The organism is Streptomyces sp. NPDC002884, assembly GCF_040295245.1.
Lineage (GTDB): Bacteria > Actinomycetota > Actinomycetes > Streptomycetales > Streptomycetaceae > Streptomyces.
The window spans coordinates 57,672-115,342 of the sequence record NZ_JBEOVB010000022.1 but is presented as its reverse complement, the minus strand read 5'-3'; the positions used below and the strand labels follow the sequence as shown (position 1 = coordinate 115,342).

Annotated in this window: 29 protein-coding genes and 4 pseudogenes; 10 read left to right on the top strand and 23 right to left on the bottom strand. The window is 71.5% G+C overall.

The window, feature by feature from the left end; translation table 11 throughout:
- Nucleotides 1–358: 358 nt before the first annotated feature.
- Nucleotides 359–517, top strand: a pseudogene (locus ABT070_RS32300) (dihydrodipicolinate reductase); the annotation flags it as partial.
- Here the strand turns inward: ABT070_RS32300 and ABT070_RS46295 are convergent.
- From ABT070_RS46295 to ABT070_RS32285, 3 genes and pseudogenes are all read right to left on the bottom strand, one after another.
- Nucleotides 500–1,039, bottom strand: coding sequence for a DUF6879 family protein (locus ABT070_RS46295; RefSeq protein ID WP_502990189.1), 540 nt, complete (start codon nucleotides 1,037–1,039; stop codon nucleotides 500–502). The pseudogene ABT070_RS32300 and the gene ABT070_RS46295 overlap by 18 nt on opposite strands.
- A gap of 767 nt (nucleotides 1,040–1,806) precedes the next feature.
- A pseudogene (locus ABT070_RS32290) lies at nucleotides 1,807–2,139 on the bottom strand (histidine kinase); the annotation flags it as partial.
- A 39-nt stretch (nucleotides 2,140–2,178) separates the two neighbouring features.
- Nucleotides 2,179–3,987, bottom strand: coding sequence for a flavin-containing monooxygenase (locus ABT070_RS32285; protein ID WP_351765828.1), 1,809 nt, complete (start codon nucleotides 3,985–3,987; stop codon nucleotides 2,179–2,181).
- A gap of 243 nt (nucleotides 3,988–4,230) precedes the next feature.
- Here ABT070_RS32285 and ABT070_RS32280 point away from each other — a divergent pair, with 243 nt between their 5' ends.
- Nucleotides 4,231–5,250, top strand: coding sequence for an SMP-30/gluconolactonase/LRE family protein (locus tag ABT070_RS32280; protein WP_351765826.1), 1,020 nt, complete (start codon nucleotides 4,231–4,233; stop codon nucleotides 5,248–5,250).
- 21 nt (nucleotides 5,251–5,271) lie between these two features.
- On the opposite strand, the gene ABT070_RS32275 is transcribed toward ABT070_RS32280, so the two are convergent.
- Complete coding sequence (locus tag ABT070_RS32275) at nucleotides 5,272–5,865, bottom strand: TetR/AcrR family transcriptional regulator (RefSeq protein ID WP_351765824.1); 594 nt, start codon at nucleotides 5,863–5,865, stop codon at nucleotides 5,272–5,274.
- Between the two features lie 586 nt (nucleotides 5,866–6,451).
- Here ABT070_RS32275 and ABT070_RS32270 point away from each other — a divergent pair.
- A complete protein-coding gene (locus ABT070_RS32270) occupies nucleotides 6,452–7,123 on the top strand; it encodes a DUF4097 family beta strand repeat-containing protein (RefSeq protein WP_351765822.1) in 672 nt (223 codons plus the stop codon).
- A 68-nt stretch (nucleotides 7,124–7,191) separates the two neighbouring features.
- Here the strand turns inward: ABT070_RS32270 and ABT070_RS32265 are convergent, their stop codons facing one another.
- Nucleotides 7,192–7,788 (bottom strand): NADPH-dependent F420 reductase, encoded by a 597-nt coding sequence (locus ABT070_RS32265; protein WP_351765820.1) that lies wholly within the window; start codon nucleotides 7,786–7,788, stop codon nucleotides 7,192–7,194.
- Between the two features lie 41 nt (nucleotides 7,789–7,829).
- Nucleotides 7,830–8,648 (bottom strand): 3'(2'),5'-bisphosphate nucleotidase CysQ, encoded by an 819-nt coding sequence (locus tag ABT070_RS32260; protein ID WP_351765818.1) that lies wholly within the window; start codon nucleotides 8,646–8,648, stop codon nucleotides 7,830–7,832.
- A gap of 149 nt (nucleotides 8,649–8,797) precedes the next feature.
- Here ABT070_RS32260 and ABT070_RS32255 point away from each other — a divergent pair, with 149 nt between their 5' ends.
- A complete protein-coding gene (locus tag ABT070_RS32255; RefSeq protein WP_351765816.1) occupies nucleotides 8,798–9,703 on the top strand; it encodes a LysR family transcriptional regulator in 906 nt (301 codons plus the stop codon).
- A 129-nt stretch (nucleotides 9,704–9,832) separates the two neighbouring features.
- Here the strand turns inward: ABT070_RS32255 and ABT070_RS32250 are convergent.
- From ABT070_RS32250 to ABT070_RS32215, 8 genes and pseudogenes are all read right to left on the bottom strand, one after another.
- Nucleotides 9,833–10,063: pseudogene (locus tag ABT070_RS32250) on the bottom strand (hypothetical protein); the annotation flags it as partial.
- A gap of 238 nt (nucleotides 10,064–10,301) precedes the next feature.
- Nucleotides 10,302–10,688, bottom strand: coding sequence for a DUF5132 domain-containing protein (locus tag ABT070_RS32245; protein WP_351765814.1), 387 nt, complete (start codon nucleotides 10,686–10,688; stop codon nucleotides 10,302–10,304).
- 48 nt (nucleotides 10,689–10,736) lie between these two features.
- A complete protein-coding gene (locus ABT070_RS32240; protein ID WP_351765812.1) occupies nucleotides 10,737–11,879 on the bottom strand; it encodes an alpha/beta hydrolase in 1,143 nt (380 codons plus the stop codon).
- 257 nt (nucleotides 11,880–12,136) lie between these two features.
- Nucleotides 12,137–12,490 (bottom strand): thioesterase II family protein, encoded by a 354-nt coding sequence (locus ABT070_RS32235; protein ID WP_351765810.1) that lies wholly within the window; start codon nucleotides 12,488–12,490, stop codon nucleotides 12,137–12,139.
- A complete protein-coding gene (locus tag ABT070_RS32230; protein WP_351765808.1) occupies nucleotides 12,463–12,888 on the bottom strand; it encodes a thioesterase II family protein in 426 nt (141 codons plus the stop codon). Before ABT070_RS32230 ends, ABT070_RS32235 begins: the two co-directional genes overlap by 28 nt.
- Nucleotides 12,888–13,076 carry a hypothetical protein gene (locus tag ABT070_RS32225; protein ID WP_351765806.1) on the bottom strand — a complete coding sequence of 63 codons (189 nt, stop codon included), beginning with the start codon at nucleotides 13,074–13,076 and terminating at the stop codon, nucleotides 12,888–12,890. The genes ABT070_RS32230 and ABT070_RS32225 overlap by 1 nt, the downstream gene beginning before the upstream one ends.
- Before the next feature lie 279 nt (nucleotides 13,077–13,355).
- Nucleotides 13,356–13,733 (bottom strand): DUF5132 domain-containing protein, encoded by a 378-nt coding sequence (locus ABT070_RS32220; RefSeq protein ID WP_351765804.1) that lies wholly within the window; start codon nucleotides 13,731–13,733, stop codon nucleotides 13,356–13,358.
- A gap of 129 nt (nucleotides 13,734–13,862) precedes the next feature.
- Nucleotides 13,863–15,623: a DUF885 domain-containing protein gene (locus tag ABT070_RS32215; protein ID WP_351765802.1), complete on the bottom strand. Its 1,761-nt coding sequence runs from the start codon at nucleotides 15,621–15,623 to the stop codon at nucleotides 13,863–13,865.
- A 162-nt stretch (nucleotides 15,624–15,785) separates the two neighbouring features.
- Between ABT070_RS32215 and ABT070_RS32210 the strand changes: the two genes are divergently transcribed.
- From ABT070_RS32210 to ABT070_RS32190, 5 genes and pseudogenes are all read left to right on the top strand, one after another.
- On the top strand, nucleotides 15,786–17,384 hold the full coding sequence (locus tag ABT070_RS32210; protein ID WP_351765800.1) for an ABC transporter substrate-binding protein: 1,599 nt from the start codon (nucleotides 15,786–15,788) through the stop codon (nucleotides 17,382–17,384).
- Nucleotides 17,385–17,434: 50 nt separating this feature from the next.
- Nucleotides 17,435–18,421: an ABC transporter permease gene (locus tag ABT070_RS32205; protein ID WP_351765798.1), complete on the top strand. Its 987-nt coding sequence runs from the start codon at nucleotides 17,435–17,437 to the stop codon at nucleotides 18,419–18,421.
- Nucleotides 18,422–18,515: 94 nt separating this feature from the next.
- Complete coding sequence (locus ABT070_RS32200) at nucleotides 18,516–20,369, top strand: dipeptide/oligopeptide/nickel ABC transporter permease/ATP-binding protein (RefSeq protein WP_451102173.1); 1,854 nt, start codon at nucleotides 18,516–18,518, stop codon at nucleotides 20,367–20,369.
- Nucleotides 20,366–21,427, top strand: a complete 1,062-nt coding sequence (locus ABT070_RS32195; protein ID WP_351765794.1) for an oligopeptide/dipeptide ABC transporter ATP-binding protein — start codon at nucleotides 20,366–20,368, stop codon at nucleotides 21,425–21,427. The genes ABT070_RS32200 and ABT070_RS32195 overlap by 4 nt, the downstream gene beginning before the upstream one ends.
- Nucleotides 21,424–21,672 (top strand): annotated as a pseudogene (locus ABT070_RS32190) (FAD-dependent oxidoreductase); the annotation flags it as partial. The gene ABT070_RS32195 and the pseudogene ABT070_RS32190, both read left to right, overlap by 4 nt.
- 199 nt (nucleotides 21,673–21,871) lie before the next feature.
- On the opposite strand, the gene ABT070_RS32185 reads toward ABT070_RS32190, so the two are convergent.
- The 7 genes from ABT070_RS32185 to ABT070_RS32155 all read right to left on the bottom strand — a co-directional run bounded on the left by ABT070_RS32185 (nucleotide 21,872) and on the right by ABT070_RS32155 (nucleotide 51,372).
- On the bottom strand, nucleotides 21,872–22,060 hold the full coding sequence (locus ABT070_RS32185) for a hypothetical protein (RefSeq protein WP_351765792.1): 189 nt from the start codon (nucleotides 22,058–22,060) through the stop codon (nucleotides 21,872–21,874).
- Nucleotides 22,061–22,091: 31 nt separating this feature from the next.
- A complete protein-coding gene (locus ABT070_RS32180; protein ID WP_351765790.1) occupies nucleotides 22,092–22,835 on the bottom strand; it encodes an SRPBCC family protein in 744 nt (247 codons plus the stop codon).
- 30 nt (nucleotides 22,836–22,865) lie between these two features.
- The gene (locus tag ABT070_RS32175; RefSeq protein WP_351765788.1) at nucleotides 22,866–24,113 is read right to left on the bottom strand and encodes a cytochrome P450; all 1,248 of its coding nucleotides are present in this window, start codon (nucleotides 24,111–24,113) and stop codon (nucleotides 22,866–22,868) included.
- Nucleotides 24,114–24,124: 11 nt separating this feature from the next.
- Entirely contained in the window at nucleotides 24,125–24,340 is a 216-nt protein-coding gene (locus ABT070_RS32170) for an MbtH family protein (RefSeq protein ID WP_351765786.1), read from the bottom strand.
- Between the two features lie 3 nt (nucleotides 24,341–24,343).
- A complete protein-coding gene (locus tag ABT070_RS32165; RefSeq protein WP_351765785.1) occupies nucleotides 24,344–48,448 on the bottom strand; it encodes a non-ribosomal peptide synthase/polyketide synthase in 24,105 nt (8,034 codons plus the stop codon).
- Between the two features lie 104 nt (nucleotides 48,449–48,552).
- Nucleotides 48,553–50,850 carry an ABC transporter ATP-binding protein/permease gene (locus ABT070_RS32160; RefSeq protein WP_351765783.1) on the bottom strand — a complete coding sequence of 766 codons (2,298 nt, stop codon included), beginning with the start codon at nucleotides 50,848–50,850 and terminating at the stop codon, nucleotides 48,553–48,555.
- Between the two features lie 210 nt (nucleotides 50,851–51,060).
- Complete coding sequence (locus ABT070_RS32155; RefSeq protein ID WP_351765780.1) at nucleotides 51,061–51,372, bottom strand: DUF5132 domain-containing protein; 312 nt, start codon at nucleotides 51,370–51,372, stop codon at nucleotides 51,061–51,063.
- A 613-nt stretch (nucleotides 51,373–51,985) separates the two neighbouring features.
- Between ABT070_RS32155 and ABT070_RS32150 the strand changes: the two genes are divergently transcribed.
- Nucleotides 51,986–53,326, top strand: a complete 1,341-nt coding sequence (locus ABT070_RS32150) for a type I glutamate--ammonia ligase (RefSeq protein WP_351765778.1) — start codon at nucleotides 51,986–51,988, stop codon at nucleotides 53,324–53,326.
- Between the two features lie 487 nt (nucleotides 53,327–53,813).
- Here the strand turns inward: ABT070_RS32150 and ABT070_RS32145 are convergent, their stop codons facing one another.
- Nucleotides 53,814–54,371 (bottom strand): GNAT family N-acetyltransferase, encoded by a 558-nt coding sequence (locus tag ABT070_RS32145; protein WP_351765776.1) that lies wholly within the window; start codon nucleotides 54,369–54,371, stop codon nucleotides 53,814–53,816.
- A complete protein-coding gene (locus ABT070_RS32140) occupies nucleotides 54,368–55,588 on the bottom strand; it encodes a type III PLP-dependent enzyme (RefSeq protein WP_351765862.1) in 1,221 nt (406 codons plus the stop codon). The genes ABT070_RS32145 and ABT070_RS32140 overlap by 4 nt, the downstream gene beginning before the upstream one ends.
- Nucleotides 55,589–57,671: the final 2,083 nt, after the last annotated feature.

The following is a 57,671-nucleotide window of genomic DNA, read 5'->3' as shown; positions in this document are numbered from 1 at the left end:
CGACCGGACGGCCATGGGAGCCGGCCTGATGGACAAGCCCAGCAGCAGCTCACCACCGGGCGGCTTGACGGCCTGGCTTCGTGAAGTGCCTACCGCCTCGCCACCACTCCGTGCCCTGGCTCAACAACAGCTGACCGCGAGCCGTCCAGGACGCGTACCGCCTCCCTCACCGCCACCCCGGCCTCCCGATGCCACCGTCACAAGTCGTCCTCACGTGAGCACGCTTGAGTCACTCCATGGTCCACAAAGCACGCCGCTGAGGCCGGTGCAAGGGTGAAATATTGACGACTCGTCAGGTTGCGCTCCGCGCATGATTTCCACGGTGGTCTGAGGTACCGGCAACGTCGGCCGTGCGGCGATCCGTGCGGTCGAGGCGCATCCGGCGTTCGATCTCGCGGCCGTGCTCGTTCACAATCCCGACAAGGTCGGGCGCGACGCGGGCGGACTCGGCGGCCTCGACCGCGCCCTGGGCGTCCCGGCGACTATCCAGGCAGGCACATTACGCGCCGACAGCCCCTGGCTCACCTGTCGGGGTTCCCACCGCCTGCGTCGGCACGCCCACATCCCAGAGCTCGGCGAACCGCTGGGTCCTCAGTCTGACGTAGTCCTCATGCGCCCTCACTCGCGTCGAGGTGTTGACATGAAGTTGATCTTGTTCGATCTCATAGCAGGTCGCCTTGTCGAAGACTATGAATTCGTCCACCAAGCCCCGCCTGACGTTCTGAGGCAGCCGCGTCCGGACGAGCACACGTGTCTCTATACCCAACACCTCTTGCTCATGGCCGAGTTGACGCAGTTCGTCGTTGAGGTCTGCCGAGTCGTCCACCAGGAACAGCCGTCGTACCGTTACCCCCCTCGCTATCGCCTCGCGCTGCGCCTGCAGATAGCGGTCGGCAGGCCCGCTGTTCCAGAAGTCCCGGTCCACCAAGGAGAGCGTACTTGTGGTGTCGATGGAACTAGTGGCGCAGTTGGTAAGGGTCAGCAGCCAGTCGTGGTTCTCGCCGGCGCAATCGACACTCCCGCTCTTGAGCGCCTTCATGTCAATGGCGAGGCGCCGCATCAGCTCCTCGGCGAAGCGCCTCATGATGTCGGGCCCCCTGGAGACGACCTCTACCGCACTGGCGGCCAACGCGGCCACTCCGTCGGAAGGCAACCTTTCCATCTCGTTGTAGAACTTGGTTGCCTCGCTGATCTGGGCGAAGCTCCTCACGACCGTTTCCTGTGTCTGCGCGTTGTGCTGAGGCAGCACCGCCTTTAAGTCCCTCACCTGATTGATCAGGTCACCCAGGAGCTGAAGCATCAAGATGCAGCCACCGACGAAGATGCCGACACCGATCTGCCACTTGGCCTCCGAGTTCGCGACCTTGGCGATGATGGAGGTCAGGCCGCCAGCCGCAAGGGAGATGAATACTTTCAACCACATCCGCCATGCGCCGGCTCCTCCTCGCCACGGTGCGCCGTTCGGTTCCCCACTGGGCCCCATCGACATCGTGTGTCTCCCCACCAGTACCCGTGTCGGTTTCATCCTCAGGGCGTTGCGAAGTCCCCCCACGACAACCGGACTGCGTGAAAGGACAGTTGGTCGCGGATCACTGCACCAGGGTCTGCCGCTGCCGCGTTAAGCCCTGCGTCTCCTTCAGTGTGCCCCACAGGGGACGAGTTCCTGGATCACTCGCGCACCCGGCATCCACAGGTGCAGCAAGTGGTCGACGGCGGCCCGCAGCATCGGGAACGTGATGGCACCCTCCGACCTGCCCAGGCGGATACCTTCGAGCACGGTGGGCAACCAGTCGGCCAGTCGTGAAGAACAACCATCACGGACAGCGTGTGCGCCACCACGTCGTGCACCTCGCGTGCGATCCGCGCCCGCTCCTCGGCCACTGCTCGACGCACCTGCCGCCTCGGGGCGAGGATCTGAGCCACGAGCAGAATCACGGCCACGGCCACGGGCAGTCGCCGGCCCTCCCCGACCCCTGCGCCTGCGCCTGCGCCTGCGCCTGCGCCGAGGACCGAGGTGCAGAGTACGGCGAGCACCAAACCGGCCGAGCCCTACCACGGCGCCCGCACCACTCGCGGCGACAACTCGCCCCACCTCTCCCCCGCGCACACGTCATCGAGCTGCCCACGGTTGCGGTCCACGCCATTGACCAGCAGAAACGCGGAAGTCCGACCGGAATTCTAGCCCTGAGTGAAGGGTTTGGCCTGGAGGATCTCGTCCATCGAATGCTCGCGCCAGTGCTTCAGGAGCTCGTGGAAGGCGACCGCGCTGTGCGGGTAGCCCGCCGGGCCGTTCGGGCGGCCGCGGCCTTCGCGGTTGTAGTAGCCGGGGGTGCACTCGGCGTGGAACCACTCGTGGTCGGGGGCGTCCTCGGCCAGGGTGGCGATCCAAGCGTCCTCGGCTGCACGGGACGGTTCGATGAGGGCGTCCTTGGCTTCGGCGGCCGCGACGAGGGCGGCGACGTGAACGGCCTGCTCGTCCAGGATGTGGGTGTAGTTGACGCTGCTGGCGCTGTGCAGGGATCCCATCTGGATCAGGTTGGGGAAGGCGTTGGTGGTGAAGCCGTGCAGCGTGCGCGGGCCCTGTTTCGCCCACGCGTGCAGCAGTTGCGCGCCGCCCCGGCCGTGGACGGGGAGCGTACCGGAGTTGATGCCGGAGGTCCCGACGGAGAATCCCGTGGCGAAGATCAGGCAGTCGAGCTCGTAGGAGGTGTCGCCGACCACGACCCCGCGTGCGGTGACACGCTCGATGCCATGGGTGTCCGCGGTGTCGACCAGAGTGACGTTGGCCCTGTTGAACGCCGGGTAGTACCGGTCGGAGAAGGTGGGGCGCTTGCAGGCGTACCGGTACCAGGGTTGGAGCTTCTGCGCCGTATCCGGGTCCGTGACCGTCCGCTCGACGCGGGCGCGGAGCTCGTTCATCTTGGCGGCGTCGGCGGCCTCGTAGGCGAATTCGAAGGCTTTCCGGTCGCCTTGGCGGCGGAAGCTCGGCAGGAGCTTCTCCAAGAGGCCCGCTGACATGGTCCAGCGGTCCGCCACGAGATCCTGTTCGGCCGTCTCACCGGAGACGATGCGGAGGTGGTTCTCGCGTCGCTCGCGTGCCCAGCCGTCGTGGTCGGCGCTGACGTCCCGAGCGGTGGTGCGGCGGTTGGCCCGCACGTCCACGGTGGACGGGGTGCGCTGGAAGACATAGAGGTGTGCGGCGTCCTCGGCCAGCATCGGAATGACCTGGACGCCGGTGGCGCCGGTGCCGACGATGCCCACCCGCTTCCGCGCGAGGCCGGTCATGCCGCCGTCCGGGGTCCCGCCGGTGTAGGCGTAGTCCCACCGCGACGTGTGGAAGGTGTGGCCCTCGAAGTCCTTGATGCCCGGTATCCCGGGAAGCTTCGGCTCGGACAGCGTGCCGGTGGCGGTGACGACGTACGTGGCCCGGAACTCGTCGCCGCGGTCGGTGGCCACGATCCATATCCCTGACACCTCGTCCCAGGTCAGCGATGTGACCGAGGTGGAGAACAGGGCATCCGAGTAGAGGTGGAACTTCCGCGCGACCCGCACCGCGTGGCGGCGGATCTCCTCGCCGGGCGCGTACTTCCACTCCGGCACGTATCCGGACTCGTCGAGCATGGGCAGGTATACGTGCGACTCGATGTCGCAGTGGATTCCGGGATACCGGTTCCAGTACCAGGTGCCGCCGAAGTCGCCGCCCTTCTCGACGATCCGGACGCGCTCCACGCCCTGTTGCCGCATCCGCGCCCCGGCGAGGATGCCGCCGAAGCCACCTCCCACCACGGCGACGTCGACGGTGTCGCGCAGCGGCTCGCGTTCGGCGACCTCTCCCACGTAGGGATCGGCGGCGTAGTAGCCGAACTCCGCTTCCGCGGCCTGGTATTGGCGGACGCCGTCAGGCCGGACGCGTCGCTCACGTTCGAGGCGATACCGCTGCCTCAGCGCAGCGAGCTCAACGGGGTCCGGAACTTGAGGAGTTGTCATGGGGGACCTCAATCCTGTCGGTCTGCTGCTGCCCTCGGCGGCCCTGCGGGCCACCCGCGCCGACGCGCCCGCGCCGACGTGAGCGGCCGTCCGCTACCGTAGCAACAACCGGACAACGATGTCCGGTTGGAGGATGGGTGCACGGCATGATTCGGACAGACCACGTCCGCACCGACAGCGCCCGTGCGCGAACTTCCGGACAGCGGCGGCACCCGCACACAGCGGACAGGAAGGCTGATCCCCATGCGACGACTCCCGATCCGGTCCCTTGCCCTACTCACCGCGCTCGGCGCGCTGGCTCTCACCGGATGCGGTACGGACACAAGCGACACCGGAGACGAGACGGCCTCGGCCGGCACGGGTAAGACCATCCGCGCCCAGCGGTTCATGCAGTTGACGAGGACGCACGAAGAGACCGGGATGACCCTGCTGGAGGGCCCGACCTTCGACGAGGACGGCAAGCTGCTCGTCGTCGATGTCACCGCACCCGCGGGCGAACCGAAGGTGATACGCGTCGACGTCCGGAGAAGGACATCGCGATCGGTCCACACCTACGACCGAGGGGCCTACACCTCAGCGCAGTTCAGCCCGTACGACGGACGGCTCTACCTGACCGACTACGCGTATGGCGAGATCGTGAGCCTGGCCGCGGACGGCAGCGATCCGCAGACCTTCTTCTCCGGCGAGATCGACGGCGCGCGGATGAACCCCGACGACATCGCCTTCGACACCGAGGGCAACCTGTACGTCAGCGACTCACGCGCCCCGTCCGGGGGCCAGGCGCAAGGCCGAGTGGTCCGGATCGACCGCGAGGGCAGGACAACCACCGTTCTGGCCGAGGAACTGGCCGCGACGAACGGAATCTCGTTCGACGCCGACTACCGCGGACTGTGGATCAGCGAACTCACACAGAACCGGATCTCCTACCTTCGACTCGACGGAAACGGAAAGGTCACGTCCCGCCACACCGCCATCCGCGTCGACGGCGGGATCGCCCAGACCGACTCGATCGCCGTGGACGCGGCCGGCAACCTCTACCAGGCCCTGCACGGCCAGCCCGCGATGCTTGTGTACGACAAGTACGGTGAGCGCCTGGCGACGGTGGAGATTCCCGGCCGCGCCACAGGGCTCGAGTCAGCGACGAACGTGGCGATCACGCCGGGCGGGACCAGGGCCTACATGACCGTCAGCGGGCCGGCCGGGGGGTACCTGTACACCTTCGACGCCTTGGCGGAAGGCGTCCGGCAGTCCAACGGCGGCTGACACCACCCCTGCCCCCTGCGCTCATCCCGCGAAGGGGCGCACCGGCCCCACCTCGACCCCGAGCAGCCGCCAAGCCGCCAGCGCTCGGTGCTCCCGCTCCTCGCGGCGGCGGCCGGTGACGGCACCGGAGACCATGGCGACGGCGAGCATCAGGTCGTCCGCCGCCTCCAGGCGATGACCGCCCGGCAGGTGCCCCCGCAGAGCCCTCTCGACCCGCTGGGACAGGGCCAACGCGTGCGTGCGGGCGCCGGCGGAGCCACTGCCTTCCCCATCGACGTGCAACAGGCCGATGAAGGCAGCCGATTCCGTCAGATGCCAGGTCAGCACACCCAGAACGCCGGCGAGACACGCGTCTTGCACAGCGGCCGCCGCTTCGACCTGGCAGACGTTCTCCTCCAGAACCGCAGCGGACACGGCGGCCCGGTCGGGAAAGTGCCGGTACAGAACCCCCTGCCCCACCCCCGCCCGACGCGCTATCGCGGACAGCGGTGCTTGCAGGCCGTCTTCCGCGAAGACCTCGCGGGCGGCGGCGACCAGAGCGGCCCGGTTACGGGCGGCAGCCTTCGGCCCTTGGTTGGGAGGCCGCCGCTTGTCCGGCGAAGGGAGCTGCGTCACCCCGGAAGGGTACCCGGACCTGCTGGAGCCCCTCTGTCGGCCGCTGCCGGCCTCGATCAGCCGACGTGGCATGCCGACTGAGCACCGGCGGCAGCTGAACGCGACAGGGCGGATCTCGATACCGTCCCCGCTCCCCCTGAGCCCTTCCCAACTCCTGCTGCGGGACTCCTCGGGCGGCCGCGTCGAGTTCGACAGCGAGGCGGGGTCCTGGTGCGCCATCCGCATCTGCGGCTGCGCCCGGAGGCGGGCGCGCGATAGGGCGCCTCCGAGGGCTCGCCGCCTTGCGGGGAGACCTCCGTGCGGGGCGACCTCCGTGCGGCGCAGTTCCCGGGGCGTGGACGGCGAGGCTGCCCACCTCGTACGCAGAGCCTCCGATCCGAGTGAGCTCCGGCCCCCGCTGTAGCGTTCAGCTTCATCCATTGCAACGAGCAAGGCGTCTCTCGTTGCGTTAGATCCAGAACCGTTGCAATGATTTAACCGTTCTCACCTGCATTTATTGCAACCTTACGCAACAAGGAAGTTGCCCACGCCATGAACGCAACGTAGCTTTTCCTTCATCGGAAACAACGAGTCACAGGAGAAGACGATGCAGAAGTTCGCCACCACCGCCCCGATCGCCGCCGTCCTCGACATCCCCGTGGGCCGCGTCCAGTTCATCACCGACGACCGGACCGAGGCCACCGTCGAGGTCCTGCCGGCCGACGCCACGAAGAACCGTGACGTGAAGGCAGCCGAGCAGATCGAGGTCGCCTACAGCGACGGCGTCCTGCGGATCGAGGCCCCGGAGCCGAAGAACCAGCTCTTCGGGGCTTCCGGAGCCGTCGAGATCAACGTGCATCTGCCCGCCGGCTCCAACGTCGAGGCCAAGGCGGCGGGCGCCGAGCTCCGGTGCGTCGGACGCCTCGGCGACGTCGCCTTCGACAGCGCGCAGGGCACGGTCAGGCTGGACGAGGCCGCGAACGTCCGCCTCTCCCTCCAGGACGGTGACATCGAGGTCGGCCGACTGACCGGCGACGCCGAGATCAGCACCCAAAAGGGCGCCCTCCGCATCGGCGAGGCCGTACGCGGCACCCTCACCCTGCGCACCGAGTCCGGCGACATCTCGGTCGGCGCCGTCCGCGGAGCCTCCGCCTCTCTGGACGCCGGCACCTCTTTCGGCCGCGTCGACAACGCACTGAAGAACAGCGAAGGCGCCACCGCCCAGCTCACCATCCACGCAACCACCGGCTACGGCGACATCACCGCGCGCAGCCTCTGAAGAAGCAGCACCGGGACGGTCGGCCGCGTCCCGTCGCGGGTGGTGCGCCGTGTGGGAACTGTGCGGGATCAGCGGGCGATCGAGATCGCGAAGGGCGTGAACCCGCTGGACCGGATCACGTGCGGCACGAACAGAATCGCGGCCTCCGTGGCGCGGGCGGTCTGGATCCCGCCGAGATCGGTGATCCACTCCTTGCGCCAGCCGAGGTCGATGAGCAGTTCACGGACGGTCTCCTTGGCCTGTGGGTCGTCGCCGGAGAGGAAGGCGTCCGGCGCCTGGGCGAGCGTGGCAGGCGCGGTCATCACCGGGAAGAGCATGGTGTTGAGCGTTTTGACGACGCGCGTTCCGGGGAGCGCTTCCTGGAGTTGCTCGGCGAGGCTCGAACCGGGGTAGATCAGGTCGGCGGGCAGTCCGTCCGGTCCGTCGACGGTGGCGTTGGAGACGTCGACGAGGATCTTGTCGCGCAGTTCCTCGCGCAGGGCGGCGAGCCGGTCCAGCGAGCCGGCTCCCGGGGTGGCGTTGATGACGATCCGGGCTGTCCGGGCAGCGTCGGCGGCGGCTCCCGGCGCGCGGTCCGCCACGGTCACCTCATGCCCCGCCTGGGTGAGGGCTGTGGCCAGGCTGCCGCCGACGCGGCCGTTTCCGAGAACTGCGATCGTGGTCATGATGAATCTGGTCCTTCGTACGTGCGGGTTGTGGGGTGCGGTCAGCGAGAGAGCGTGGCGACGGCGTCGGCGTGGACGCCGGGCGCGGCAGCCAGGAAACTCTCGCTCTGCGGGGTCCAGGGGCGGCCCTCGGCGTCGGAGATCTGTCCGCCGGCCTCGGTGACGAGCAGCGCTCCGGGCAGCAGGTCCGCCCGGGCGCCCGCGAACTGCCAGAAGGCGTCGATCCGGCCGGCGGCCACGTTCGTCAGGTGCAGGGTCGCGGGCACGGCGGTGCGGACGACGAGCGCGTCGAAGAGCATCGCGGTGATCGAGGAGCCGACGCGCCGTACGACCTTCTCGTTCTCGTCCGGCCGGGCCTGGCTGGTGGCCACGATGCTCAGGCCGAGGTCCGCGGTCCCGGAGACGTGCAGCGGTCGGCCGTCGAGGTAGGCGCCCGCGCCGGTCAGCGCGGTGTAGGTCTCGCCGGTCAACGGCAGGTGGACCACCGTGAGCACCGGCTGGTTCTCCCGCACGAGAGTGGCGGTCACCGCCCACTCCGGCAGGGCGTGCAGGTGGTTGACGTTGCCTTCGGCCGGATCCACGACCCACCACTCGCCGGACGGCAGCGCCCCGCCGTCCAGTTCGTCCTCCACCCAGCTTGCGTCCGGACGCAGGCGCGTCAGTCGGGGGCGCAGGATGTCGAGGGCCGTGTCGTCGTTGACGGCGAGCGCGCGCATCAGCTCTTCGCGGCTCTCGTAGCGGACCACTTCGCCGAAGCGCTCGCGCAGCGCCGAGCCGGCCTCGCGAACGGCGCTCACGGTCTGGGCGAGCAGGTCGGCGTCGGAGGCGGCGACGTCAGTGGTCTGAAGCGTTTCGGACATGGTGGTACTCCCATCTGAGGAGGGGCGACGAGGAGGGGCGATGAGGTCGGTCGAGCCAAGCTGTGCGTTCGGCTTGCGCTCTGTTCTCGAAGGTATAGAGCCCCTTGATTAACTTCAAATGCATGTCAAGCACGGCTAGGATTACTCGCATGCAATTGGATTTGAACCTGCTCGCCGCGCTCGACGCGCTGCTGGAGGAGGGAAGCGTGGCCGGGGCGGCCGCGCGCCTGCACGTCACCGCCCCCGCGATGAGCCGGAGTCTGGGCCGGATCCGGCGCACGACCGGGGATCAGATCCTGGTGCGCACCGGCCGCACGATGACCCCGACGCCGTACGCGATCGCCGTCCGAGAACAGGTGCACGAGCTGCTGCACCAGGTCCAGGGAGTGCTGGCACCGAGCCGCGAACTCGATCTGGCGACGTTGGAACGCACGTTCACGCTCCGCTGGCACGATTCCCTGGTCGCCCTGAGCGGCCCCGCACTGCTCGCGGCCGTGCGCGGACAGGCGCCGGGCGTGCGCCTGCGCTTCGTCGCGGAATCGAGCATCGACACCCCCGACTTGCGGCGCGGCGAGGTCGACCTGGAGGCGAACGCCAACCGCCCGAGCGCACCGGACGTCCGTGCCGAGAACGTGGGCGAGACCCGCCTCGTCATCGTCGTGCGGCAGGGGCACCCCATCAGCCGCGTCACGACCGTCACCGCAGAGCAGTACGCCGCGGCCGAGCACATCACCGTCTCGCGACGCGGAAGACTCAGCAACGGCCTCGACGACGCCCTCGCGCAGCTCGGCCTCATCCGCCGCGTGGTGGCGACCGCGCCCACGGAAGCGGCCGCGCTGGAGTTCGTGCGCGGCTCCGATCTCCTGATCAGCGTCCCCGAGGCCACCACGCGGTCAGCGGTCGCCGACCTCGGCCTGGTCGTGCTGCCGCTCCCCCTCGAACTGCCGTCGGCACCGATATACCTGTCGTGGCATCAGCGCTACGACACCGACCACGCCCACGCCTGGCTGCGCGGACTGGCGCGAACCGCTCTGGCCATGTGCGAGGCGCCGTAGCCGACGCCGCCCGTCGTGGCGTTTCGGCCGGACGTTCGTCGGCTGTGCCGTTAAGGACCTGGCCGAGGTCGACTTGCTCTGGAGTGTTCCCGCACGCCATTTCACTTGGCGTACCGTTCAGTGGCATCGTCCCGGCCTGGAATATCTGGTGAGTACCGACCGTCGCCAGGCGACCCAGGCCCGCACGGTCTCGGCCGCGCCGATCCCCAGCTCGGCTGCGACCGCCTTAATCGCGGCCCACTCGGTTGGGCAGTTCGGGCGTGTCTCCGCGGCCATGCGTACCGCACGCCCACGAAGCTCAGGAGGGTATGGGGAACGGACGTACCATGGCTCGATCCTCTCAAGGAATCGAGCCTCCATCAGGCCGGAGCGCTTCAGAGGCGGCGGCGTTCATGGTGCGTACGTTGCCGCACCTGTCAGCCGCCTGATTCACGGCCAGGGCCCGGTGGAAGTCGGAACAGCGGGATGGCGACGGCGCGTCCGGCGGGCCCCACCAGGGGGAAAGCCGGCACGGTGAAGTACCTCGTGTGTGCACCCGCATCGGCTATAGGCGAGGCCGAGGTCGACGGACTTCAGCCAGCCGCGGCACCGTGGGCCATCACCTCACCGCCGACTCCGCACCACGCGTGCGAGCGGAACTCGCCAGCTTCTCGGCAGCCGCTTGGGCGGTGAGGCCCTGGATCTCCTCCCCGGCCTCGATGACTGCACGCTTGACTTCGAGGGCCAGGCCGACCGATGTCCTGATGACGCCTCGCACCAGCGGTTTCGCCACTCTTTTGGCCAGAGGGGCTGTCATCACGCCGACGGCGAAGGGAGCAACTGCAGGGAGCATGGGTAAACCCTCTTCTTGTGTACACAGCACGACTGCCGACGCCACACGAGCCAACACCGGCTGGCCGACAAGGCTGGGCAGGAATTTCGCCCCCACCAAAAACACGATAGTCGGACCTCGGTCGATGCGCCCGTAGACGCCGACACTGTTCATTCGGTCGGGCGGAAGCTCGCCGGAGTGGACCGTGGCTGGGCGACGGGATCAGAACTGCTTCGGCGCCCCCGGCCCGCACCGATCCAGCAGCGAGCCCACCACCTGCACAACAAAGTCGGGGACGCGATCCGGGAAGTCGTGGCCGGTTCCCTCTGGGGTGTAGACCCTCCGCCCTCTGCTGGAAGCCGCGAGGAACCGTTCTCTCACGGTGAGGAAGAAGTGCCGTACCCGGGCGCTCTCCTCCGGATCGTCGACCGCGTCGAAGATCTCGCCACCGCCCGTCAGATCGCGTGGCGCCACGAGGAGAAGGGGCAGCGAGCCGAGCTCGCCGTCGTGTACGGCCGTCTGCCAGCCGTCTCTGGTGATGCCGTCAGGCGACAGCTCTCGCAGGATCGATGCCGCGGCGCAGCTCGCCTTGGTCCTGAGCTCGATCATGGTGAGAACCTGCGTCGGGTCGTCGGAGGTGTGTGTCTCCTCCTTGCCCGCGAGAGGGTGGAGGCCGAAGAGGTGACGCAGCGCGAGGACGGTCTGGTCCCTCGGGGCACGTCGCAGGGCCGGAAGCGCCGGGCCGAAGGCGACGGCATCGGGCGGGGTGGGATCGAGCAGCACCAGACCGGCCACCAGGTCAGGGCGGCGCCTGGCGGCGTTGGCCATGAGCATCCCCCCGAACGAATGCCCCACGAAGACATAGGGACCCTTTTCACCGGCCCGTTCCAGCGCCGTGAGCAGTTCGACGGCCTCTGCCGCCGTCGTGCGCGGGAACGGGCCCGGGTCGCTCCAGCCGGACCCCGGACGGTCCACCAGGACCGAACGCATCTGTTCCCGCGCCAGCGCGTGCAGCCGGTACATGGCGTACCCCCCGGCATGGCCACCCGGCATCCAGACCACCGTGGGCCTCGCTCCGGCGTCTCCCTCGGCCAGGACATGCATGCGGTAGCCGCCCACGTCGACCATTCGTCCGGGTGGCGGATACCTCACCCGTATCCGGCCCACATGCACCAGATGGCGGAACGACCCGAGACCGAGTGCGAGGGCCACGGCCCACAGCACACCGCCGAGAATCCGCCAGCCGGTCCCCCTGGATGCGCACCGCGCACCTGCGGCCGCCGGCAGCAGAGCGATGGCCAGCCCGGCCCAGTCACGGCCGAGCAGCCGGTGTATCGCGTCAGCGGCACGTGTTCCCGGTCGCATGGTTCCCTCTCCGTCCCGGCCTTCACGGCCGCTGCCGGGAACACCGCACATCTGCGACCGGTACGACCATCGTCCCCTGAGAACCCCGCGGGCGCCACGCACGTTGCCGGCCCCGCCTGTCATGGCCTGTTGGGCAGGGGCCGACGCCGGACGGCCCCTGCCAGGGACCGACGATGCACAGTGCGGGACCTGTGGGTGTGCGCCGTGGTCTCCCAGGTTCTCGATGCGGGTATTCGCCGTCACGCCTGACCGGCACCTCACTCGCGAGCAAGGCGTGCTGCCACGTCCGCGACCACTTCGGCCTCCCGGGCTGCGAGGTAGAAGTGATCCCCGGGGAACGGGCGCAGCTCGAACGAGCCCGGGGCGGCGAGGCCGGACCAGGCGAGGACCCCGTCGAGCACGCAACTCGGATCGTCCTGGCCGAGGTACGCGGTGATCGGCGCCTTGACCGGTGCCGGACTCAGGGGGTGGTAGCCCTCGATGAGCCGGTAGTCCGAACGGAGGGCGGGCAGCAGCAGGTCACGCAGCTCCGGGATGTCGTAGGCCTCCGAGTGCAGGTCTCCGAGGCGCCGGACGTGGGTGATCAGGGTTTCGTCGTCGGCGTCGTGCAACGCGACGCGTTCGGCCCACCGGGGGGGGCTTCGTGTGCGGAGACCAGAAGGTGTTCGGGGACGATGCCGCGGGTCTCCAGCCGCAGGGCCACCTCGTAGGCGACGCAGGCGCCCATGCTGTGCCCGAAGAGCGCCAGTGGCCGGTCGAGCCAGGGCCGCAGTGCGTCCTCGATCGTGTCGGCCAGGGTGGCCATGTCCTCGATGCAGGCTTCCGCAAGCCGGTCCTGGCGGCCGGGGTACCGCACGGCGAGCACCTCGACGTCCGCCGGCAACAGCGCGGGCCAGCCGTGGAACAGCTGTGCCGTGCCGCCGGCGTGCGGGAAACACACCAGTCGGAGCCTGGGGTCCGCCGCACGCCGGTGGACACGGAACCACTTCTTCGCGTCGGTCGCCGTCATCACCAAGGGATCCCGCGCAGGTGCAGGGAGCCGAGCTCGGCGAGAAGCGCGGGAAGCTGCTCCACCGCCCTCATGGACACGTATGCGGTCTGCGGAGTGTGGCGCTGGCGATCGGTCACGACGAGTTCGCAGGCACCGCCTTCCTGGATGAGTTCCGCGGAATACAGGGGGGTTCCGGTCGCAGACATCTGACCTGCCTCCACCAGGGTGTCGTGATGGCCGATACGGCGCAGCCCACCGTGTCGCCGGTAACGCGGCGGTCGCATGCGAGAGGCCGGGCCGGCGAACGGCCGCTGTGTCAGCCGAAGGCTTCATGGAACGCCGTCGACTTTTTCACGGTGGGCATACGCGGAAAGGGACGGGTTTTACTCTGGCCGGGACTTGGAAGTCTCGACCGGTCACGAAGACGAAAACGTGGCCGTGACATTGGGACGAGCCAGAATCACACGGAGAGTCGGCGGGCGGACTCAGCGCGCCTTGGCGGCGGCCGAACCGGCGCTACGGGCCTTGCTTACGGACTTGCCCTGGCCGCCGGTCTGTCCCGCGTGGGCCTCTGCGGCCGCGGGCGCCGACCTGGCGGCCGCTCCGGCCCGGCCCGCGGTGCCGTCCTCCGGGGCGCCGACGCCGTGCCCGGCTCCTTGTGCCGTCTGGGCTGCACGCACTTCAGCGGTCGCCTCGGCAGCGAGATCCTGGATTCCCTCGCCGGCTTCGTGGACGGCCCGCTTGACTTCGATTCCCAGGCCCACCGACGCTTTGACGAGTCCTCGCACCAAGGGCTTGCCCACCCTCTTCACCAGGGATGCGGCGATCAGACCGATCAGGAAAGGAGGTACTACAGGCGGCATGGCACAACATCCTTCTCTTCTGTCGAGGAGATGATGATTAGACGGACGCACTCCGCTTCAGCGGACCTGCACCCGCCATCACAGAGAGTATCCGAGGCCGGGCAAGAGGCTACGAATTCCCCGTGGCCTTCACTCATTCGAGTAGAGTGGCCTTCCCTGGAAGCCTGTTCGGCCGTATGCCCCGTGCAGTTCTCTCTCCACCCGTCGGCGCAGGGCGGGAAACGGCAGTGTGCCGCCGGCCAGCACGGTCTCGTGAAAGGCGCGCACGTCGAACGCGGGGCCGGCGTCATGTTCGTATGCCGTCCGCAATGCCGTGAACTCCGCATGACCCGCCCGGTACGTCAGCGCCTGTCCCGGCAGATCGGTCGCGTAGCGCAGCGACTCGGTCGTGATCTGTCCCTCGGACTCGGCTGCCGCGTGGGCGCGCATGAAGGTGCGCGCCTGATCCAGTGTCATCGTCCCGAGGTTGAGGCCGGTGTCGACGACGAGGCGCTGCGCGGTGAACCGTTCATGGGCCAGGCGTCCGTACGCGTCCCACGGGTCGTCGTACAGCCCCATCTCCCAGCCGAGCCCTGCCGCGTACTCCGCCCAGCCCTCCTCGAACCCGCTGAAAGCCGTCAGTTCGCGGCGCAGGTCGGGCAGCGCGGTGTTCTCGGCCTGGCGGGCGAGGTGGAAGTGATGTCCGGGCGACAGCTCGTGGTAGATGAGCGCGGCCGCGCCGAGCAGTGACCGATGTGCCAGGTCCGAGGCGTTGTAGCGGTAGCGTCCCACCGGTCGCGTGGCGGTCGGCGGTTCGTAGTAGCCGAACGTCATCGACCCCTCCAGCGCCGGGTCGAGGCGGGCCACGTCGTAGGGGGCGCGGGGCAGGACCGCGAACCAGCGCGGCAGCAGCGGCGTGAGGCGGTCGAGGTGTCCGCGGTAACGGGCTTCGACCTCCTCCGGGGTGGCGGCGTACAGGCGCGGTTCGGTCGCGAGCCGTTCGTGGAACTCCGCCTCCGTTCCCGCGAAACCGAGCGTGTCGCGCATCTCCCGCATCCGCTCCCCGAGTTCGCGGCAGTGCTCACGGCCGAGTTCGTGGAGACGTTCGGGTGGTGTGTCGCCGGATGTGTACGTCCTGACGAAGGCCCGGTATGCCGCCTCGCCTTCCGGGTAGCGGGCCCAGCCGACGGCTTGCGGCGCCCACCGGAGGTAGTCCGGGTCGCTCACGAGGGCGACGAGGCGGTCGAACGCCGGCTCCAGTTCGGTGGCCACGAGCCGCTCGACCGTGTCGCGCAGGTGCCCCCGGCTCGCCGCGTCGAGTCGGGTGAGCCGCTCGGCGTCCGCCCGGACGTACCGTGCCGCCGACGCCCGCAGACGGGTGAGTGTGGTGTGAACGCCGGTCAGGGCCGGAGCGGGGATGTGAAAGCCCCGCTCCGCCTGCCCGGCGACCTTGTCGCCGATCGTCGCGACGCAGCGGGCCAGGTCCCGAACGAGGGTCACATACCGGTCCGCGTCGGCTCGGTGCTCGAAGCGGAACGGGCCGAAGACGGTGTCACCGTACTGCTGGAGGCGGAAGAGCTGGTACGGCGTGGCGGTGGGGGTGAGCCAATGGAAACGCCCCGCCTCCACTTCCTGTTCGGCCAGTGCCCGGAGGAAGCCCGCCGTGTCGGCGGCGAGACCGGACAGCTCCGCCGGTCGCAGCGCACGCAGCCGGTTCAGCACCCCTGCCGCGAACCCGGCGCGCTCGTCGGCCTCCCCCGCGGACACCCCCGGCAGCGACTCGACCGGCAGCCCGCGGCGCGTGCGCAGCGACGGCTCGCGTGCGAGCAGGAAGTCCCGGTACGAGGTCGCGAGTCGGTCGATCTCGCACGCCGTCGAGTCGTCCGGGGAACCCCCTGGATTGATGACCATGTCGCCAGTGTGCGCCTTGAGGTGACGCAGCGTCAGTAACAGGATGACCGTGGACCGCGCGTCGGGCGGCCTCACTCGGACGAGGGAAATAGTCGGGCATGTTCGCGTCCGTCCCGGGAAAGCCCGGACGACGCCGTCGATCGCGATGGCACGATGAGCGCCATGCACCGCCGAACCGTGTCGTCTCCCAGGGCTCGGTCGGTCGTGGCGGCGGCCGGTGTCGTCGTGTCAGCCGTGCTGGCCGGTTGCGGCGGCGACGTGTCGTCGACGCGCACTCCTGTGGTCGTGGGCGGCACCGTCACGATCGCCACCGCCTCCGAGACCTCGAGCTTCAACCCGTACTCGCAGTTCGGCCTTTCACTGGCTCCTTATGCCTACGACTCACTGGTCGATGTGGCACGGGACGGGCGTGTGGTGTCCGGTCTGGCCGAGAGATGGCAGGCGGGCGCCACTGCGGCGAGTTTCACCCTGCGCAAGGGGGTGACCTGCTCCGACGGCACGCCCCTGACGGCGTCCGGGGTGGCCCGGTCGCTGAGGTATGCCGGCGATCCACGCAACCGGCTCATCGGTGCCCGGACCGCCCTGCCGGGTGTGCCGTTCACGGTGTCGGCCGACGACGCGGAGCGGACGGTGTCGGTGCGGACGGCATCGCCGTACAGCTTCATCGTGCGGACGATCGGTCTGCTGCCCGTCGTCTGCCCCGCCGGACTGGCGGATCCCGGAGCGCTGGACAAGAGGTCGGAGGGCACCGGACCGTACGTGCTGATCGGCTACGCCTCGGGGGGTCCGTACCTCTTCACCCGGCGCAAGGGTTACGCGTGGGGGCCGCGCGGAGCAGGCAACGCAACTCCGGGGCAGCCGGAGCGGATCGTGGTGACGGTGGTTCCGCAGGAGTCCACCGTGGCGAATCTTCTGCTCACGGGCGGAGTGAACATCGCCATGGTGACCGGCCCGGACCGCGCGCGGCTGACCGGCCACGGTCTGGCGACCGCCCAGGTGCCGACCGTGGTGGGGCTGACCTTCTTCAACGAGCGCACCGACCGGCCCTTGAGCGACCCGGTGCTGCGCCAGGCACTGGTAGGGGCTCTGGACCGCAAGGGCCTCGCCAATGTGGCGATCGGTGGAGACGGTACGCCCGCGCGCGCTCTCACCGCCCCGAACTCCCTCTGCTACTCCGACGTGGCCACGGGGAACCTGCCCTCGCACAGCAGCGCCGTGCGGGCCCTGCGCGCCGCGGGCTGGACGAAGGACGTGCGGGGCAGGCTGGTCAAGCAGGGCCGACCGCTGCGTCTGCGGCTGCTCAGCAGCGCCGGCTTCGGCTCCACCCTTCCGTCGGTCGCCGAACTGATGGCCGTGACGTGGCAGGCGCTGGGCGTGGACGTCGACCTCGTCGGCGAGAGCCGCAACGCGGTGGTCCAGGCCATGTACGGAAGCGGCGACTTCGACGTCGTGGTCGGCAGCTCGCCGGGGCCGCCGTTGCCCGCGCAGCTCGTCCCGTACTTCTCCGGCCCGCCGTCGTCAGGAGGACTGAACTTCGCGCACGTCAGCAACCCCGCCTACGACCGATTCGTCGCCCGGGCCCTGCATGCGCCGGGCTCGGCCAGCTGCGCGGACTGGAACAGGGCCGCCGCGGCACTTCTCCGTTCGGCCGACGCGCTGCCCATCGCCGACGGCACGAGCACGGTGTACGGCTACCGGACAACCTTCTCGGTGGCACCCGGCGGCCGGATCGTACCGACCAGCATCCGCCTGCACAGATAGCCGTGGTGGACGCGCCGTGCGGCCGCCCGCCAGTCGAGGAGGTTTCCCAAATGACGACCGTGTCCGCGCGGCTCGGTGCCACGGCCCGCCACCACCCGTGGGCGGTGTTCTGCTGCCGGCGCGCGGCACGGCTGGTCGTCTCACTCTTCATTGTCGTCACCGCTTCCTTCGCGATAATCCGGCTGATCCCCGGGGACCCGGTCCGGGCCGCGCTCGGCGTGGACGCCCCGCCGGACCTGGTGGCGGCGAAGCGGCACGAACTCGGTCTGGACCGGAGCCTGCCGGAACAGTACTGGCAGCATCTCCCGCGGCTGACCCACGGCGACCTCGGGGTCTCGCTGGTGACCGGCGAGCCGGTGGCCGACCTGGTCAGGGCACGACTGCCGGCCACCCTGCTGCTCGCCGTCCTGGCCTTCGCCTGCGTCCTCGTCGTCGCGCTCCCAGGTGGGCTGCTCTCCGCGGTGTGGACACACGGGGGGCGACGCCCGCGGGCGGAGCTGGCGTTCACCGCCACCACCTCGGTCCTGGCGGGCGTGCCCGACTTCGTCCTCGCGGCGGGTCTCACCGCGGGACTGGCGGTCGCCCTGCGCATCCTTCCCGCCGCCGGCGACCTCGGTCCCCGGTCCTATGTGCTGCCCGTCGTCGCGCTTGCGCTCGCTCCGACCGCGGTCCTGTTGCGGATCGTGCGGGTGGAGACGCTCAAGGTACTCGCCACGGATTATGTGCGTGCCGCCCGCGCGAAACGGCTGTCCGCCGTCCCGCTCTACCTGCGCCACGTGGCACCGAACACGCTGACCGCGTCGCTGACGGTCGCCGGGAACCTGCTGCCGGCCCTGATCGCGGGAACGGTACTGGTCGAGAAGGTTTTCGCCTGGCCGGGCATCGGGTCGGCGATGGCGCAGTCCGTGGCCGCGCAGGACTACGCGGTCGTCGAGGCGTCGGTCCTGGTGCTGGGTTCGGCCGTCCTCGTGGTGAACTTCCTGGTCGATCTGGCCCTCGCGCTGCTCGACCCCCGATCCGTCATCCGGGAGACGTGATCCGATGACGTCGTCCTCCCCTTCCCCACCCACGCCGCGTGCCACAGCCGACAGGTCTCGTGCGACCCACTCGGGCTGGTCCACACCGATGGGCGTGATCACCCTGGTGATGCTCGGGTCACTCGTCGTACTGGCCGTCGCGGGGGCGGTGCTGTGGGGGCAGGCCGCCGAACGTCCGGACCCGTCGGCGGTGCTGCGGGCGCCCACTGCAAGCCACTTGCTCGGCACGGACCACCTCGGGCGCGACCTGCTCGCCCGACTGCTCTCGGCGACCTGGCTCTCCCTGCTGCCGGCCGTCGCGGCCACGCTCCTCGGTGCGACGGCCGGGATCACACTCGGGGCGCTCACCGCTGTCGTCGGCGGACGCGCCCGCCGCCTGCTGGGCGCCCTGATCAACCTCCTGATGGCCTTCCCCGCGCTCCTCGTCGCGATGTTCTTCGCGGCCCTCTTCGGTGCGGGGGCGGGCGGGGCCGTGTGCGCACTCGCCGTCGCCTGTGCGCCCGGCTTCGCGCGGATCACCCAGACCCTCGCCGCCAAAGTGGCCGGAACCGACTTCATGGCGGCCGCGCGCGTGCTGGGCCTGCGCCGCCACCGGCTCCTGCTGCGCCATGTCCTGCCCCACATCGCCGAACCGCTGATGCTCAACACCACGGTCGCCGCGGGCTCGGCACTCGTGGCCCTGTCGGGACTGAGCTTCCTCGGACTGGGGGTGCAGCCCCCCTCGTACGACTGGGGGCTCCTGCTCAGCCAGGGCCTGGACCGCATTTACACCGAACCGCTGCCGGCCGTGGCCCCCGGTATCGCCATCGTGTACGCCGCCGTGGCCTTCCAACTGCTCGGCGAGATGCTGGCCGGAGCCGCCGCGCGCCGCACCCGCCCAGGGCAGCCGGAAGAACCCGCGCCACACCCGGTACGCACCGGCCTTCCGGAGGCCGCGGACCACGTGCTGGAGGTGGCGGATCTACGGGTCGCCCTTCCCACGGCGGAGGGGGTGCTCCGGCCCGTCCGCGGTGTCAACCTCGCCCTGCGGCGCGGCGAGATGGTCGGCCTGGTCGGCGAGTCCGGCTCCGGCAAGTCGCTGACGGCGCTCGCCATCGCCGACCTGCTGCCGGACGGCGCCCGCGCGACCTGGGGCACCCACCGGTTTCTCGGCGCGGACGCCGACTCGTCGTCACGCAAAGAGCGACGCAGGCAGTTGGCGACGGGAATGGCGATGATCTTCCAGAACCCGGCCTCGGCCTTCAACCCGTCGCTCCGCATCGGAACGCAGATGACGGAGGCCGTGCGCGCACACCACGGCACTTCTCGTGCCGAGGCCGTCGAGCAGGCCCTGATCCAGCTTCAGCGGGTCGCGCTGCCCGGCGGGCGCCGGTTGCTGCGCTCCCGGCCCTTCCAGCTGTCCGGCGGTCAGCGCCAGCGAGTGGCGATCGCCGCCGCTTCGATGATGCGGCCCGCCCTCATCGTCGCGGACGAGCCGACGACAGCCCTGGACGTCACCGTGCAGCGGCAGATCATGGACCTGCTCCGCCGTATCCGGCGCGACGACGGCACGGCGATCCTCTTCATCAGCCACGACATCGCCCTGGTCGCCGACGCCTGCGACCGGGTTCTGGTCATGTACGGGGGAACGATCGTGGAGAATCTTCCCGCCCGTGAGCTGGCGACCGGCGCACGGCATCCGTACACGCGGATGCTCGTCGCCTCGGTCCCGGACCTGGCCGCGGACCGCGACCACCCCCTGCACACCATCGAGGGAGGGCCACCCGATCCGTACGGTACGGCCCCGGGCTGCCCCTTCCATGACCGCTGCCCGTACCGAGTGGACCGGTGTGCCGTGGAGAGCCCCGTGCTGTCTCCGCTCGACCCGGAGCATGAGGTCGCCTGCTGGCAGCCGCTGCCTCCGGCACAGTTCTGCGGGCAGCGCGAGACCGAAGAGGCGGAGCAGTGAGGGAAGAGGCAGGGCTGGCGCTGTACGGCGTCACCGTCCGTCACCACGGGCCGTTCGGGCCTGTCGCTGCGGTGGACGGGGTGTCACTGGACGTTCCCCGGGGCACGACGGTCGGCCTGGTCGGCGAGTCCGGTTCCGGAAAGTCCACGCTGGCACGTGCGGTCGTCGGGCTGGACAGTCCGTGCGCCGGGCGGATCACGGTCGGCGGCCGGGAGTACCGAGGCCTCCGGGCGGCGGATCGGCGTCGGCTGGGCCAACAGGTCCAACTGGTGTTCCAGGACCCGGACACGGCACTGGACCCCCGCATGACGGTCCGTCAGTCGCTCGCCGAATCGGCCGGGGCCTTCGTCCGGCTGGACCGCCGTAGCCGCGAACAGCGCGTCGGCGGACTGCTGGAACTCGTCGGTCTCGACACCGGCTGCGCCGACCGGCTGCCGCGGCAGCTCTCGGGCGGCCAGCGCCAACGCGTCGCCGTCGCCCGCGCGCTCGCCGTCGATCCGGCGGTGCTCATCGCCGACGAGGTCACCTCGGCTCTCGACGTGTCGGTCCGGGCGGCACTGCTCACCATGCTCCGGGACCTGCAGCGGCGCATGGGCTTCGCCATGCTGTTCATCAGCCATGACCTCGCCGCCGTCCGCCATGTGTCGGACGTCGTCGCCGTGATGTACCTCGGTCGGATCGTGGAGATCGCCGCCACCGAGAACCTGCTGCGCAGCCCACGGCATCCCTACACGCGAACGCTGCTGTCCGCCGTGCCGAGTCTGCACGCCGGGAGACGCCCGGCCGGGGAACCCCTTCTCACCGGTGAGGTGCCCGACCCCGCGTCGCCGCCGACCGGATGCCGCTTCCATCCCCGCTGTCCCGTCGGACCGCACCGACATCCCGGACGGGATGTCTGCGCCGCACGGGACCCGCAGCAGGACGCGGCCGGTCAGCCGCATCGCGCCGCCTGCCACTTCCCGTACCGCACCGACGACCACCCGCCCCAGGCCCGTCGCGTTCCCCCGGACGACGACGGTGACCGAACTCCGCGAACCCCCGAGCCCCGGCCGTCATGACGGCCGGGGAAATGGACACGCCTCCGTCCCGCGCGGACGCGGTCGTCGTGGGCACCGGTGTGATCGGTGCCGCGGTGGCACTGGAACCGGCGCGCACCGGCCGGCGCGTCGTGGTCGTGGACAAGGCCGGCGGCTTCGGCCACGGCTCCACCAGCGCGTCGAGCGCGATCATCCGTTTCACCTGCTCGACCCGGAGCGGTGTCGCCACCGCATGGGAATCCCGGCACTGCTGGGCACGATGGGCAGAGCACCTCGGCACCGGCGCTTCCTCTTCCACCGCACGGTCGTCGGTGTCCCGCCGGCGGACAACCCAGGTGACCAGGGCCGCACCGCCTCTCGAACCGTCATGGGCTCAGGTCCGGCCATCGGCACCCGTTCACAGAGCCGGTGCCGTCCGGCAGTCGATGTGCGGGACGGCACCGGCCTCATTGATCCAGAAGCGGTCTACCAGCGGCCACGTGCCGGCGCCGAGCCGAGCTTGGAACTCAGCACCGACAGGAAGGCCGGAAGCCTGGCCACCGCGGATTCGGGAACCGGGGTGACCTGTACCGTGTCCCGCACCACGTCCTGCACCACGAGCTTGTAGATGCCGTCTTCCCGGACGAGTTCAGCGGCGTAGAGCAGTGTTTCCACCAGAGGTCCTTCGATTGTGTCGTGCGACGGGTCAGGAGCCGTTGAGCCAGGCGTTCCAGGCCTTGACGGCCTGCTCTTCGTCCGCGTCCTCGGCGAAGAGGTGGTGGCCCAGCCAGATCGGCCAGTTCCAGGAACTTCCGTTGAAGAACCGGTACAGCGCGTCCGGGCCGCGCAGGCCGACGAAGTCGGGGCTCAGCCAGTCCACGACCACCTCCGTCGGGCCGCCGTCCGTACCCGGGAGGTCGAGCGACAACCGGTCGCCGACGGCCGCGTCGTCGTCGAGGCCGAGGCGCCGACGAAGGGCGGCGAAGTCTGCGGGATCCTCGGTGCACTCGGTACGGGCGGCCTTGACGTAGACGGCGGGGCGGCCGGCGAAGTGCCTCAGGTACTCGGGGAGGGAGTGCTGGTAGAAGTCGACGTGCTTCTCGGCCGCGTCCGCCTTGGTGTCCCAGTTCCAGGTGTCGTCCACGACGCCCGTGTGCACCCAGTGGATTCCCATCCGCAGGTGGCTCGCGCCGCCGTCGGCCGGCTCGATGCGGTAGGTGAGCGTGTTGGAGAACCCGCCGTCCTGGGTAGCCCGCACCGCGAAGTGGCGCGGCGGCTCCCATGCCACGACGGTGCTGTCGCCGCGCGTGGCTTTTCCTCCGACGCGCGGCTCGACCTCCATCGGGTAGAGCCAGCCGAGGTTGCCGGCGCCGGTGGCGACCGCGTCCCAGACTTGTTCGGGCGTGGCGGGCAGGTCCTGTTCCCGGCGGACCTCGAGATCTCGGGCCATGGTCACTTCTCCTTGGTCGTCGTTCATGGGTCAGTAGGTGAGCGGAAGGGCGGTGAGCCGCCGTTGCAGCGGGTTGGGCCGCCAGTCGAGGACCGCGCTGTCGGCCAGCCGCAGGTGCGGGAGCCGGCGGACCAGCGTGCCGACGGCCACCTCTGCCTGGAGCTTGGCCAGCGGGCCGCCGAGGCAGAAGTGCGGGCCGTTGCCGAAGCTGAGGTGCCGGTTGCCGGGGCGGGTCAGGTCGAGGCGGTCGGGGTCCTCGAAGCGCTCGGGGTCACGGTTGGTCGCCGCGAGGAACAGATACACCAGCTCGCCCTCGCACAGTGTCCGCCCGCCGATCTCCACGTCCTCGGCGACGACCCGGACGATCGCCTGGGTCGGCGTGTCGTAGCGGGCGAGTTCCTCGACGGCGGTGCGGACCAGCGTCGGATCGGCGCGCAGTCGGACCAGTTGGTCGGGGTGGCGCAGCAGGGCGAGCATGCCGTTGCCGACCAGGTGGGTGGTGGTCTCGTCGCCGGCGGTGATCAGGACGAAGCAGGTGGAAAGCAGTTCGGAGTCGGTGAGCCGGTCGTCCTGCGCCTGGGTGGCGACCAGGGCGCTGATGAGGTCGTCGCCGGGGTCGGCACGGCGGCGTCGGACGAGCCGGGCGAGGTACTCCTCGTACTGCTCGATGGCCGCCTCGGACTTGTCGATGTCCTCACTCAGTCGGCCGAAGCGGTGGAACCAGGTCTTGACCTGCGGGAGGTCCTCGGGCGGGATGCCGAAGAGCTCGCAGACGACGGACATCGGCAGCGGGGAGGCGACCGCCTCGATCAGGTCCATGGTCGGCCCGGCCGCGACCGCCTCGTCGATGAGCCGGTCGACGATCCGCTGGATGCCGTCGCGCAGGGCTTCGACACGCCGGGCGGTGAAAGCCCGGTTGGCCAGCTTGCGCAGCCGGGCGTGGTCCGGCGGGTCGGTGTTGCTCATCACCCGGCCGAGCCGGTCGGTGAGCCGGCTGAAGGCCTTCAGGTCGCCACCGAGCGCGCTGTAGGCGCGGGTCATCCGGTCGCGGTCGTTGGACAGCCGCAGGTCGGTCAGGGCCGCCTCGACGTCGGCGTACCGGGTGAGATACCAGATGCCCTGGGCGCTGCGGTGGACCGGATCCTCGCGGCGCATGCGGGCGTAGAACGGGTACGGGTCCCGGCGGGCCTCGGGCGTGAGCAGAGCCGCGGCGAGGTCGTCGGACCGGGCGAGGCCCGCGCTGTCGCGGGCCTCGTCGGTGGTGTCGGTCAGGTTCACTGCGAGCCGCGCTACCGCTGGGCGTTCATGGCGTCGGCGAGGCTCTTGGGCCGCATGTCGGTCCAGGACCGCTCGACGTACTCCAGGCAGGCGGCGTGGGTGTCGGGTCCGTGGGCGACGCTCCAGCCGTCGGGGACGTCCGCGAACTGCGGCCACAGCGAGTGCTGGTTCTCGTCGTTGGTGAGCACGAGGAAGGTGCCGTCCTGGTCCTCGAACGGGTTGGTCATGGGTCAGTCCTCCTGGTGGGAAAGGGTGGTGTCACCGGTGGCCTCGGCGAGGCGGGCGGCCAGGATCGGTCCGATCTGGGCCAGTGAGCCGGCTTCGGTCATCCGGTTGTGCCGGGTGGTGATCTCGTGCGATTCGATCCGGCCCGCGATGTACGGGCGCCAGGTCGCGGGCCCGGCGTCGTCCCCGTCGCGGTCGATCGTCGAGTTGAACAGCAGCAGGTCGCCGTCGAACCCGGTGGGGACGAAGTCGACCGCCAGCTTCGCGTTGTTGATCATGATGTGGACGATGACCTCGATCTGCCGCTCCGTCAGGCCCTGCAACGCGCTGCCCCGCCGGTTCAGGACCTCGGCGACCTCGGCGTAGGTCAGCTCCCGGTCGCCCAGCTCGTCGGGGTCGACGTCGAGCACACCGACGAGCACGTCCCGCTCGGTGGGCACGGGCATCTCCTCGAACTGCACGTCCTTCACCGGGTAGGCGTCGAGGATGGCCAGCAGCGCGGTCCGCTCGCCTCGCGCCTGCAGCTCGCAGGCGACCGCGTGGGCGATCAGCCCGCCGGCGGACCAGCCGAGCAGCAGGTACGGCCCCTCGGGCTGGATCTTGCGGATCTGGTCGGCGTAGTCGGCCGCCATCTCCTCGAAGGACGTCGGCAGGGGCTCGGGCCGGCCGAGGCCGCGCGCCTGGATCGCGTAGACCGGATGCCGGGCACCGATGTGGTTCAGGAGCCCGCTGTACGACCAGCTGATGCCGCCGCCGGGATGGATGCAGAACAGCGGCGTGCCGGCTCCGGTCGAACGCAGCGGCAGCACCACGTCCAAGGCGTCGTCGGGGTCGTCCATCACCAGGCGCTCGGTGAGACCGGCCACGGTCGGCGCCTCGAACAGCATGCGCAGGCCCAGTTCCAGACCGAGGGTCTCGCGGACCCGGGAGGCCAGGCGGGCGGCCAGCAGCGAGTGCCCGCCCAGATCGAAGAAGTTGTCGTCGATCTGCACCTGTTCCCGGCCGAGGACCTCGGCGAAGAGGCCGCACAGCAACTGCTCCCGCGGCGTCCGGGGGCCGCGTCCGGTGCCCGGCGCCCCGTACTCGGGGGCGGGCAGGGCGGCCCGGTCCAGCTTGCCGTTGGCGGTCAACGGCAGCGTGTCCAGGGTGACGAACGCCGACGGCACCATGTAGTCGGGCAGTTCACGGCGCAGTCGCCCGGAGAGCTCGCCCGCCTCGGGCGTGCCCTCGGCGCCTGGCACCAGGTAGGCGACGAGCCGCTTGTCGCCGGGCCGGTCCTCGCGGGCGACGACGGCTGCCTGGGCGACGCCCGGGCAGCTCGCGAGGATCGCCTCGATCTCGCCGGGCTCGATCCTGAGGCCGCGGAGCTTGACCTGGTGGTCGGTCCGTCCGGCGAACTCCAGGGTGCCCTCGGCCGGCCACCACGCCAGGTCGCCGGTGCGGTACATCCGGCTCCCGGGCGGCCCGTACGGGTCGGCGGTGAAGCGCTCCGCCGTCAGGCCGGGCCGGCCGAGGTAGCCGCGGGCCACGCCCGTCCCCGCCAGGTACAGCTCGCCGACCAGGCCCGTGGGCACCGGCCGCAGGTGATCGTCGAGGACGTAGGCACGCATGTTCGCCATCGGTCCGCCGATCGGCACGGTCGCGGCGTTCTCGGGGAGGGTGTGCACCGGATGGCAGGTGGCCAGGGTCGTGGCCTCGGTGGGCCCGTAGCCGTTGACCACCTCGATGCCGGGGCAGGCTTCCAGCACCCGGGCGACGGCGGCCGGGGAGACCACGTCACCGCCGGTCCACACCTCGCGCACCCCCGCGAGCACGGCCGGTCGCTCCTCGGCGACCAGGCGGAACAGGCCGGCCGTCAGCCACAGTCCGGTCACCCCGTGCGTACTGATCGTGTGCTGCAGCAGGTCGAGGTCGAGCCGCTCGGGCGGTGCGACCACGACCCGGCCACCGTTGAGGAGCGGCACCCACAGCTCGTAGGTCGAGAGGTCGAAGGCGGTCGGGGAGTGCATCAGCACCCGATCGTGTCCGCCCCCGTGATACTCGGGGGTGAGCGCGAGGCCCACCACATCGCGGTGGGTGACGGCCACGCCCTTCGGCCGGCCGGTCGAGCCGGAGGTGTACATCACGTACGCCAACTGCCGCTGATCGCAGCGCACTTCGATGCCCGACGAGTCGGGCTCGCCCTCGATCAACGCGGTCAGCACGTCCTTGTCGAGCACCAGCGCGACCCCGGCCTCCTGGAGGATCAGGTCGATCCGGGACTGCGGGAAGCGCGAGTCGAGGGGCGCGTAGGCGCCGCCCGCCTTGATGATCGCCAGGAGCGCCACGACGAGGTCCGCCGAGCGGTCCAGCAGCACCGCGACCGGTGCCTCCGGCCGTACGCCCCGGCGGATCAGTGCCCGCGCGAGGCGGTTGGACCGCTGGTCGAGTTCCCGGTAGGTCAGCTCGGCGGCGCCCGCCACGACGGCCACCGCGTCCGGGGTGGTGCGCAACTGGCGGGCGAACAGCTCCGGCAGCGCGGCCTCGGGCAGCTCGACCGCGGCACCGGTGGCCTCGGACAGCAGCCGGCGGCGTTCCCCGTCCGACATGATGTCGATCCGGCTGATCGGACGGCCGGTGTCGTCGACCGCCGCGCGCAGCAGCCGTGCCCAGCGCTCGAACAGCAGCTCCACGGTGGCCGGGTCGAACAGGTCGGTGGCGTACTCCACCGCGCCGACGAGGCCGTCGGGGCCGCCGTCCGAGCGGAACTGCTCGGCCAGGCTGAACGTCAGGTCGACGCGCGAGGTCCCGGTCGACGCCTCCAGGTGGCCGGTCTCCAGCCCTGGCAGCGTGAACTCGCCCACCGGCGCGTTCTGCAGGGCCAGCATGATCTGGAACAGCGGGTGGTGCGACAGCGACCGGGCCGGATTGACCACCTCGACCAGGTACTCGAACGGCACGTCCTGGTGGTCGTAGGCGGCGAGCGCCTTCTGCCGCACCCTGTCGAGGAGTTCGGCGAAGCCGGGGTCGCCGCTCGTGTCGGTGCGCAGCACCAGCGTGTTGACGAAGAAGCCGACGAGTTCGTCCAGTGCCTGGTCGGTACGGCCGGCGATCGGGCTGCCTACAGGGATGTCGGTGCCGGCACCGAGCCGGGTGAGCAGCGCGGCGAGGCCGGCCTGGAGCACCATGAACATGCTGGCGCCGCGCGCGGCGGCCAGGTCCCGCAGTGCCTGGTGCAGTTCGGGGTCCAGCCGGACCACGGCCCGGCTGCCGCGCTGGGAGGCCACCGGCGGCCTGGGCCGGTCGGCGGGCAGTTGCACCTGCTGCGGAATGCCCGCCAACTCGTCCTTCCAGTAGGCCAGTTGCCGGGCGAACAGGCTGTCCGGGTCGGCGGCGCTGCCGAGCAGGTCGCGTTGCCAGCAGGTGTAGTCGGCGTACTGCACCGGCAGCGGCGACCACTGCGGCTCCTCGCCACGGCAACGCGCCGTGTAGGCGGCCGCGAGGTCGCCGGAGAGCGGCCCCATCGACCAGCCGTCGGCGGCGATGTGGTGCACCACGACCAGCAGCACATGCCGGTCGGGCGCGAGCTCGTACAGCTCCGCCCGGACCGGCGGCTCCGCCGCCAGGTCGAAGCCTCGCCGGGCCGTCCGCGCCAGCCGCTCGGCCAGCCGGCTCTCGTCGAGCTCGACCACCGGCAGCTCCGGGTGCGCGTGCGAAGCACTCAGCACGACCTGGTACGGCACGCCGTCCGTCTCGCGGAAGACCGTCCGCAGGCTCTCGTGCCGGGCGATCACGTCCGCGAGCGCCGCGTGCAGGGCCGGGCGGTCGAGTGCGCCGGTCAGGCTCAGCGCGAGCGGCATGTTGTAGGTGGCGCTCGGCCCGTCCATCCGGTGCAGGAACCACAGGCGGCGTTGGGCGAAGGACAGCTCCACGTGTTCGCGTCGCGGCTGGGGGGTCAGCGCGGGCCGCGCCGTGCCGGAGGCGTCGAGGCGGGCCGCCAGTCCGGCCACGGTCGGCGTCTCGAACAGCGTGCGGACTTCGAGCTCCGCGCCGAGGGTCGCCCGGACGCGGGAGGCCAGGCGGGTCGCCAGCAGCGAGTGCCCGCCGAGGTCGAAGAAGCTGTCCTCGACGCCGACCTGGGCCAGGCCGAGCACCTCGGCGAACAGCTCGGCGAGGAGCTGTTCCTGCGGGGTGCGCGGCGCCCGCCCGGCTCCGGCCAGGTCGAGGTCGGGCGCGGGCAGCGCGCGGCGGTCGAGCTTGCCGCTGGCCGTCAGCGGCAACGTCTCCAGTGCCACGAACGCCGACGGGATCAGATAGTCGGGCAGTCGCCCGCGCAGCCATTCGCGGAGTTCGCCGATGAGGGCGCCGGTGCCCCGGCTGCCGGTCGGGCGGTTGGTCAGCGACGACAGCGGCGTGCTGGTGGTCCGGGCCGACCGGTACGGCTCGACCGGGGAGCCGTCGTACGCCCGCGGATCGGCGAAGACGACGTCCACGGCGTCGGCCGAGGTCGCCGACCAGGTGACGCCCACCCAGCGGTCGAACTCCAGCCCGATGGCACGGAAGTCCTCGGGATCGGGGAGTTCGCCCTCCTCCGGGCCGTGCAGCCGCTCCAGCAGCTCGGCGAGCGAGCCGTGGCCGTTCTGCACCGCCCGGGAAAGGGCGGCCTCGCGCAGCACCCGACGGTTCGGCACTCCGGTGATCCACAGCACGTCAGCGGGCGGCTGGGCGAGGAGTTCGCGCAGCTCGTCCAGCCCGGCGGCCTGCCGCCCCCACTCCAGCTCGACGGTCCGGCTCGGGACCACCGGAGTGACCGGCTGCTTGTGCAGCGCCACGTCGTAGCGGTAGCGGGTCAGTTCGTTGTGGTGGCGGCCGCGCTTGACCTCCACGGCCACCGCGCCGATGTCCGGGCCGCGCTCCCGCAGGACGGTGAAGAAGTCCGGGTCGACCAGGAGTTCCTTCTCCACCCTGACGGCCTGCTCCACCGCGCGGCGCACCGCCGCGAGGTCGCGGTCGGCACCGGTGCGGTGCAGTTGGACCGCGGTGGCCAGCGGGCGCAGCAGCCGCAGGTTGCGGACGTCGCCGACGAAGAGCGTGCCGCCGGGGGCGAGCAGCCGCATCAGCTTCCCGATCACGTCAGAGAGGTAGTCGGCGGACGGGAAGTACTGCACCACCGAGTTGATCACGATGGTGTCGAACCACCCGGCCGGCAGGCCCTCGGTGTCGTGCGCCGGGCGGGTCTGCAGCACGACACGCTCGGCCAGCCGCTCCTCCCGCGCCACTTGGGCGGCCAGCGCATCGATCGCGGTGGCGGAGAAGTCCGACGCCCAGTACGCCTCGCAGTGGGGTGCGATCTGCGAGAGGAGCAGGCCGGTACCGACGCCGACCTCCAGCACGCGGCGAGGACGCAGGGCCAGGATGCGGGCCACGGTTGCGTCCCGCCACTCCCGCATCTGCTCGACAGGGATCGGGCTGGCGTCGTAACTGCTGTTCCAGCCGACGAAGTTCTGGCCGAAGCCGACTTCCTCAGGGGTGATGGGCAGGGCGTCGTAGATGTCCTGCCACTCGCCCACGTGGTCCGCTTCCAGGCCGCTGTCCCGGGCCTCGTCCTGGTGCGGGACGACGTAGCCGACAAGACGGTCGTCCTGGGCGAGGACGGCGGCCCGGGCGACGGCGGGGTGCTCGGCCAGCGCCGCCTCGACCTCGCCGGGCTCGACCCGGAAGCCGCGCACCTTCACCTGGTCGTCGGCACGGCCGACGTACTCCAGCTCGCCTCCCCCGGACTCCGACCGGGTGGACCCCCAGCGCCAGCGCACCAGGTCTCCGGTGCGGTACATGCGCTCACCGGCCCCGAACGGGCAGGCGACGAACCGTCCGGCCGTCAGGCCCGGCCGGTTCAGATAGCCCCGCGCCAGTCCCGCGCCCGCGACGTACAACTCCCCCGCCACGCCCGCCGGCACCGGCCGCAGCCGCTCGTCCAGCACGTACACCCGGGCGTTGGCGATCGGACGGCCGATCGGCGGCACACCCGCCCCCGGGGACAGCGGGTCGCTCATGGTCGCGCACACCGTGGTCTCGGTCGGACCGTACGCGTTGATCATCCGGCGCCCGGACGCCCAGCGGTCCACCAGTTCCGGCGGGCACGCCTCACCCGCCACCACCAGTGTCGGCACATGCACCGAGCCCTCCGACACGGCGGCGAGGACGGACGGGGGCACGGTCACGTGGGTGACCGCGAGGTCCCGGTCGGTCAGCGCGGCGACCGGGTCCGCCGTCGGGGGCAGCACCAGGGCCGCGCCGCGCAGCAGCGCGGTGTAGATCTCCGACACCGACGCGTCGAAGCTGGGCGAGGCGAACTGGAGCACCCGGCTGTCGGATTCGATCGCGAAGCGCTCGATCTGTGCGGCGACCAGGCTCGCGACGCCGCCGTGGGCGACCACGACGCCCTTGGGGCGGCCGGTCGAGCCCGAGGTGTAGATCACGTAGGCCGGATGCCGGACGTCGAGCGCGACCACGGGGTCGGTCTCCGGCCACGCGGACACCTCGGTCACCAGCGCCGGGTCGTCGACCGTCAGCGCCGGCCGCGCGTCGTCCAGCATGTGCGCGATCCGCGCCTGCGGGTACGCCGGATCCACGGGCAGGTAAGCGGCCCCGGCCTTCAGCACGCCCAGGACGGCCACCACGGACTCCACCGAGCGCGGCAGGGCCACGGCCACGGTCTGCTCCGGGCCGACACCTCGGGCGATCAGCGCGTGCGCGAACCGGTTCGCCCGGGCGTTCAGCTGCCGATACGTCAACTCGGCAGCGCCGTACACCAGCGCGACCGCGTCCGGTGTCGCCGCCACCTGCGCCGCGAGCGCCTGCGGCACCGGGACGGCATCCACCTCACGGACGGTCGCGTTGCCCTGCTCCAGCAAACGGTGCCGCTCGTCGGCGTCGAGGAGCTCGATAAGTCCGATCGACCGGTCCGGGTCGGCGGTGACCGCCTCCAACAGGCGCGTCCAGCGCCTGGCGAGCGCTGCGATCGTCGAGCGGTCGAACAGGTCGGTGGCGTACTCCACCGCGCCGACGATCCCCGCCGGGCTGCCGTCCGGACCGAACTGTTCGACAAGACTCACACCGAGGTCGAACTTGGCGGTTCCGGTGGCCACCGCGTAGGTGGCGACGTCCAGGCCGGGCAGGGAGAACCGGCCCATCGGAGCGTTCTGCACCGCCAGGATGGTCTGGAACAACGGGTGGTGCGACAGCGAGCGGGACGGGTTCAGCGCCTCCACCAGGTGCTCGAACGGCACGTCCTGGTGCGCGTACGCCGACAGCGACGTCTCCCGGACCCGGTCCAGCAGCTCGGCGAACGTCGGATCACCGCTCGTGTCGGTGCGCAGCACCAGCGTGTTCACGAAGAACCCGACCAGGTCGTCCAGCGCCTCGTCGGTACGCCCCGCGATAGGACTCCCGATCGGGATGTCCGTGCCCGCACCCAGCCGCGTGTACAGCGCCGCCAACGCCGCCTGCAGCACCATGAACAGGCTCGCGCCCGACCTTCGGGCCAACTCCACCAGGGCGGTGTGCAGTTCGGGGCTCAGTTCCAGGCCGACGTGGTCCCCGCGCCAGCCGGCGACAGCCGGCCTCGGCCGGTCGACGGGCAGCTGGAGCAACTCCGGCAGGTCGGACAGCTGACGCTTCCAGTAGCCGAGTTGTTCGGCGAACCGGCTCTCCGGATCGGCGGCGTCGCCAAGCAGGTCGCGCTGCCACAGCGTGTAGTCCGCGTACTGCACCGGCAGGACCGGCCAGTGCGGCGCGCGGCCCTCGCACCGGGCGGCGTACGCCTCGGCCAGGTCGCGGGCCAGGGGGCCTGTGGACCAGCCGTCGCCGGCGATGTGGTGCATCACCAGCAGCAGCACGTGCTCGTCCGGCGCGAGCGCGAACAGCTCCGCCCTCAGTGGCGCTTCGGCCTCCAGGTCGAAGGGCTGCCGGGCGAACTCGGCGAGCCGCTCGAACAGTTCGGCCTCCGCCACCTCGGTCAGCCGTGCCCGGGGCCGGGCCCCGGCCGGGTCCAGGACGAGCTGGCAGGGTACGCCGTCGACCTCCGGGAAGACCGTCCGCAGGCTTTCGTGCCGGGCCACCACATCGGCCAGCGCCTCGTCCAGCGCCGCCCGGTCGAGCGTCCCGCTCAGCCGGAGCGCCAGCGGGATGTGGTACGTCGCGGCGGTGCCGTCCATGCGGTGCAGGAACCAGAGCCGACGCTGGGCGAAGGACAACGGCACCGCCTCCGGCCGCTCGTGCTCGGTCAGCGCCGGGCGGGCGTGGCCGGCCCCGGCCAGCGCCTCGGCCAGGCCGGCCACGGTGGGCGCCTGGAACAGCGTGCGCAGCCCCAGCTCGACTCCCAGCACCGAGCGCACGCGCGCGGCCAGCCGGGTGGCGAGCAGGGAGTGCCCGCCCAGGTCGAAGAAGCCGTCGTCGACCCCGACCCGCGGCACGCCAAGGACCTCGGCGAACAGCTCGCACAGGATCTGCTCCTGCGGGGTGCGCGGCGCCCGCCCGACCTCGGCCGAACCGCGATCGGGCGCGGGCAGTGCCGCCCGGTCCAGCTTCCCGTTCGGCGTCAGCGGCAGCACGTCCAGCGCCACGAAGACAGCCGGTACCAGGTAGTCGGGCAGCCGGTCCCGCAGGTACGCCGCCAGCTCCGCCGGACGTACGACCGTGTCGGGGCGCGCCGCCACGTAGCCGATAAGCCGGTCGTCCCGGGCGACGACGGCGGCCTGGGCGACCGCGGGGTGCCCGGTCAGGGACGCCTCGATCTCGCCGGGTTCGACGCGGAAGCCGCGCACCTTCACCTGACTGTCGGCGCGGCCGACGTACTCCAGCTCGCCGTCGGCCCGGCGGCGCACCACGTCCCCGGTGCGGTACATCCGCGCACCCGCCGGACCGAACGGGCAGGCGACGAACCGTCCGGCCGTCAGCCCGGGCCGGTTCAGGTACCCGCGCGCCAGACCGGGACCGGCGACGTACAGCTCCCCCGCCACCCCCGGCGGCACGATGCGCAGCCGCTCGTCGAGGACGTACACCCGGAAGCCCGCGACCGACCGGCCGATCGGCGGTACACCGCGCCCCGGGGACAGCGGGTCGCTCATGGTCGCGCACACCGTCGTCTCCGTCGGACCGTACGCGTTGATCATCCGTCGGCCCGGCGCCCACCGGGCCACCAGCTCCGGCGTGCAGGCCTCGCCGGCCACCACCAAGGTGCCGGCCGTGAGGTCGGCGCTCTCCAGCGCGGCCAGCGCCGAGGGCGGAAGCGTCACGTGGGTGACGTCGAGCCGGCGGTCCGTCAGGCCCTCCAGCGGGGCCTCGGACGGGGCCAGGACCAGGGTGGCGCCGGTGAGCACGGCACCGCACAGATCCCAGAAGGACGCGTCGAAGCTGGGCGAGGCGAACTGGAGAACCCGGCTGCCCGGCGCCACGCCGAGCCGGTCGACCTGCGCCGCCACCAGGCCCGACACACCGGTGTGGCTCACCACGACGCCCTTGGGCCGACCGGTCGAGCCCGAGGTGTAGATGACGTATGCCGGGTGCCGTACGTCGAGCGCGGTCCGCGGGTCGGTGTCCGGCCAGTTCCCTTCGGTCACTGTCGCCGGATCGTCGATCACCACCGTGGGCCGCGCGTCGTCCAGCATGTACGTGATCCGTGCCGCCGGGTACGCCGGATCCACCGGCAGGTACGCGGCCCCGGCCTTGAGCACGCCCAGGACGGCCACCACGGACTCCACCGAGCGCGGCAGGACCACGGCCACGGTCCGCTCCGGACCGACGCCCCGGGCGATCAGCGCGTGCGCGAACCGGTTCGCCCTGGCGTCGAGTTGACGGTACGTCAATTCGACATCGTCGCAGACGAGCGCGACCGCGTCCGGCGTCGCCGCGACCTGCGCCGCGAACAGCTCCGGCAGGCTCACCCCGGCCGCCTGGCCCTCGACGGCGGGCAGCAGCTCGCAGCGCTCCTCTGCGGACAGCAGATCGATCCCGCCGATCGGCAGGTCGGGCGCGGTGGCGACCGCGGCCAGCAGCCTGGTCCACCGGGCGACCAGGACCTCGACCGTCGAGCGGTCGAACAGGTCGGTGCCGTACTCGACCGCGCCGCCGATCCCGGCCGGCGCGCCGTCCGGCCCGTGTTCCTCCGCGAACCCGAAGGTCAGGTCGAGCCGCGCGGTCCCGGTGAGCACGGTCACCCCGGAGACCTTCAGACCCGGCAGCTCGAAGTCACCACCCGGCGCGTTCTGCACGACCAACCCGGTCTGGAACAGCGGGTGGTGGGACAGCGAGCGGGACGGGTTCAGCGCCTCCACCAGGTGCTCGAACGGCACGTCCTGGTGCGCGTACGCCGACAGCGACGTCTCCCGCACCCGACCCAGCAGCTCGGCGAAACTCGGGTCACCGCTCGTGTCGGTGCGCAGCACCAGCGTGTTGATGAAGAAGCCGACCAGATCGTCCAGCGCCTCGTCGGTACGCCCCGCGATCGGAGACCCGATCGGGATGTCCGTGCCCGCACCCAGCCGCGTGTACAGCGCCGCCAGCGCCGCCTGCAGCACCATGAACAGAGTGGCACCCGACCTTCGGGCCAACTCCACCAGTTTCGCGTGCAGTTCGGCGTCGATCCGGAGTTCCAGCAGGTCGCCGCCGTACGACATGGTGGCCGGGCGCGGCCGGTCTGCAGGCAACTGCAGCTGCTCGGGCAGCCCGGCCAGCGCCTCGGTCCAGTAGGTGACCTGGCGGGCGAACACGCTGTCCGTGTCGTGCTCGTCGCCGAGCAGCTCGTGCTGCCACAGGGTGTAGTCGCCGTAGGTGACCGGCAGCGGCGGCCATGCCGGAGCCCCGCCACCCTGTCGAGTGGTGTAGGCGGTGGCCAGGTCACGGGCGAGCGGGCCCATGGACCAGCCGTCCCCGACAATGTGGTGCATGACCAGCAGCAGCACGTGCTCGTCCGGTGCGAGCGCGAACAGCTGTGCTCTCAGCGGTACTTCCGAGGTCAGGTCGAATGCCCGTACCGCCGCCTCGCGCAGCAATGCGGGCAGCTCCGCCTCGCCGGCGGCCGCGCGTACGGTCAGAGGGACAGCGACCTCGGTGGTGTCCAGCACCCGCTGGTACGGAACTCCGGCGGTGTGCGGGAAGACCGTGCGCAGGGTCTCGTGCCGGGCCACCACGTCCGCGAGCGCGGCGCTCAGCGCCGCCCGGTCGAGGTCGCCGGACAGCCGCAGGGCGAGCGGCATGTGGTACGTGGCACTCGGTGCCCCGAATTGCTGGAGGAACCAGAGCCGGCGCTGAGCGAACGACAGCGGCATGGGTTCGCGGCGGGGCCGGGGAACGAGGGCCTGCCGTGCGGTGCCGGCGTCGTGCAGCCCGGCCGCGATCCCGGCGGGCGTCGGCGCCCGGAACAGGCTGCGCAGTTCCAGCTCGACCCCGAGGGTCGCCCGGACCCGTGAGACCAGCCGGGTGGCGAGCAGGGAGTGTCCGCCCAGGTCGAAGAAGCCGTCGTCGACCCCGACCCGCGGCACGCCCAGCACCTCGGCGAACAGCTCGCACAGGATCTGCTCCTGCGGCGAGCGCGGCGCCCGGCCTCCGACGGTCGTGCCCGGCTCGGGCGCGGGCAGCGCCGCCCGGTCCAGCTTCCCGTTCGGCGTCAGCGGCAACGCGTCGAGCAGTACGAACGCGGACGGGACCATGTAGTCCGGCAGCCGCTCGCGCAGGTACGCCGACAGCGTCGCCGGGGTCGCCCCGGAGCCGGTCAGGGGGACGACGTACGCGACGATCCGGTCCTCCCGGGCGAGCACCGCGACCCGGGCGACACCCGGGTGCGCGGCCAGCTCGGCCTCGATCTCGCCCGGCTCGACCCTGAACCCGCGGATCTTCACCTGGTGGTCCACCCGGCCCGCGAATTCCAGCTCTCCCCCAGCGCCCCCGGCCATGGGGGTCCCCCCGGACGAAGTCTGGGGGAGGCCGGGAGGTGCCCCCACCGGCCGGGGAGACCCCCAGGCGCGCCAGCGGACCAGGTCACCGGTGCGGTACATCAGCGCGCCGGCCGGACCGTACGGGTTGGCGACGAACCGCGTGGCGGTGAGCCCGGGCCGGTTCAGGTAGCCGCGGGCGAGTCCCGCCCCGGCGAGGTACAGCTCGCCCAGCACGCCGGGGGCGACCGGCCGCAGCGCCGAATCCAGCACGTATGCCTGGCAGTTGGCGATCGGGCGGCCGATCGGTACCGGCAGCGGGCAGTCGGCGGGGTCGGCCGGCAGCAGGTAGGCGGTGATCACATGGGTCTCGGCAGGGCCGTAGTGGTTGTGCAGCTCCCGGCCCGGCCGCCGGGTCTGGAGGCGGCGTACCGCACCGCCCAGCCGCATCGCCTCGCCGGCCTGCGCGACCATCCGCAGGCTCGGCAGGTCCAGCCCGGCCTCCTCGGCGGCCTCGGCCAGCGCCTCGACCACCAGGTTGGGCGCGAACAGCTCCTCGACCCCGTGCCGGTCCAGCCAGTGGGCGAACAGCTCGGCGCTGCGCCGCTGTTCCTCGGTCGGCACCACGAGGGTCTTGCCGTACAGCAGCACGGAGAGCGTCTCCTGCACCGAGACGTCGAAGCTGATCGCGGTGAACTGCGCGGTACGCGTGCCGGGTTCGCCGCCGACGGACCCGTGGTGCCACGCCAACAGGTTCAGCAGCCCGGCTGCGGGCATCACCACGGCCTTGGGCCTGCCGGTGGAGCCCGAGGTGTAGATGACGTAGGCCGGGTGGCGCGTGTCCACGGCGACCGCCGGGTCGTGCTCCGGCAGGTCCCCGTCCGGTGTGACGGCCGCGAGGTCGTCGAGCACCACGGCCGGGCGGGCGTCGTCCAGCATGTACGCGATGCGGGCCGCCGGGTAGTCCGGGTCGACCGGCAGGTACGCCGCACCCGTCTTGAGGACCGCGAGGACGGCGACCACCAGCTCGGTCGACCTCTGCAGCCGCAGGGCGACGACCTGCTCCGGTCCCACCCCGCGCGCGATCAGCGCGTGCGCCAGACGGTTGGCCCTGCGGTTCAGCTCCCGGTAGGTCAGCACGGTGTCCTCGAACACCACTGCCGGAGCCTCTGGGGTCGCCCGGACCTGCGCCTCGAACTGAGCGGGCAGGCCGGCATCGGGAGCAGGGCAGGCGGTGTCGTTGCGCGCGACCAGCAGCTCGTGCCGCTCCTCGGCGGTGAGGACGTCGATCCGGCTCAGCGGCCGGTCCGGCTCGGCGACCACCGACGCCAGCAGGCGCAGCCACCGGGCGACCAGTGCCTCCACCGTGGCGGGGTCGAAGAGGTCGGTGCTGTACTCGACCCGCCCGACGATGCCCTCGGCCGGCCCGCCGGTGCCGTCGCGCTCCAGCAGGTGGAAGCCGAGGTCGAACATCGCCGTCGGCGTCCGCACCAGGACGATCTCAGCGGCCAGACCGTCCAGCGCGAACTCGGTGCGAGGCACGTTCTGCAGCGCGAGGAGCACCTGGAACAGCGGCTGACGGGTGAGTGACCGGGACGGGTTGAGTGCCTCGACGACGTGCTCGAACGGCAGGTCCTGGTGTGCGTACGCGGCCAGCGCGCCCTCGCGGACCCGGCCCAGCAGCTCGGCGAAGGTCGGGTCGCCACCGGTGTCCGTGCGGAGCACCAGGGTGTTGACGAAGAATCCGACGAGGTCGTCCAGGGCCTCGTCGGTCCGGCCCGCGATCAGGCTGCCGACCGGGATGTCCGCTCCCGCGCCGAGCTTGTCCAGCAGCGATGCCAGGGCGGCCTGCAGCACCATGTACACGCTGGCGCCGTGCTCCCGGCCCAGCCGGATCAGCCCGGCGTGCAGTTCGGCGTCCAGTTCGATCGCGAGGTGTCCGCCCGAGCAGGAGGGGGTCGCGGGGCGAGGGCGGTCGGCGGGGAGCCGGATCTGCTCCGGCAGGCCCGCCAACTGCTCGGTCCAGTAGCTCTGCTGACGGGTGAACAGGCTGTCCTGGTCGGTCGGGTCGCCGAGCAGCTCCTGCTGCCACAGGGTGTAGTCGGCGTACTGCACGGGCGGTGGCGCCCACTGCGGCTCCCCGCCGTGTCGGCGTGCCGCGTACGCGGTGGCCAGGTCGGCGGCGAGCGGGCCCAGCGACCAGCCGTCACCGGCGATGTGGTGCATCACCAGGAGCAGCACGTGCTCGTCCGCCGAAACCTCGAACACCTCGGCGCGCAGCGGCGGTTCGGCCGCGAGGTCGAAACCACGCGCTGCGGCCCGCGCCAGCAGTTCCGGCAGGTCCGTCTCGTCCGCCGTGGTGACCGACAGCCTCGGGCGCGCCTCTGCGGTGGCCAGCACCCGCTGGTGGGGCACACCGTCCGCGGCCGGGAAGACCGTGCGCAGGGTTTCGTGCCGGTCCACGACATCGCCCAGCGCCGCTTCCAGGGCCGCCAGGTCCAGTGGTCCCGAGAGCCGCCACGCGAGCGGCATGTTGTAGACCGAGTCGGCGCCCTCCAGCTGGCGCAGGAACCACAGCCTCCGTTGAGCGGACGACAACGGCACCGTCCCCCGGCCTTCGGCCGGAGGTGCCCCCATGGGCCGCTCCGCCCTCTTCAGGGCGAGCCGGGCCCGGCCCGCGCCGCCCAGCCCGGCGGCCAGCCCGGCCACCGTCGGGGTCTGGAACAGGGTGCGCAGCGCCAGTTCCACGCCCAGGGTCGTACGGACCCGGGCCACCAGGCGGGTGGCCAGCAGGGAGTGCCCGCCCAGGTCGAAGAAGCTGTCGTCGACGCCGACCCGCGGCAGACCCAGCACCTCGGCGAACAGCCCGGCGAGCACCTGCTCCTGCGGAGTGTGCGGGGCCCGGCCGGACCGCGTCACGGTGGCCTCGGGCTCGGGCAGGGCGCGCCGGTCGAGTTTGCCGTTGGCGTTCAGCGGCAGGACGTCGAGGGAGACGAACGCGGCGGGCACCATGTAGTCGGGCAGCCGCTCGCGCAGGAGCGCCCGCAGGTCCTCCGGCCGGAGCTCCGCCCCGGCGACGGGCACCAGGTAGGCGGCCAGGCGGGTGTCCCCCGCCCGGTCCTGCCGGACGGTCACGGCGGCCTGCGCGACCCGCGGGTGTTCCGCCAGTGCCGCCTCGATCTCGCCGAGCTCGATCCGGAACCCCCGGACCTTGACCTGGTCGTCGGTACGGCCCAGGAACTGCAGGTTCCCGGCCGCGTCCCACCGCACCAGGTCACCGGTGCGGTACAACCTCGTGCCGGCCGGCCCGAACGGGTCCGCCACGAACCGTCCCGCGGTCAGTCCCGGCCGGTTCAGATAGCCGCGTGCCAGCCCCGCACCGGCGATGTACAGCTCACCCGGCACACCCGCGGGCACCGGCTGCAGCGTGCCGTCGAGCACGTGCAGCCGGACACCCCCCAGCGGCCGGCCGATCACCGGGTGCGGGCTCGACCCCAGCGGCGCGACGACCGCGTCCACCGTGCACTCGGCCGGCCCGTAGTAGTTCAGGCAGGACACCCCGTCGGCCGCCCGCAGCCGCTCCCACAACTGCTCCGAAACGGCCTCCCCGCCCAGCCCGACCAGCGAGGGACGCCACCGCGGGTCGTCCAACATGCCGTGTGCGACGAGGACTTGCAGGTAGGACGGGGTGCCGCCGACAGTGTCAAGACCGGCCCGCGCGGCGTACTCGAGGTAGGCGTCCGGGTCGGACCAGGTCGCCTCGTCCAGGACGTGCAGCTCGTGGCCCGCGTAGAGGGCGAACATCTGGTCGCAGGAGGCGTCGAACGACACCGACGTGGTCAGCCCCACCCGCAGCCGCTCCCCCGTCCGGAACATCAGCGGACCCTGGTTGGCGAACAGGTTGCGCAGGCTGCCGTGCGTCACCACCACGCCCTTGGGCCTGCCGGTGGAACCGGAGGTGTAGATGACGTAGACCGGGTGGTCCTGATCGACGGCCACCGCGGGGTCCGTCGCCGGGCACGCCGCCACCAGCGCGGCCGTCGCCGGGTCGTCGGCCACCAGCCATCCGGCGGGACCGGTCTCCGGCAGCCGGCCCCGGGTGCGGGCGTCGGTCACCACCAGGACCGGCCGGGCGTCGTCGAGCATGTATTCGATCCGTGCGGCCGGGTACTCCGGGTCGACCGGGAGGTACGCGGCGCCGGTCTTCAGCACCGCGAGGATCGCCACCACCAGCCCGGCCGACCTCGGCAGGGCCACCGCCACCAGCCGCTCCGGCCCCGCGCCCCGCGCGATGAGCGCGTGTGCCAGCCGGTTCGCCCGCGCGTCCAGCTCCGCGTACGTCAGCGACGCCTCCGGTCCCACCACCGCGAGGGCGTCCGGAGTCGCACGCACCCGGTCCCGGAACAGCTCCGGCAGACTCTCGGTGAAGGTCTGGGCCGCCGGGCCGGTACCCAGCGCCGTCAGCTCACCGCGCTCCTCGGTGGTGAGCAGGCCGAACCGGCTGAGCCGCCGCCGCGGGTCGGCGACCGCGGCGCGGAGCAACCGGACCCACCGCCCGAGCATCGTCTCGACGGTGGCCGGGTCGTACAGATCGCTGCTGTATTCGACGAACGCGTCGATCCCGTCCGGGGTGGGGGCACCTCCCGGGCCGCCGGGCCCAGGGGCACCGTCCTGCGCGTGCCGCTCGGACATCGTGAAGATCAGGTCGAGCTTGGCGGTGGCCGACGCCGACGGCACGTCGCCGACGCGCAGCCCGGGCGGCGCGAAGTCGGCCCGGGGCGCGTTCTGCAGCACGAGCATGACCTGGAACAGCGGATGGTGCGCCAGCGACCGGACCGGGTTGAGGGCCTCGACCAGGTATTCGAACGGCAGGTCCTGGTGGGCGTACCCGGCCAGCGCGGTGTCCCGGACCCGGCCCAGCAGCTCGGCGAACGTCGGATCGCCCGAGGTGTCGGTACGGAACACCAGGGTGTTGACGAAGTAGCCGACCAGCTCGTCCTGCGCCTGGTCGGTCCGGCCCGCGACCGGGCTGCCGACCGGGATGTCGTCGCCCGCGCCGAGCTTGCTCAGCAGCGCCGCCAGCCCTGCCTGGAGCACCATGAACAGACTGGTGCCGTGGGCGCGGGCGAGCTCGCGCAGACCGCGGTGCAGCTCGGCGTCCAGCCCTGCGCGCACGGAACCGCCCCGGTGCGTGGCGACCGCCGGGCGGGGCCGGTCGCCGGGCAGCTGGAGCCGCTCGGGCAGACCGGCCAGCTGCCGGGTCCAGTAGGCCGCCTGGCGGGCGAACAGGCTGTCCTCGTCGGCCCCGTCGCCGAGCAGCTCGTGCTGCCACAGGGTGTAGTCGGCGTACTGCACCGGCAGCGGCGCCCACTGCGGCTCCTCGCCGCGGCTGCGCGCCGTGTAGGCGGCGGTCAGGCCCTGTGCGAGCGGGCCCAGCGACCAGCCGTCGCCGGCGATGTGGTGGAGCACCACCTGGAACACGTGCTCGTCCGCCGTCAGCTCGAACAGCTCGACACGCAGCGGCACATCGGCCGCCAGGTCGAACGGACGGGCCTTCGCCCGTGCCATGGCGGTCGGCAGCCCGGCCTCGGTGGTCCGGCTCACGAGCAGCCGCGGGCGGGCCGCCGCGACGTCCAGCACCCGCTGGTACGGCACGCCGTCCACCGCCGGGAAGACGGTGCGCAGGCTCTCGTGCCGGGCCACGACGTCCGCCACGGCGGCCTCCAAGGCCCGCCGGTCCAGATGCCCGGACAGCCGCCAGGCCAGGGAGATGTGGTAGTTCGCGCTCGCGCCCTCCAACTGGTGCAGGAACCACAGCCGCCGCTGCGCGAACGACAGCGGGACCGCCTCGGGGCGCTCGCGCCGTGCCAGGGGGGCCTGCGCCGGTCCGGCCGCCACCAGGGCGGCGGCCAGGCCGGCCGGGGTCGGCGCCTCGAACAGGGTGCGCAACGGCATTTCCACGCCGAGCGTCGCACGGATCCGGGCGGCCAGGCGGGTGGCCAGCAGCGAGTGCCCGCCCAGGTCGAAGAAGCCGTCCTCGACGCCAGCCGACGCCACGCCCAGCACCTCGGCGAACAGCTCGCAGAGGATCTGCTCCTGCGGGGTGCGGGGGGCGCGGGCTGTGACCGCCGGAGCGAGGTCGGGGGCGGGCAGGGCCCGGTGGTCCAGTTTGCCGTTGGCGGTCAGCGGCAGCGCGTCCAGCACGACGAACGCCGACGGCACCATGTGCTCCGGCAGCCGGTCGCGCAGGTGCGCGCGCAGGTCGGCAGGGCGCGGTGCGGTGCCCACGGCCGGGACCAGGTACGCGACCAGCCGGGTGTCGTCGGCCCGGTCCTGCCGGGCCAGGACGGCGACCTGGGCGACGGCGGGGTGCGCGGCCAGCGCCGCCTCGATCTCGCCGAGCTCGATCCGGAAGCCGCGCACCTTCACCTGCTGGTCGGCCCGGCCGACGTAGCGCAGGCTGTTGTCCGCCGCGCGGCGCACCACGTCGCCGCTGCGGTACATCCGCGATCCCGGCGGTCCGAACGGGTCGGCCACGAAGCGCCCGGCGGTCAGGCCGGGCCGGTTCAGGTAGCCGCGCGCCGGTCCGGCGCCCGCGACGTACAGTTCGCCGGGCACGCCCGGGGCCACCGGCCGCAGGTGGGCGTCCAGCACGTACGTCCGCAGGTCCCCGATGGCCGTGCCGATCCCGCCGACGGCGCCACCGGACCGGTCGAGCGCCGCGTACGTGACGTGCACCGTGGTCTCGGTGATGCCGTACATGTTGACCAGCAGCGGCGCGTCGGCGGGGTGCCGCTCGTACCAGCTCGCCAGCCGGGCGTGCTCCAGCGCCTCACCGCCGAACACCACCGTGCGCAGCGCGAGCCGGCGGCCGGTCTCCGGGGCCTCCGCGTCCGCCTGCATCAGCTGGTAGAACGCGGACGGCGTCTGGTTGAGCACGGTCACCCGCTCGCGGGCGAGGAGCTCCAGGAAGCGGCCGGGCGAGCGGCTGGTCTCGTGGTCCACGACCACCAGGCGGCCGCCGTGCAGCAGCGGGCCCCACAGCTCCCACACCGAGAAGTCGAAGGCGTAGGAGTGGAAGAGGGTCCAGACGTCCTCGGCGGAGAAGTCGAAGAGCTCCCGGGTGGTGTCGAACAGCCGCGCCACGTTCCGGTGCGTGACCACCACGCCCTTGGGGTTGCCGGTGGACCCGGAGGTGTGGATGACGTAGGCGGGGTGGCCCGGGTCGAGGGGGATCTCCGGGTCGGTGTCCGGCAGCCCGTCCAGGTCTGCCACGTCCAGCAGCAGCCGGTCCACCGGGTCCGCGCCCGGCAGGTCGCCGGTCCGGCTCGTGGTCACGAGGAGCGCGGGCCTGGCGTCCTGGAGCAGGTAGGCGATCCGGGCGGCCGGGTACTCCGGGTCCACCGGGAGGTAGGCGCCGCCCGCCTTCAGCACGGCGAGCACCGCCACGACCTGCTCCGCCGAGCGCGGCAGGGCCAGCGCCACCAGCTGCTCCGGGCCCACCCCCCGATCGATCAGGGCGTGCGCGAGCCGGTTCGCTCGGGCGTTCAACTCGCCGTACGTCAGCGCGACTTCGCCGTCCGTGAGGGCGGTGGCGGCAGGGTTCGCCCGTACCTGGCGCTCGAACAACGCGGTCAGGCTGTTCTCCGACGGCTCCTCGCTGCGGCCGGTGGGCGCCGGGAGCAGCGCGCGGAGCTCGTCGGTGGACAGCACGTCCACCCGGCCGATCCGCCGGCCGGGGTCGGCGGCGACGGCGCGCAGCAGCCGCACCCACCGCTCGACGATCCCGGTGACGCCGGCCTCGTCGAACAGGTCGGTGCTGTACTCCACCACGCCCGACAGACCGTCCTCACCGGGCTGTTCGGCCAGGATGAAGGTCAGGTCGCACTTGGCCGTCCCGGTGTGGACCAGGTCGGCCGCCACCCGCAGTCCCGGCAGGTCGAACGTGCCGAGCGGCGCGTTCTGCAGGGCGAGCATGGTCTGGAACAGCGGGTGGTGCGCCAGCGTCCGGGTCGGGTTGAGCGCCTCCACCAGGTGCTCGAACGGCACGTCCTGGTGCGCGTACGCGGCCAGCGCGTCGGTGCGCACCCGGCCCAGCAGTTCGGTGAACGACGGGTCGCCGGAGAGGTCGGTGCGCAGCACCAGGGTGTTGACGAAGAAGCCGACCAGGTCGTCCGCCGCCTCGTCGGTGCGTCCGGCGATCGGTGTGCCCACGGGTACGTCGGTGCCCGCGCCCAGCTTGCCCAGCAGGGCGGCCAGTCCGGCCTGGAGCACCATGAAGAGGCTGGCCCCGCCGTCCCGGGCGAGCGCGCGCAGGCCCTGGTGCAGCTCGGCGTCGATCCGCACCGGCAGGTGGGCGCCCCGGTAGGACATCGCCGCCGGCCTGGGCCGGTCGAACGGCAGCTCGACCTGCTCGGGCAGATTCGCCAACTGCGCACGCCAGTAGCCGAGTTGGCTGCTCAGCAGACTGTCGGGGTCCGCGCCGTCGCCCAGCAGTTCCCGCTGCCAGAGGGCGTAGTCGGCGTACTGGACCGGCAGCGGCGACCACTCCGGCTTCGCCCCCTCGGCACGGGCCGCGTAGGCCGTCGTCAGATCCCGCAGGAGCGGCCCCGTCGACCAGCCGTCACCGGCGATGTGGTGCACCACCAGCAGCAGCACGTGCTCCTCGGCGCCGAGCCTGAACAGTTCGGCGTGCAGCGGCGGCTCCTCGGAGAGCTCGAAGCCGTGCCGGGCCGCCTCCCTCAGCCGCTCCGGCAGGTCACGCTCGCCCGCTTCGGTCACCCGCAGCCGCGGCCGTGCCTCGCCCGGGACCAGCACCCGCTGGCACGGCACACCGTCGAACACCGGGAAGACGGTGCGCAGGCTCTCGTGCCGTTCGACCACATCCGCCAGGGCGGCTTCCAGGGCCCGCTCGTCCAGGTGCCCGGACAGCCGCAGCGCCAACGGGATGTTGTACGTGGCGCTCGGGCCCTCCATACGGTGCAGGAACCACAGCCGGCGCTGCGCGAAGGACAGCGGAACGGCCTCCGGCCGCTCGCGCCGCCCCAGCGCCGGACGCGCCCGGCCCGCGACATCCACGGCCGCCGCCAGTTCCGCGACCGTCGGCGCGTCGAAGAGGTCGCCGAGCCGCAACTCCACGCCGAGGAGCGAGCGGGCTTTGGCGACCAGTCGGGTGGCCAGCAGGGAGTGCCCGCCGAGGTCGAAGAAGCTGTCGTCAAGACCTGGCTCGGCCACCCCGAGCACCTCGGCGAACAGCCCGGCGAGCAGGTGCTCGGTCGCGGTGCGCGGTGCGCGGCCCGGCGCGACGGGCTGCCGCCCGGGCACCGGGAGGGCCCGCCGGTCGAGCTTGCCGTTCGGGGTCAGCGGCAGAGCTTCCAGCAGCACGTACGCGGCCGGCACCAGCTGCCGGGGCAGCCGGTCCCGCAGATGGTCGCGCAGGGCTGTGTCGGTCACCGCGGCGCCGGGCTCGGGCACCGCGTAGGCGACCAGCCGGGATTCCTCCTCGGTACGCACCATCACGGCGGCCCGGGCGACCTGCGGGTGCTCGGTGAGGACGGCCTCGATCTCGCCGAGCTCGACCCGGAAGCCGCGGAGCTTGACCTGGTCGTCGGTGCGGCCGAGGAACTCCAGGTTCCCGGCCGCGTCCCACCGCACCAGGTCCCCGGTGCGGTACATCCGCGAACCGCTCGGGCCCAACGGGTCCGCGACGAACCGCCCGGCGGTCAGCCCCGGCCGGTTCAGGTAGCCGCGGGCCAGCCCCGCGCCCGCGATGTACAGCTCGCCCGCCGCACCGGTCGGCAGCGGCCGCAGGGCGCCGTCGAGCACGTACAGCCGGGCGTTTGTGACCGGTCGGCCGATCACCGGACGTGGGCTCGACTCCAGCGGCGCGACCACCGAGTTGACGGTGCATTCGGACGGTCCGTAGAGGTTGAGGCAGGACACGCCCTCCGCTGCCCGCAGCTGCTCCCACAGCCGCTCCGGGACGGCCTCACCGCCCGCCCCGACCAGTGCCGGGCGCCACTGCGGGTCACTCAGCAGCCCGTGGGAAACGAGCACTTGCAGGTAGGACGGGGTGGCTTCGATGTAGTCCAGTCCGCAGCGCGCCGCGTAGTCGACGAAGGCGTCGGGGTCGGTCCAGGTCGCGTGCTCGAGGACGTGCAACTCATGGCCCCCGAACAGGGCGAGCAGCTGGTTCCAGGAGGCGTCGAAGGACACCGAGGTGGTCAGCGCCACCCGCAGCCGCTGCCGCTCCTTCAGCACCGGCGCCAAGTGCATCTGCCGGAGGTCGGTGAGCAGGTCGAGCAGGCCGCCGTGGGTCGGCAGCACGCCCTTGGGCCTGCCGGTGGAGCCGGAGGTGTAGATGACGTACGCCGGGAGACCCGGGTCGACGGCCACCATCGGGTCGGCCGCCGGGCAACCCGCCACCAGGGCGGCCGTCTCCGGGGCGTCGAGCACCAGCCGGTCTACGGGCCCGGCCTCGGGCAGCCGCCCCTCGCTGCGGGAGTCCGTGACCAGCAGGGCCGGCCGGGCGTCGTCGAGCAGGTACGCGATCCGGGCGGCCGGGTATTCGGGGTCGACCGGCACGTACGCCGCCCCGGTCTTCAGCACCGCGAGGATCGCCACCACCAGCTCCGCCGAGCGTGGCAGGGCCACCGCCACCCGCCGCTCCGGGCCCGCTCCCCGGGCGGTCAGGGCGTGCGCCAGCCGGTTGGCCCGCGCGTCCAGTTCCGCGTACGTCAGCGAGACGTCGCCGCACACCAGCGCGACCAGGTCCGGAGTCGCCCGGACGTGCTCCCGGAACAGCTCCGGAAGGCTCGTGGCCGGGGCCGGCGCCACCGGTCCTGAGCCGAGCTCCGCCAGCTCGCGGCGCTCCTCGGAGGTGAGCAGTTCGATCCGGCCCACCGGCTCGTCCTGGTCGCAGTCCGCGAGGGTGTCCAGCAGGGCGAGCAGCCGCTGCTGGTGGCCGGCGAGGTCGTCGGGGCCGTACGCCTCCGGCGAGCCGTGCAGCCGGAGCAGCGGCGGGTTGCCGTCCCGGTAGTCGAAGACCCAGACGGCGAGGTCGGTGGTCGACCCGGACACGAAGTGGTGCACGGAGGCCGGGTGCCCGGCGAAGCTCGGCCTGGAGTTGAAGGCCATGATGTTGACGATCAGCGGGAACGCCGTCCCGATGCTGCCGGGGGCGCCGAGGTCCCGCAGCAGGTCCTCGCTGCGGTAGCGCTCGTGCGCGACGGCCGTCTCGACCTCCCGCGCCGCCTGGGCGACGAGTACGCGCCACGGCATGTCCGGCCGGACCGTCAGTCGCAGCGGCACCACGTTGGACGTCGTGCCCGGCACCGCCGTCAGGTCGCGGTCGGCGCCCCGACGGGCGGTGACGGGCAGGGCGAGCACCACGTCCTGGTTTCCGGTCAGCCGGTGGGCGTAGAGCGCCGTCGCCGCGACCACCAGCCGGGACCACCGGACGCCGGACCGTCCCGCCGCCGCCCGCAGGGCCTCCGGGCGGCGCAGTTCCCGCTCCTCGGCCAGTCGGAGGGCGCGGTGCGGGTCGGTCGCGGAGGTGTCGGTGAGCCGGGTCGGGGCGGGCACGTCGGCGAAGCGCTCGGTCCAGTAGGCGCGGTCGGCGGCGAAGTCGGTGGAGGCGCGGTAGGCGGCGTCACTGTCGACCAGGTCCCGCAGCGAGCCGAACGGGCATGGCGGCACGGCGCCGCCCTCGGTCAGCGCCGAGTACACCTCGCCGACCCGCTGCCGGAGCATGGAGCTGCTGATCGCGTCCAGCACCAGGTGGTGGTAGTTCAGGTACCAGAGGTACTCCGTCGGCGACGCCTCGATCAGCGCGTGGCCGAACAGCGGGTCACGGGCGAGGTCCAGCGGGCGCAGCAGATCCCGCTCCATCCATGCCACGGCCGACGCCCGGGGGTCGGGTTCTCCGCTGAGGTCGAGGTGGGCCGGCGCCCAGTCCCAGCTCTCCCGGAGGACCTGGCGCGGGCCCTCCCCGTCGTCGACGAAGGTCACGTGCAGGGCGTCGACCTCGTCGACCACCCGGCGCAGCGCGTTCTCGAACACCTCCCGGTCCACCGGCCCGTGGATCTCCAGGCACTCGCCAACGCGATAGCCCGGAATCGGCGTCCGGGAGCGCTGCTCGGCCAGCCAGATCTCGCGCTGGGCCGCTGTCAGGGGAAGGGCGTCACCATCGCGACGGGACATGGGGGGACCTCCGAAGGTGTGGGCAGGCGTGGTGGCGGGGCACGCAGGACCGCGCCGACCGTGGTGTCGTCACACGGTCGGTCGGGGGGCGGCTGCTGCTGCGGTCAGGCGGCGGGTTCGCCGGCCTGGAGTTGCCAGAGGGATGCGTAGAGTCCGTGCTGGGCGAGAAGTTCGTCGTGGGTGCCCTGCTCGGCGACGATGCCGCCCTTGTCCATGACGTAGATCCGGTCGGCGTGGCGGACCGTGGAGAGCCGGTGGGCGATGATCAGCATCGTCCGGTCGGCCGCGAAGACGCGGAGCGCGGCCTGGATGGCGGCCTCGGTCTCGTTGTCCACGGCGGAAGTGGCTTCGTCGAGGATCACGACCGGCGCGTCCTTGAGGATCGCGCGTGCCAGCGCGATCCGCTGTCGCTGGCCGCCGGAGAGCGCGGCACCGCGTTCGCCGATCACCGTTTCGTAGCCATCCGGCAGCGTCGCGACGAAGGTGTGTGCCTCGGCCTTCATGGCCGCCTCGGTCACGGCCTCGTCCGAGACTCCGAAGCTGCCGTAACGGATGTTGTCGGCGATGGTGCCGTCGAAGAGGAAGGGGTCCTGGGCGACGAACCCGATCGCGTGGCGCAGGTCGTGCCGCGACAGCTCGCGCACGTCCCGCCCGTCGAGCAGCACGCTGCCGATGTCCGCGTTCTGGAATCGCATCAGCAGCTTGGCGATCGTGGTCTTGCCGGAGCCGGTGGCGCCGACGAGAGCGGTGACCCGCCCGGCGGGGATGGTCAGCGAGAGGTCCTCCAGCGCCGGTGGCCGATCGGGGTAGGCGAAGGTCACCTTGTCGAGGACGATCTCCCCGCGCGCCTTCTCGGCGTCGAGCGGTCCGCCGGTGCCGTCGGTCTCGACGGGGAGGGCGCGCAGCCGCTGGACCCGGTCGTAGGCGGTGATCGTGCGCTGGTACTGGTCGACGATGCCGCCGAGCCGGTTCATCCGCAGCATGACCATCTGGGGTAGCCCGATCAGCGGGCTGAACACCTCGAACGGCAGGCTGCCGTCGAGCACCGCCCGGCCGCCGATCAGCAGGGTTCCCGCCATCGAGCCGGTCGTGCAGACCCGGACGATCTCGGCGTGGCGGATCGTGCTCCGGTCGGTACGCCGGCTGCTGTCCTGGACCTCCCCGCTCAGCCGGTCGATGCGCTCGGCCTCGTAATCCTCGGTGCAGAAGCTCTTGACGGTGGCACCGGCCTCCAGCGTGTTCACCAACTGACTGTGCAGCCTGGCCCGGTGCTCGCCGGAGACGGCGTAGTCGGCCGCGACTTTGTCCTGGTAGTGGAACGACAGCCAGGCGATGACCGGGATGGGCAGGAACGCGATCCAGGCGATCTGCGGTGCCAGCAACAGGAACAGCGGCACCAGGAGGGCCAGACTGGTGCCGAGTTGCAGCAGGTCGTTGGCCGAGGTGGCGAAGAAGGTGCCCAGCTGACGGACGTCGTCAGTGAGCGCGCCGGCGATCCGGGTGGTCCGCTCGCCTTCCAGGTGCCGTAGTTCGAGGTGCTGGACGTGGGCGTACGTCCGGTTGCGCCAGTCGTGCTCGACGTCCTGGCCGAGACGGCGCCATTGGAGGTTCGAGGCGTACGAGAGGCCCGCCACGGCGGCACAGGCGGCGGTCATCAGCCCTGCCAGACCGAGTAGTTGGGCGGACGCGGTGGTCAGGCCGAGGTGGACCAGCGGAGCTGCTTGCCCCTTGATGAGGACCAGTCCGGTCCAGCCGAGGAAGGTACCGAGCGCCATCTCCGAGGCCTGGCAGGCGATGGACAGGGCAACGGCCCCGTAGAGACGGCGTCGGTGCGGTCCGACGATCTCCACCAGGGGGTGGCCTTCGACGCCGGGCCCGGCCGCTCCCTGGGACACGTCGACCGTTCCGCGCCAGGCCTTGCGAAGGACAGCCGTGGTCAGCGCGGCCACCCCGCCCACTGCCACCAGTTGCCTGCTCAGCGCCGACCCCTTGATCAGTGCGACCCCAGCCGCGACCCCGCCGCCGACGGCGAGCACCGGTCGCACGACCAGGCCGCGGTCCGCCCGCGGGGCCGGTGCGGCGAGGGGGCGGGCCGGTGCCGGGCGCTCCGCTCCGGTCGGATCCTCCGCGACCAGGGTGACGGCTCTGCGGACGATCCGGCCGACGTCCGTGGCGTTCAGCCGCGCATCGTGCCGGACGAGCACCCCACCGGTGACCGGGTTGACCCGGGCCTCGGTGATCCCGGGAATGCGGCGCAGCGCGGCGGCGAGGATCTCGGCCGTCCGTGGCCGTCCGAGCACCAGCTTGACGTCCCAGCGCTGGCGGCCCGGAGTGACCGAGCGCGGGCTCACGTCCAATTCCGCGGAGCGGAATCCGGCCGCGGCACCCAGTAGCGATGACATGCGTACGATCACCTGTTTACGGAGGTCACGGGTAATCCGTCAACGGGCGCGGCGAATTTCGCGCACGGTGGATTACTGCGACGGAGCGGAAAGTCCGAAAGTGGGCGGAAGTGCGGCCGAAAGGCCCACGGCCGGCCGCCGCGAGGACCCGTCTTCCCAGATCGCCAGGAAAACGCGCTCAGGCGGCGGGCCGGGCCGCGCATCAGGGCGTCACTGCGCCTTCGCGGCGCTGGCGGTCGCGCGGATCTTCGGAGTCCTGACCTCGCCCTTCTCGCCGTTCGAGGCTGCGCCCTCGGTGGGCCGGTCTCCCTCACCAGCGGCGATCTGCGCCGCCACCATCTCGGCAGCCACCTCTACCGCGAGGTCGTGGATGTTCTCTCCGGCCTCTTGGGCCGCTTTCTTCACCTCCATGACAAGACCGACGGACGTCGTGACGACACCGCGCAACAGCGGCTTGAGGACACGCTTGGCCAGTGGCGCGACGATGAGACCGATCAGAAACGGCGGAACGACGGGCGGCATGATGCTCCAACTTCTCTACGCAGATGTATGACGGGGACCCAGGGCACTGCGCACCCCGGAGCACGCACAGCGGGGAAGGCGGAATCACCCATTTCCGGAATTCTCGATATCCCGTGCCGTACTCCCCGACGGGTTGAATTCCTTGTCGATGGGGTAAACCGTCCGCTCATGGATCACGGTAGCCCAGTCATGACCGTCGAGGCCAAACGGTCTCGGCGGGTTTCACTCATGCGAGTGCTATCCATGTTCGGACCGCTACGGATTTCAGTATGTGCACCCATCAAGCGAAATACTTTTCTCATTTACCTATTACCAGTGATCGGCTTCACGGCGACTGCTCACCGCGGTCCGGGCGCCGCCGTACGCGCCCGACCTGGACTCGGCGGAGGCCGGCGTCTGGTCACTCGTGCGCAGAGCAATGGCCCGCGCTGTCTCCGACACACCCGACGACCTCGGCCTCACACTCCGCCGCGAGTTACGCAGGATCCAGAACCGGTCCCACCTGATCGGCGGCTGCCTCACCGCCACCGGCCGGTTCCGACCCGTTCACGGACGAGTGAACTCCCCGCCGACCGCTGGCGGACCGGCTGCTGCGAACACCAGCATGGCCGCCATGGCCACCACGCACCCCCGAGCTGAGCGGGCCGCCCAGGCCCGGGCGGCCGAAGCCCAGCTCGCCGCCGACGGAATCGACGGGGTGGTGTTCGGCTGGGTCGACAACGCCGGCCTGACCCGGGTGAAGTCCGTCCCGCTCGCCCAGCTCGAACACGCCGCCGCGTACGGCGTCGGCGCCGTACCCTGCTTCGACGTCTCCCTGGTGGACGACTCCTTCACCGTTGCGCCTTCGAGTACCGGCCCGGTGGGCGACCTTCGGCTCGTCCCCGACCTCGACCGGCTCACTCCGCTCGCCGCCCAGCCCGGCTGGGCCTGGGCCCCGGCCGACCGCTACACCCAGGACGGCACCCCGCACCCCGGCTGCCAGCGCCGATTCGCCCGCCAGGCCACCGAGGCCGTCGAGCGGCGCGGCCTTTCGGTGCGGGCCGGGATCGAGGTCGAGTGGGTGGTGGCCGACGCCGCCGGGGCCCCCGCGACGGTGGGGCCCGGGTACGGGATGGCCCGCTTCATCGAGCACTCCGACTACCTGCGGGAGGTACTGCGCGCCCTCACCGCCCAGGGGTTGGCCGTGCTCCAGCTCCACCCCGAGTACGCCGCCGGGCAGTTCGAGGTCTCGGTCGCCGCCGAGGGGCCGGTCGAGGCGGCCGACACCACGATGCTGGTGCGCCACACCATCCGGGGCGTCTCCGCTCGTCACGGCCTGCGGGTCTCGTACGCGCCCGTCTTCACCGAAGGCTCGGTCGGCAACGGCGCCCACCTGCACCTCAGCCTCTGGCGTCAGGGCCAGAACCTTGGGCACGGCGGCCTCGGCCCCCACGGGCTGCACCCCGAAGCCGAGCAGTTCCTCGCGGGTGTACTGGCCGAGCTGCCCGCCCTGCTCACTCTCGGCGCGCCCAGCGTCGCCTCCTACCTGCGGCTGGTCCCCTCCCGCTTTGCCGGGGCCTACCGCTGCTGGGGCCTGGAGAACCGTGAGGCGGCGCTGCGCCTGATCACCGGCTCCACCGCCGGGCAGGCCAACGCCGAGCTCAAGTGCTTCGACGCCGCCGCCAACCCGTACCTGGAGATCGGCGGCGTGCTGGCGGCCGGACTCGCCGGTCTGGACGCCGGCCTGCCACTCCCGCCCGAGACCCAGGGCGACCCCGCCGCCCTCGGCGCGGCCGAGCGCCTCCCGGCGAGCCTGCCGGAGGCGATCGACGCGTACGAGAAGTCCGCACTGCTGCGGCAGGCGCTCGGTCCCACGTTGTACGAAGCCGTGCTGGCTGTCCGGCGGGCAGAGGCGGAGCTGTTCGCGAGGCACACGGATGCGGATGTCATCGAGGCCGTCCGCTGGCGCTACTGACGAGCGTCGGCTCTGCTCCTCCGGCTCCCCATCGATGAGTTGACCGAAGGCCTGCTGGTCGCCGTCAAGCTTCACGGAGCTCCGCAGCGTGCGGCCCAGAGGGTGCGGAACAGATCCTTGGCCGCGCCCGTGCCTGTGGCCGAAGCGGTCGCAGGCACGGCGTCGTCCGAGGTGAGGGGAGCGGGCCAGGGCATGCATGGCGAAATTCATTTCATACGGCCTTCGCCACGGCCCTGCCCGAGGCGACTACTGGCCACCTTGGTGTGTTAATGCTCGTCGCCCGTGGCGAGCCGAGACTGGCGATGGCCCCGGCATGTTGATCAGCTGTGCTGCTGCGGCTGGCCTGTCCGGGCAAGAAGAACGCGTTCGTGACTTTGCAGCGAGTGTCCGGAAACCCAGGTGGCGTACTGGAATCCGAAGACGAAGAACAGTGCCCTGATGACTGGTTGAGAGCGGTGGAACTCGTCGAGTACGGAGGACATCTGCATCAGCCCACTTCGGCTCCGGGAGAGGATCCGAGAGTCAAACCGGTAACAGCGGGTTCCAGTGGCTTCGCCATATAGACCGCCTCGGAGCCGTAGCTCGCGGGCAGCCCGATCTCGGGCCTGGCGCGGTAGCCCAGCCGGGACCACAGCACCTCGGAGCCGCGCACGGCGACCAGCGAGAGGGTCCGGTAGCGGGCCGCCCGCCCGGTCTCCTCCAGATGCCGCTGCATCCGGCGGGCCATGCCCCGGCCGCGCGCCCGCTCGGCGATCACCAGGTCGTGGGCGTGCAGGTTGCTCCCCCGGTCGCTCTCCTGCGCCGTGCCCTCCTCGGCCAGGCTCAGGTCCGGGCAGCGGAACAGCGGGTACGGCAATGCGAGCAGATAGCCTCCGAAGCCACCCGCGTGCTCCAGCACGAAGCAGGTCGAGGGCGAGGCGCGCTGCCGGGAGCGCAGCGCCTCCCGCCCCTCGGACAGACCGGTCACGGCGTAGGCGCGTTCCTCCAGCGCGACCACCTCGTCCCAGTCCTCCTCCTGGAGGAGCCGGATCCGGGTGTCGGTCATGCCCCTCCTCCGTCCAGAGCCGGGCCTCCGACGCAGGTGTACGGCAGCGGCGCGAAGCCGTTGAATCCCCGGGTGGCGTAAGCGGCGGCGTACGCGCCGCAGGAGTGGACCCACACCGGGTCACCGGAGGTGATCGCGCGCGGGACCCGTACCAAGCCATCCTCCTGGGCGTACGCGTCGTCACTGTCGCAGGTCGGGCCGGCCACCATGGCGTCGACGAACTGCCCGCCGGAATGGGTGGGGAACTCCAGGCGGTACTGCAACTGGTCCATCTCGTAGAGACCGTTGAACTTGCCGCAGCTCAGGTAGAGCCAGTCCTCACGGGTGCCGTCGAGCCGGTGTCGGGAGGTGAGCCGCGCCACGTGGGCGCGGATCGCGCCGTGGTCGGCGACCAAGTGGCGACCGGGCTCCAGCAGGAAATCCAACGGGGCGGCGTTGACGGCACGCAGCCGTTCCATGCCCTCGCGGATCACCACGAACATCTTGTCCAGCGGCGGTTCCAGCGGCCGGCCGCGCCGGTCGAGGACGCCGAGGGCGGGCAGTCCGCCGCCGAGGTTGATCCGGTCCGGGGTGATGCCGCGCCGGCCGAGCGCCTCCAGGACCGCCGCCAGCGAGTCGATCGCCGCGCCCCAGGCCTCGGCGGTCATCTGCTGGGAGCCGACGTGCACGGACAGGCCGGAGGGCACCAGCCCGGCGGTGCGGGCGGCGCAGAGCACCCGTGGGGCGTCCTCGGGCGAGCAGCCGAACTTGCGGCTGAGGCCCCAGAGCGCGCCCTCGCCGGTGGTCGCGATCCGGCAGAACACCCGGGAGCCGGGGGCGTGTTCGGCGATCGCGCCGATGTCCTCCAGGCAGTCCGTGGCGTAGTCGCGCACACCGAGCCGGTAGGCCTCGGCGATGTTGCGGTCGGACTTGACGGTGTTGCCGTAGTGGATCAGCCCGGGGGCCACCCCGGTGCGCAGCGCCTGGGCGATCTCCTGCGGGCTCGCCGCGTCGAAGCCGGCGCCGAGCCGGGCGAGGTGGCCGAGCACCTCGTCCACCGGGCAGGCCTTCATCGCGAACCGGACGACGATGCCGGGCAGTTCGTCGCACAGGGCGGCGTACTGGCGGCCGATGCCGTCCAGGTCGTAGATGATGGTGTCCTCGACGGCAGCGGCGAGCGCGGCGCGCAGGGCGGGGTGGTCGTGCTGGTCGGGCAGGGACGGGGCGGACGCGTGCATGGTGGCTGGCACGGTCGGGGCGCAGTGGCCGGTTCTGCACTGGTCAGCCGTCCGGCGCGGTTCGGCGATCTTGCGCACGTCGGTGGTCTGAGGCCTCACGTGTGAACTCCCGGTCCAACTGGATCAATGATGCCAAGGGCTCGCCGGCCCGCATGAGATGAAGCGAAGGAGTCCAAAGGCCGGCTGTGACGCCTGACCTGGACTCCCTCCACGCCGCACTCTATGCACTTCTGGGTCCTGCACCTGCACCTGCTGTGCACTCTGCGCTGACTGCCGCCACCTTCGCGCTGACCGGCGTAAAGGCCGACGATCGTGAGATCTTGCCCGCCCGCCACGAACGGGTTTCATCCGGCGGGCGAATCCCAGGAAGGCGAGGCCGACCTGGCGATGCGGCTTCCGACTTCGAACAGTCTCGCCGAACCTTCTTCTGGCGTTCTTGCCGGCCGAGGGCAATGAGCCGCGCCACCCGTCGTCCCCGTCGTCCTGGCAGCACACGATCTCGGCCCCGTCGGGATACAGCCGCAGCCGGACCTCATCCCCCGGTCCCCCCAGCACGGCCGACCCTTGTCCGGCCTGCCGCTCACCGACGCAGTGCACCACCGCATGATCGGTACAGCACTCGAACTGGGCGGTGAGCAACGCCCCGGTCCCACCAGGTATGGAACGCGTAGTGCACGAACATGCTTGCCAGAACTGGCGCGAGAGTGAACCCTTGAGGAGTCCCCCCGATCCCGCTCCGGCAAGGTGCTGCCGTGCAGTTGCGGCGCACCTTGAGCCACCGCTCGGCATGCAGAACCACCCGAACGGCGTCGGTGTGAGCATCCACGCCCTTGACGATCATGTACCACCGGATGTCGCGGGCCGGCCGGCCCCTGGACCTGCTCGGCGAACGCCTCGCCGGACACGGCGGATCGAGCCACTTCGACCGCGCACCACGAGTTCGACCCCGCCGAGACTCTCCTTCGACATACGCGTCGGCGAGCCCGCGCGCATCGGCCGTGCACACGCCACGACACCACTCCGCGTCTTCGGCTCCTCGGCGTCGACACTGCGGGGTGCAGGCACAACGTGACTGTCCCAGCCGCACGCTCGATCGACTCGACCACCACTCTGGGCAACTGCGGCAGTAATCGCCACGAGGTCCAAACACCCTCGGCAGTTTGATCTGCGTATCCTCAAGAAAGGGACGAACAAGGCCCGGAAAGCGCCCCGTTCAGCGACCGTGGCCAGCCGGGCAGCGTCCGGCCTGTCGGTCTCGGGCCGACCCGGGACGTTCTCCACCTCGGGTGCGTTTCCCCGTTCGGTGAGGTTAGCCGGGTCGCCCGTGTCCGGCGTGATGCCCGTCTCGTTGCCGTAAGCAGATTGATCAGCTTGCGCGAGAGGTGGGTCGGATGAGCTGTGATGAGGTGCTGCGGCTGCTTCGGGAGCGGGATGCCACCTGTCACAGCGAAGCGCAACGGCTTGGAGTCGAGTCTCAGCGGTTCATGGTTCGGCCGGCCATGTGTGAGCAGGAGCCGGTCCGCATCTCAACGGCGTGCGAAGTTGTCGACGAACTGCCGCGAATCGAGCCGGTGCCCGTATCTTCTACTCGCTCCACTGCCGTGGTCCCCGACCCCGCGCCGGAGTGGACAGCCGCCGGACACCGAGGCTTTGGAACATCTGCTTGCGGTGCCGACCCGGTATGCAAGTCCGGTGTGTGGTCGGCAATCAGTGGAGGGTCCTGGTCCGGAAAGGGCGCCCCACCGGATGGAAGTGGTCCGGCACCATTTGAAGCAGGCCATTGCGACGAAGCCGACGGTGCAGACTTCGGGCGGCGGGTCGTTCACTGTGACGCGTGGCACGGTCGCTGCGAGCGCGTGAACCTGCGGCAAGACGATGGCCTTCTCCTCGTTGGCCGGGTTGATCGTGCCGCCACCGCTCCGCCGGGATGTGACCGGCGCGGACGGGTGGGTGCGCACGCGCGCGGAGCGTGGACACGTGCGGCAGTCGGCCACCACCGTCGAGCGCGTAGACATCTCTCGCGTCGCGTACCGCTCGCCGGCGCCGAACCTGCACGTACCCGGCAGCTCGTATCGACGCCGCC

Excerpts from the sequence above, each read along its gene's own strand:
- ABT070_RS46295 (WP_502990189.1), bottom strand. The coding sequence starts at position 1,039 with ATGAAGGCGCTCAAGAGCGGGAGTGTCGATTGCGCCGGCGAGAACCAC.
- ABT070_RS32280 (WP_351765826.1), top strand. The coding sequence starts at position 4,231 with ATGCGACGACTCCCGATCCGGTCCCTTGCCCTACTCACCGCGCTCGGC.
- ABT070_RS32270 (WP_351765822.1), top strand. The coding sequence starts at position 6,452 with ATGCAGAAGTTCGCCACCACCGCCCCGATCGCCGCCGTCCTCGACATC.
- ABT070_RS32230 (WP_351765808.1), bottom strand. The coding sequence starts at position 12,888 with ATGACGGCGACCGACGCGAAGAAGTGGTTCCGTGTCCACCGGCGTGCG.
- ABT070_RS32160 (WP_351765783.1), bottom strand. The coding sequence starts at position 50,850 with ATGTCATCGCTACTGGGTGCCGCGGCCGGATTCCGCTCCGCGGAATTG.
- ABT070_RS32260 (WP_351765818.1), bottom strand. The coding sequence starts at position 8,648 with ATGTCCGAAACGCTTCAGACCACTGACGTCGCCGCCTCCGACGCCGAC.
- ABT070_RS32225 (WP_351765806.1), bottom strand. The coding sequence starts at position 13,076 with ATGTCTGCGACCGGAACCCCCCTGTATTCCGCGGAACTCATCCAGGAA.
- ABT070_RS32165 (WP_351765785.1), bottom strand. The coding sequence starts at position 48,448 with ATGTCCCGTCGCGATGGTGACGCCCTTCCCCTGACAGCGGCCCAGCGC.
- ABT070_RS32205 (WP_351765798.1), top strand. The coding sequence starts at position 17,435 with ATGACGACCGTGTCCGCGCGGCTCGGTGCCACGGCCCGCCACCACCCG.
- ABT070_RS32285 (WP_351765828.1), bottom strand. The coding sequence starts at position 3,987 with ATGACAACTCCTCAAGTTCCGGACCCCGTTGAGCTCGCTGCGCTGAGG.
- ABT070_RS32215 (WP_351765802.1), bottom strand. The coding sequence starts at position 15,623 with ATGGTCATCAATCCAGGGGGTTCCCCGGACGACTCGACGGCGTGCGAG.
- ABT070_RS32255 (WP_351765816.1), top strand. The coding sequence starts at position 8,798 with ATGCAATTGGATTTGAACCTGCTCGCCGCGCTCGACGCGCTGCTGGAG.
- ABT070_RS32150 (WP_351765778.1), top strand. The coding sequence starts at position 51,986 with ATGGCCACCACGCACCCCCGAGCTGAGCGGGCCGCCCAGGCCCGGGCG.
- ABT070_RS32140 (WP_351765862.1), bottom strand. The coding sequence starts at position 55,588 with ATGCACGCGTCCGCCCCGTCCCTGCCCGACCAGCACGACCACCCCGCC.
- ABT070_RS32155 (WP_351765780.1), bottom strand. The coding sequence starts at position 51,372 with ATGCCGCCCGTCGTTCCGCCGTTTCTGATCGGTCTCATCGTCGCGCCA.
- ABT070_RS32220 (WP_351765804.1), bottom strand. The coding sequence starts at position 13,733 with ATGCCGCCTGTAGTACCTCCTTTCCTGATCGGTCTGATCGCCGCATCC.
- ABT070_RS32180 (WP_351765790.1), bottom strand. The coding sequence starts at position 22,835 with ATGGCCCGAGATCTCGAGGTCCGCCGGGAACAGGACCTGCCCGCCACG.
- ABT070_RS32245 (WP_351765814.1), bottom strand. The coding sequence starts at position 10,688 with ATGAACAGTGTCGGCGTCTACGGGCGCATCGACCGAGGTCCGACTATC.
- ABT070_RS32265 (WP_351765820.1), bottom strand. The coding sequence starts at position 7,788 with ATGACCACGATCGCAGTTCTCGGAAACGGCCGCGTCGGCGGCAGCCTG.
- ABT070_RS32210 (WP_351765800.1), top strand. The coding sequence starts at position 15,786 with ATGCACCGCCGAACCGTGTCGTCTCCCAGGGCTCGGTCGGTCGTGGCG.
- ABT070_RS32170 (WP_351765786.1), bottom strand. The coding sequence starts at position 24,340 with ATGACCAACCCGTTCGAGGACCAGGACGGCACCTTCCTCGTGCTCACC.
- ABT070_RS32145 (WP_351765776.1), bottom strand. The coding sequence starts at position 54,371 with ATGACCGACACCCGGATCCGGCTCCTCCAGGAGGAGGACTGGGACGAG.
- ABT070_RS32240 (WP_351765812.1), bottom strand. The coding sequence starts at position 11,879 with ATGCGACCGGGAACACGTGCCGCTGACGCGATACACCGGCTGCTCGGC.